At 71.4% G+C, this 55,533-nt stretch carries 49 protein-coding genes, 2 tRNA genes and 1 riboswitch; of the genes, 23 read left to right on the forward strand and 28 right to left on the reverse strand.

Annotated features, from left to right (window positions below; translation table 11 throughout):
* The coding region (locus ACZ6CV_RS13295; RefSeq protein ID WP_469250913.1) for a beta-1,3-glucanase family protein at positions 1-1,025 on the reverse strand (1,025 nt) is incomplete at its 3' end.
* 294 nt (positions 1,026-1,319) lie between these two features.
* Here ACZ6CV_RS13295 and ACZ6CV_RS13300 point away from each other — a divergent pair.
* The 6 genes from ACZ6CV_RS13300 (at position 1,320) to ACZ6CV_RS13325 (ending at position 5,788) form a co-directional block, all read left to right on the forward strand.
* Positions 1,320-2,123 carry a VOC family protein gene (locus ACZ6CV_RS13300; protein ID WP_469250914.1) on the forward strand — a complete coding sequence of 268 codons (804 nt, stop codon included), beginning with the start codon at positions 1,320-1,322 and terminating at the stop codon, positions 2,121-2,123.
* A gap of 299 nt (positions 2,124-2,422) precedes the next feature.
* Entirely contained in the window at positions 2,423-2,671 is a 249-nt protein-coding gene (locus ACZ6CV_RS13305; RefSeq protein WP_469250915.1) for a WhiB family transcriptional regulator, read from the forward strand.
* Between the two features lie 318 nt (positions 2,672-2,989).
* Positions 2,990-3,061, forward strand: a tRNA-Glu gene (locus tag ACZ6CV_RS13310).
* A 29-nt stretch (positions 3,062-3,090) separates the two neighbouring features.
* Positions 3,091-4,458, forward strand: coding sequence for an SDR family NAD(P)-dependent oxidoreductase (locus tag ACZ6CV_RS13315; protein WP_469250916.1), 1,368 nt, complete (start codon positions 3,091-3,093; stop codon positions 4,456-4,458).
* Between the two features lie 32 nt (positions 4,459-4,490).
* A complete protein-coding gene (locus tag ACZ6CV_RS13320; RefSeq protein WP_469250917.1) occupies positions 4,491-5,648 on the forward strand; it encodes a leucine-rich repeat domain-containing protein in 1,158 nt (385 codons plus the stop codon).
* Positions 5,649-5,711: 63 nt separating this feature from the next.
* Positions 5,712-5,788: transfer RNA gene (locus ACZ6CV_RS13325), tRNA-Trp, on the forward strand.
* A 183-nt stretch (positions 5,789-5,971) separates the two neighbouring features.
* Here ACZ6CV_RS13325 and ACZ6CV_RS13330 read toward each other — a convergent pair.
* From ACZ6CV_RS13330 to ACZ6CV_RS13340, 3 genes are all read right to left on the reverse strand, one after another.
* Positions 5,972-7,150 (reverse strand): erythromycin esterase family protein, encoded by a 1,179-nt coding sequence (locus ACZ6CV_RS13330; RefSeq protein ID WP_469250918.1) that lies wholly within the window; start codon positions 7,148-7,150, stop codon positions 5,972-5,974.
* Positions 7,147-7,737, reverse strand: a complete 591-nt coding sequence (locus ACZ6CV_RS13335; RefSeq protein ID WP_469250919.1) for an NADPH-dependent FMN reductase — start codon at positions 7,735-7,737, stop codon at positions 7,147-7,149. The genes ACZ6CV_RS13330 and ACZ6CV_RS13335 overlap by 4 nt, the downstream gene beginning before the upstream one ends.
* 106 nt (positions 7,738-7,843) lie before the next feature.
* Positions 7,844-8,662, reverse strand: a complete 819-nt coding sequence (locus ACZ6CV_RS13340; protein ID WP_469250920.1) for an alpha/beta fold hydrolase — start codon at positions 8,660-8,662, stop codon at positions 7,844-7,846.
* Between the two features lie 165 nt (positions 8,663-8,827).
* Between ACZ6CV_RS13340 and ACZ6CV_RS13345 the strand changes: the two genes are divergently transcribed.
* Entirely contained in the window at positions 8,828-9,712 is an 885-nt protein-coding gene (locus tag ACZ6CV_RS13345) for a LysR family transcriptional regulator (RefSeq protein ID WP_469250921.1), read from the forward strand.
* A 30-nt stretch (positions 9,713-9,742) separates the two neighbouring features.
* On the opposite strand, the gene ACZ6CV_RS13350 is transcribed toward ACZ6CV_RS13345, so the two are convergent.
* From ACZ6CV_RS13350 to ACZ6CV_RS13360, 3 genes are all read right to left on the reverse strand, one after another.
* On the reverse strand, positions 9,743-10,570 hold the full coding sequence (locus tag ACZ6CV_RS13350; protein WP_469250922.1) for an SCO6745 family protein: 828 nt from the start codon (positions 10,568-10,570) through the stop codon (positions 9,743-9,745).
* Positions 10,571-10,794: 224 nt separating this feature from the next.
* The gene (locus tag ACZ6CV_RS13355) at positions 10,795-11,244 is read right to left on the reverse strand and encodes a spore-associated protein (protein ID WP_362361947.1); all 450 of its coding nucleotides are present in this window, start codon (positions 11,242-11,244) and stop codon (positions 10,795-10,797) included.
* A gap of 127 nt (positions 11,245-11,371) precedes the next feature.
* The gene (locus ACZ6CV_RS13360; RefSeq protein ID WP_469250923.1) at positions 11,372-12,115 is read right to left on the reverse strand and encodes a trypsin-like serine peptidase; all 744 of its coding nucleotides are present in this window, start codon (positions 12,113-12,115) and stop codon (positions 11,372-11,374) included.
* A gap of 387 nt (positions 12,116-12,502) precedes the next feature.
* On the opposite strand from ACZ6CV_RS13360, the gene ACZ6CV_RS13365 reads away from it, so the two are divergent.
* A complete protein-coding gene (locus tag ACZ6CV_RS13365) occupies positions 12,503-14,953 on the forward strand; it encodes a glycosyl hydrolase family 18 protein (RefSeq protein ID WP_469250924.1) in 2,451 nt (816 codons plus the stop codon).
* A 49-nt stretch (positions 14,954-15,002) separates the two neighbouring features.
* Here the strand turns inward: ACZ6CV_RS13365 and ACZ6CV_RS13370 are convergent, their stop codons facing one another.
* Positions 15,003-15,464, reverse strand: coding sequence for a MarR family winged helix-turn-helix transcriptional regulator (locus ACZ6CV_RS13370; protein WP_469250925.1), 462 nt, complete (start codon positions 15,462-15,464; stop codon positions 15,003-15,005).
* Positions 15,465-15,565: 101 nt separating this feature from the next.
* On the opposite strand from ACZ6CV_RS13370, the gene ACZ6CV_RS13375 reads away from it, so the two are divergent.
* On the forward strand, positions 15,566-15,937 hold the full coding sequence (locus tag ACZ6CV_RS13375; RefSeq protein ID WP_362361935.1) for a VOC family protein: 372 nt from the start codon (positions 15,566-15,568) through the stop codon (positions 15,935-15,937).
* On the opposite strand, the gene ACZ6CV_RS13380 is transcribed toward ACZ6CV_RS13375, so the two are convergent.
* Positions 15,918-17,075, reverse strand: a complete 1,158-nt coding sequence (locus ACZ6CV_RS13380) for a hypothetical protein (protein ID WP_469250926.1) — start codon at positions 17,073-17,075, stop codon at positions 15,918-15,920. The two genes, ACZ6CV_RS13375 and ACZ6CV_RS13380, sit on opposite strands and share 20 nt — an antisense overlap.
* Before the next feature lie 184 nt (positions 17,076-17,259).
* Here ACZ6CV_RS13380 and ACZ6CV_RS13385 point away from each other — a divergent pair, with 184 nt between their 5' ends.
* The 4 genes from ACZ6CV_RS13385 (at position 17,260) to ACZ6CV_RS13400 (ending at position 19,350) form a co-directional block, all read left to right on the forward strand.
* A complete protein-coding gene (locus tag ACZ6CV_RS13385; protein ID WP_469250927.1) occupies positions 17,260-17,628 on the forward strand; it encodes a hypothetical protein in 369 nt (122 codons plus the stop codon).
* A 97-nt stretch (positions 17,629-17,725) separates the two neighbouring features.
* Positions 17,726-18,154: a DUF5959 family protein gene (locus ACZ6CV_RS13390; RefSeq protein ID WP_469250928.1), complete on the forward strand. Its 429-nt coding sequence runs from the start codon at positions 17,726-17,728 to the stop codon at positions 18,152-18,154.
* A gap of 151 nt (positions 18,155-18,305) precedes the next feature.
* Positions 18,306-18,995: an HNH endonuclease family protein gene (locus ACZ6CV_RS13395; protein ID WP_469250929.1), complete on the forward strand. Its 690-nt coding sequence runs from the start codon at positions 18,306-18,308 to the stop codon at positions 18,993-18,995.
* Between the two features lie 100 nt (positions 18,996-19,095).
* The gene (locus ACZ6CV_RS13400; RefSeq protein ID WP_469250930.1) at positions 19,096-19,350 is read left to right on the forward strand and encodes a hypothetical protein; all 255 of its coding nucleotides are present in this window, start codon (positions 19,096-19,098) and stop codon (positions 19,348-19,350) included.
* A gap of 16 nt (positions 19,351-19,366) precedes the next feature.
* Here ACZ6CV_RS13400 and ACZ6CV_RS13405 read toward each other — a convergent pair whose 3' ends face one another.
* Positions 19,367-20,581 carry a cytochrome P450 gene (locus tag ACZ6CV_RS13405; protein WP_469250931.1) on the reverse strand — a complete coding sequence of 405 codons (1,215 nt, stop codon included), beginning with the start codon at positions 20,579-20,581 and terminating at the stop codon, positions 19,367-19,369.
* Positions 20,582-20,705: 124 nt separating this feature from the next.
* Entirely contained in the window at positions 20,706-21,803 is a 1,098-nt protein-coding gene (locus ACZ6CV_RS13410) for a carboxylate-amine ligase (protein WP_469250932.1), read from the reverse strand.
* A gap of 231 nt (positions 21,804-22,034) precedes the next feature.
* Between ACZ6CV_RS13410 and ACZ6CV_RS13415 the strand changes: the two genes are divergently transcribed.
* Positions 22,035-23,501 (forward strand): aminotransferase class I/II-fold pyridoxal phosphate-dependent enzyme, encoded by a 1,467-nt coding sequence (locus ACZ6CV_RS13415; RefSeq protein WP_469250933.1) that lies wholly within the window; start codon positions 22,035-22,037, stop codon positions 23,499-23,501.
* Between the two features lie 40 nt (positions 23,502-23,541).
* On the opposite strand, the gene ACZ6CV_RS13420 is transcribed toward ACZ6CV_RS13415, so the two are convergent.
* From ACZ6CV_RS13420 to ACZ6CV_RS13440, 5 genes are all read right to left on the reverse strand, one after another.
* Positions 23,542-24,771, reverse strand: a complete 1,230-nt coding sequence (locus tag ACZ6CV_RS13420) for an amidohydrolase (protein WP_469251450.1) — start codon at positions 24,769-24,771, stop codon at positions 23,542-23,544.
* 144 nt (positions 24,772-24,915) lie between these two features.
* Positions 24,916-25,965 (reverse strand): spore photoproduct lyase family protein, encoded by a 1,050-nt coding sequence (locus tag ACZ6CV_RS13425; RefSeq protein WP_469250934.1) that lies wholly within the window; start codon positions 25,963-25,965, stop codon positions 24,916-24,918.
* A 192-nt stretch (positions 25,966-26,157) separates the two neighbouring features.
* On the reverse strand, positions 26,158-26,385 hold the full coding sequence (locus ACZ6CV_RS13430; protein WP_469250935.1) for a hypervirulence associated TUDOR domain-containing protein: 228 nt from the start codon (positions 26,383-26,385) through the stop codon (positions 26,158-26,160).
* Positions 26,386-26,538: 153 nt separating this feature from the next.
* Positions 26,539-27,540 carry an aldo/keto reductase gene (locus tag ACZ6CV_RS13435; protein WP_469250936.1) on the reverse strand — a complete coding sequence of 334 codons (1,002 nt, stop codon included), beginning with the start codon at positions 27,538-27,540 and terminating at the stop codon, positions 26,539-26,541.
* A 41-nt stretch (positions 27,541-27,581) separates the two neighbouring features.
* Positions 27,582-28,589 carry a LysR family transcriptional regulator gene (locus tag ACZ6CV_RS13440; protein ID WP_469250937.1) on the reverse strand — a complete coding sequence of 336 codons (1,008 nt, stop codon included), beginning with the start codon at positions 28,587-28,589 and terminating at the stop codon, positions 27,582-27,584.
* 164 nt (positions 28,590-28,753) lie between these two features.
* On the opposite strand from ACZ6CV_RS13440, the gene ACZ6CV_RS13445 reads away from it, so the two are divergent.
* From ACZ6CV_RS13445 to ACZ6CV_RS13455, 3 genes are all read left to right on the forward strand, one after another.
* Positions 28,754-29,674, forward strand: a complete 921-nt coding sequence (locus ACZ6CV_RS13445; RefSeq protein WP_469250938.1) for a zinc-binding dehydrogenase — start codon at positions 28,754-28,756, stop codon at positions 29,672-29,674.
* A 54-nt stretch (positions 29,675-29,728) separates the two neighbouring features.
* A complete protein-coding gene (locus tag ACZ6CV_RS13450) occupies positions 29,729-30,181 on the forward strand; it encodes a nuclear transport factor 2 family protein (protein ID WP_469250939.1) in 453 nt (150 codons plus the stop codon).
* A 321-nt stretch (positions 30,182-30,502) separates the two neighbouring features.
* Positions 30,503-30,658, forward strand: a complete 156-nt coding sequence (locus ACZ6CV_RS13455) for a hypothetical protein (protein WP_469250940.1) — start codon at positions 30,503-30,505, stop codon at positions 30,656-30,658.
* A 52-nt stretch (positions 30,659-30,710) separates the two neighbouring features.
* Here ACZ6CV_RS13455 and ACZ6CV_RS13460 read toward each other — a convergent pair whose 3' ends face one another.
* Positions 30,711-31,271, reverse strand: coding sequence for an isochorismatase family protein (locus ACZ6CV_RS13460; protein ID WP_469250941.1), 561 nt, complete (start codon positions 31,269-31,271; stop codon positions 30,711-30,713).
* Between the two features lie 149 nt (positions 31,272-31,420).
* A riboswitch (cobalamin riboswitch) is annotated at positions 31,421-31,647 on the forward strand.
* 162 nt (positions 31,648-31,809) lie between these two features.
* Between ACZ6CV_RS13460 and metE the strand changes: the two genes are divergently transcribed.
* Together metE and nrdR are read left to right on the forward strand one after the other, a co-directional pair.
* A complete protein-coding gene (gene metE / locus ACZ6CV_RS13465) occupies positions 31,810-34,128 on the forward strand; it encodes a 5-methyltetrahydropteroyltriglutamate--homocysteine S-methyltransferase (RefSeq protein ID WP_469250942.1) in 2,319 nt (772 codons plus the stop codon).
* Positions 34,129-34,323: 195 nt separating this feature from the next.
* On the forward strand, positions 34,324-34,773 hold the full coding sequence (gene nrdR, locus ACZ6CV_RS13470) for a transcriptional regulator NrdR (RefSeq protein ID WP_469250943.1): 450 nt from the start codon (positions 34,324-34,326) through the stop codon (positions 34,771-34,773).
* Between the two features lie 71 nt (positions 34,774-34,844).
* Here nrdR and ACZ6CV_RS13475 read toward each other — a convergent pair whose 3' ends face one another.
* The 4 genes from ACZ6CV_RS13475 to ACZ6CV_RS13490 form a co-directional block, all read right to left on the reverse strand.
* Entirely contained in the window at positions 34,845-36,368 is a 1,524-nt protein-coding gene (locus ACZ6CV_RS13475; protein ID WP_469250944.1) for a glycosyl hydrolase family 18 protein, read from the reverse strand.
* 345 nt (positions 36,369-36,713) lie between these two features.
* A complete protein-coding gene (locus ACZ6CV_RS13480) occupies positions 36,714-38,036 on the reverse strand; it encodes a beta-propeller fold lactonase family protein (protein ID WP_469250945.1) in 1,323 nt (440 codons plus the stop codon).
* Between the two features lie 349 nt (positions 38,037-38,385).
* The gene (locus ACZ6CV_RS13485; RefSeq protein WP_469250946.1) at positions 38,386-40,215 is read right to left on the reverse strand and encodes an RICIN domain-containing protein; all 1,830 of its coding nucleotides are present in this window, start codon (positions 40,213-40,215) and stop codon (positions 38,386-38,388) included.
* A gap of 109 nt (positions 40,216-40,324) precedes the next feature.
* On the reverse strand, positions 40,325-42,493 hold the full coding sequence (locus ACZ6CV_RS13490) for a hypothetical protein (protein ID WP_469250947.1): 2,169 nt from the start codon (positions 42,491-42,493) through the stop codon (positions 40,325-40,327).
* A gap of 293 nt (positions 42,494-42,786) precedes the next feature.
* On the opposite strand from ACZ6CV_RS13490, the gene ACZ6CV_RS13495 reads away from it, so the two are divergent.
* Positions 42,787-44,055, forward strand: coding sequence for an ROK family transcriptional regulator (locus ACZ6CV_RS13495; RefSeq protein ID WP_469250948.1), 1,269 nt, complete (start codon positions 42,787-42,789; stop codon positions 44,053-44,055).
* 75 nt (positions 44,056-44,130) lie between these two features.
* Here the strand turns inward: ACZ6CV_RS13495 and xdhC are convergent, their stop codons facing one another.
* From xdhC to ACZ6CV_RS13510, 3 genes are read right to left on the reverse strand one after another with little or no spacing between them, the layout of a single operon-like run.
* A complete protein-coding gene (gene xdhC, locus ACZ6CV_RS13500) occupies positions 44,131-44,940 on the reverse strand; it encodes a xanthine dehydrogenase accessory protein XdhC (protein ID WP_469250949.1) in 810 nt (269 codons plus the stop codon).
* 1 nt (position 44,941) lies between these two features.
* Positions 44,942-47,368: a xanthine dehydrogenase molybdopterin binding subunit gene (gene xdhB, locus ACZ6CV_RS13505; protein ID WP_469250950.1), complete on the reverse strand. Its 2,427-nt coding sequence runs from the start codon at positions 47,366-47,368 to the stop codon at positions 44,942-44,944.
* Positions 47,365-48,861 carry a xanthine dehydrogenase small subunit gene (locus ACZ6CV_RS13510; RefSeq protein ID WP_469250951.1) on the reverse strand — a complete coding sequence of 499 codons (1,497 nt, stop codon included), beginning with the start codon at positions 48,859-48,861 and terminating at the stop codon, positions 47,365-47,367. Before ACZ6CV_RS13510 ends, xdhB begins: the two co-directional genes overlap by 4 nt.
* Positions 48,862-49,459: 598 nt before the next feature.
* On the opposite strand from ACZ6CV_RS13510, the gene ACZ6CV_RS13515 reads away from it, so the two are divergent.
* Positions 49,460-49,939: a hypothetical protein gene (locus ACZ6CV_RS13515; protein ID WP_469250952.1), complete on the forward strand. Its 480-nt coding sequence runs from the start codon at positions 49,460-49,462 to the stop codon at positions 49,937-49,939.
* Position 49,940: 1 nt separating this feature from the next.
* Here ACZ6CV_RS13515 and ACZ6CV_RS13520 read toward each other — a convergent pair whose 3' ends face one another.
* The gene (locus tag ACZ6CV_RS13520) at positions 49,941-51,107 is read right to left on the reverse strand and encodes an endonuclease/exonuclease/phosphatase family protein (RefSeq protein WP_469250953.1); all 1,167 of its coding nucleotides are present in this window, start codon (positions 51,105-51,107) and stop codon (positions 49,941-49,943) included.
* 90 nt (positions 51,108-51,197) lie between these two features.
* A complete protein-coding gene (locus tag ACZ6CV_RS13525; protein ID WP_469251451.1) occupies positions 51,198-51,800 on the reverse strand; it encodes a M15 family metallopeptidase in 603 nt (200 codons plus the stop codon).
* A gap of 206 nt (positions 51,801-52,006) precedes the next feature.
* Between ACZ6CV_RS13525 and ACZ6CV_RS13530 the strand changes: the two genes are divergently transcribed.
* Together ACZ6CV_RS13530 and ACZ6CV_RS13535 are read left to right on the forward strand one after the other, a co-directional pair.
* Positions 52,007-52,750, forward strand: a complete 744-nt coding sequence (locus tag ACZ6CV_RS13530) for a response regulator transcription factor (protein ID WP_469250954.1) — start codon at positions 52,007-52,009, stop codon at positions 52,748-52,750.
* 1 nt (position 52,751) lies between these two features.
* A complete protein-coding gene (locus ACZ6CV_RS13535) occupies positions 52,752-53,864 on the forward strand; it encodes a sensor histidine kinase (RefSeq protein WP_469251452.1) in 1,113 nt (370 codons plus the stop codon).
* A 131-nt stretch (positions 53,865-53,995) separates the two neighbouring features.
* Here the strand turns inward: ACZ6CV_RS13535 and ACZ6CV_RS13540 are convergent, their stop codons facing one another.
* Both ACZ6CV_RS13540 and ACZ6CV_RS13545 read right to left on the reverse strand, forming a co-directional pair.
* Positions 53,996-54,943 carry an endo-beta-N-acetylglucosaminidase H gene (locus tag ACZ6CV_RS13540; protein ID WP_469250955.1) on the reverse strand — a complete coding sequence of 316 codons (948 nt, stop codon included), beginning with the start codon at positions 54,941-54,943 and terminating at the stop codon, positions 53,996-53,998.
* Positions 54,944-55,158: 215 nt separating this feature from the next.
* A complete protein-coding gene (locus ACZ6CV_RS13545; protein ID WP_469250956.1) occupies positions 55,159-55,428 on the reverse strand; it encodes a hypothetical protein in 270 nt (89 codons plus the stop codon).
* Positions 55,429-55,533: the final 105 nt, after the last annotated feature.

Below are 55,533 nucleotides of genomic sequence, written 5' to 3' on the forward strand. Positions count from 1 at the left end.
ATGCTGCGGTTGAAGCCGGCCGCGAGCCGGGCGAGCAGGGCCTTCTTGTCGTCGGGGTTGCCCGGGTTGTTGGCGAACGGCCCGTGGTTGCAGGTGAAGACGTCCTTCGAGGTGGGCTTGGCGAAGGAGTGGCCGCCGGTGAAGGTCAGGACGTCGCCGCTGACGCGTCCGGTGAACACGCCCCGGCCGCCCTGGAGATCGATCCGGAGGTCCGTGGAGCGGTACGTGTCCCACACCCGGTCGATGTAGCCGTTCCACAGGTCGCGGAACGGCATCTGGTCCGGCCTGTCGAAGTACGGCGCCATGAGGTTCTGCGGCGAGATGACCCGCAGCACGCCGCCGTCGTCACCGCGGATGACCAGCTTGTCCCACGGCTGCCCGTCCCTGGCCGCCTGGGCCGTGAGGTCCGCGGCGATCCTGCCGACGGCTCCGTCGGGCAGCGGGGCAACGGTGTGCGTGGCGTCGCCCTCCAGGGTCAGACCGATGGGGAGCGCGGTGACGAGGTCGACGTAGCTGATGTTGGCGTACAGCTGCTGCGGATTGAAGGTGAACTCGCAGAACGACCACGTACGGCCGTAGTTGGGGTCGGCGCGGGTGGCGAAGGCGGGCTCGACCAGGGCGGGTCCCGGGTTGAGGAAGAAGTCCAGCTTGTCGTCGCGCACGAAGTAGACACGGGCGCCGTACATCTGAGGGAGCGTCAGCACCTTGGGCGGGGCTCCGGCGGCGCCGAGCGGGATGGCACAGTCGACGGGCAGCGGGGTCTGGGGTGCCGAGGGGGAGTCGGGCCGGTAGACGCCGCCGTCCGGCTTGAGCAGGACCCAGCGGTCGGTGCCCTGCTCGTGGCCGGTGACGTAGGCGCGCACCTGGCCGGGGAGCGACTTGTTGGCGAGGGCCAGCTCGCAGGTGGCGGGCGCGGCTGCGGTACCGGCTCGGGCGCCGGGGCTGAGGGCGCTGCCCCAGAGGGGGTAGGTGAGGGCGCCCGCGGCGCCGGCCGTGGAGGTCAGGAACGTTCGACGCGATATCACGGAAGGTCTCCTGCGCGGTTGCGTGGGGGGGAGCGTGGGAGTGACACGGGGAGGGGGTGATACGGGGAGCGTGGGGGTGGTGCACCACTGTCCCGACGGCCGAATGCGGCGTCAAGAGTTGTGACTGAGAGCGCTCTCAGAAATCTTCTTCCTTCATCATCTGACGGCTTGGCGCGGGCCCCGCACCCGCCTTCCACCGGCGCCAGGGGTGGGCGGCGCCGACCGGAGGCGGATTGTCAGTGGCGGGTGCCAGACTCAGAAGGACGGAAGAGACATGCGACAAAGGAGTCGATCATGCTCAATGACCGTTTCACCGCTGGTGCGCCGATTTGGGTGGACATGTGTGCACCCGATCTCGGCGACGTCAGCGATTTCTACCGCACGCTGTTCGGCTGGGAGCTCCAGCGCGGCGGCGAGGACGTGGGCGGGTACAGCCAGTATCAGCTCTCCGGCAGGACCGCCGCGGGCGCGATGGCCGTCCCGGCCGACCAGGCACCCCCGTCGTGGACGCTCTATTTCCGCTCGCCCGACGTGGATGCCACCGCCAAGGCGGTCGAGCAGGCCGGCGGCCGTACCCACTTCGAGGCCGTGGACGTGCTGGACCTCGGTCGCATGGCGGGCCTCGCCGACTCCGCGGGCGTCTCGTTCGCCGTCTGGCAGCAGGGCCGCCTGAAGGGCCTCGATGTGCTGAACGAACCGGGCGGCCTCGTCTGGACCGAGCTGTACACCCCGGAGGTCGAGGCAGCGGTCGCGTTCTACGGCTCGGTCTTCGGCTGGCAGACCACCGAAGCCCCGTTCCCCGGTGGGAGCTACACGATGGTCCACCCCGCCGACGGCACACCGGACGACATGTTCGGCGGCGTGGTGCCGCTCGCCACCGACCCCACCGAGGCGGACTCGGGGGCGTACTGGCTGCCGTACTTCCAGGTGGACGACTGCGACGACACCGTGGCCAAGGCCGGCCGGGCGGGTGGCACCGTTCGGATGGAGCCCGTGTCGATGGAGGGCGTGGGCCGCTTCGCGAAGCTCGCGGACCCGGCGGGGGCGCGGTTCGCGGTGCTGCAGCCGGCGCCGTCCGGCGAGCAGGGCGGGGCGTGACTCTGGTCCTGCCATTCCGCGCGCGGGCCCGGCGGACCGCTCCGAGCGCGGAAATGTCAGGGAAGTGTCAGGTGTCGGGGCGTCACGGTGTGGCGCCCTGGCTTCGCGGCACCGACTTGCCGCATCATCTCGTTTCACGGCCTCGTGCCACGGGCAGTCCTCAGCGGGCGCACGGGCCTGCGGACGGCTACCAGGCTGTGGACGGTTACGGACCTGCGGACGGCCGAGGGAGAGCCGACCAATCGTTCGTTGATCAATCGTTGATCGGTTGTTTCGCGCGGTGGGACACCATCGGTGGCATGCAGATCGACATCACAGCCGAGCGGGAACTCGCCTGGCAGGAGCAGGCGCTGTGCGCCCAGACAGGAGCCGACTTCTTCTTCCCCGAGCCCGGTAGCTCGGTGCGCGAGGCGAAGGACATCTGCCGGATGTGCGAGATGCGCTCGGCCTGCCTGGAGTACGCGCTCAACAACGACGAGCGGTTCGGCGTCTGGGGCGGCCTCTCCGAGAAGGAGCGGTATGCCCTCAGACGTGCACCTCGGGCTTGAGCCCTGAGCCCCGAGCACCGGCCCCGAGGAGGGGCGCTGAGCACCGAGTACCAGCCCTGAGCCCTTGAGTGTCCGAGTGTGTCGCGACAGCGGCACCGGAACTCAAGGGCTCAGTCGCTCCGTTCCCCTTTCCTTTCCGACCGCCGACACCGACCGCCCAGCCGCGCCACATGACCTCGTAGAACATCCACTCGTGGGTGTGCGCCTTGAGTCCACCCCTCGCCCACCGTCGCCCGCGCGGGCCGGTCGTAAATCGATGCGACACAGGCGCGCGGTCATGGTTACGATCCGGGGGTCGCACGCGGGGCGTGCGGCGGGGGTCCTGTAGAGCAGAGGCAGACTCGCCGCCTTTTCAGGGCGGATACGCCGGTTCGAATCCGGCCGGGACCACGAGCACGGCACACGCGGGGCGGGAACGTATGGGTGAGAGCGGCGGGATCAGCGAGACGGACCTCGCGGCCTTCCACGACGTGGTCGGCAGACTCCGGGAGCTCCCCGTCGACGACCCGGTGCGGCTGCGCGCCGAGCAGGTCGCCGCCTCCTTCGCCCGCGACGGCCGGCTGCGCCGACGCAAGGCGCGCGGCGCCGAACTCTCCGCCGCCGACGCCGCCGTCATGGCCGCCACCGCGACCGGCGCGGGTGACCGCCGGGAAGACGCGCCCCTGGTCGCGGAGGGGAAAGGCGGCGTGTTCCTGCGCCCCCGCCACTGCTACGTCTGCAAGGCGTCGTATCGACAGGTCGACTCCTTCTACCACCGGCTCTGCCCGGAGTGCGCGGCCGACAACCGCGCCCGGCGCGCGCTCACCACAGATCTGCGCGGACGGCGCGCGCTGCTCACCGGAGGCCGGGTGAAGATCGGCTTCCAGCTCGCCCTGATGCTGCTGCGGGACGGCGCCGAGCTCCTGGTCACCAGCCGCTTCCCGCACGACACCGAGCGCCGCTTCCGCGCCGTCGCGGGCAGCGAGGCCTGGCTCGACCGGCTCACGGTGCTCGCCGTCGATCTGCGCGATCCGCGCCAAGTCCTGGGGCTTTGCGAAGAGTTGCGGGCGATGGGCGAGCCGCTCGACATCCTCGTCAACAACGCGGCCCAGACGATCCGGCGGCCGCCTGCCTCGTACGCGGCGCTCGCGGCCGGGGAGGCCGCCCGGCTCCCCGCGCTCGCCCGGAGCGCACCCGGGTTCCGGCCGATGCGGACGGACGTGGCCACCGCCGGGCAGGGCGCGCTCGCTCTGGTCCTGCGCGACGCCGACGAGGCCGGCCTGCTGCGCGACGCGGACGAGGCGGGCCTGCTGCCCGATCCCTCCCCCGAGAACTCCTGGTCCGCCCGGCTCGGCGCCCTGGACCCGGCCGAAGTCCTGGAGACCCAGCTGGTCAACGCGCTCGCCCCGGCCCTGCTCTGCGACCGGCTGCTGCCCCTGCTGCTCGCCTCGCCGCGCGCCCGTACCTACATCGTGAACGTCACGGCCGTCGAGGGCCGCTTCGCCGTGCGCAACAAGATGGCAGGACACCCGCACACGAACATGGCGAAGGCGGCCCTGAACATGCTCACCCGCACCAGCGCCGCCGAACTCGCCGACCAGGGCGTGCACATGTGCGCCGTCGACACGGGCTGGATCACGGACGAGAACCCCACGCCCAAGAAGGACCGCATCGCGGGGGCCGGCTTCCGCACACCACTCGACGTGGTGGACGGCGCGGCCCGGATCTACGACCCGATCGTGCGCGGAGAGGCCGGCGCGCCGGTCTCGGGGGTCTTCCTCAAGGACTATCGGGAGGCACCGTGGTGAGCTGGAGCAGGGGCGGGAGCGGGAGCAGGGGCGTGGGCGCCGACGCCGGGGTGCCACGCGTGATCCCGCGGCCGGTGGCCGAACTGGGGCCCCTGCTCGATTGGTTGAGGGGCGGGCGCCCGGCCGGGGAGCGCATCGACTTCACCGCGGGCACGGTGCTGCCGGACGGTCGCCTCGACCTGTGCAAGCAGGCGCTGGGCGCGCAAGGCGCGGCCCTCGTCGCCGGGGCGCTCCGGGACGCCCGAGGCCCCTCGCCCGTACGGCACCTGCTGCTCGGCACGGACGGCCTGGGCGACACGGGGGCCGCGGACGTGACGGGCGCGGCGAGCGGCGCCGCCATCGAGACCCTCTACCTCGGCTGCAACAACATCACCGCGGGCGGCGCCTGCCGCATCGCGGACCAGCTGCGCGCATCGCCGCAGGTCGTCACCGGGGTCTGGTTGAAGCGCAATCCTCTGGGCCCCACGGGCGGTCGAGCGGCGGCCGAACTCATCGACTCCGCGCGGACGTTGCGCACCCTCGACCTCGTCCAGACCGGCCTCGACGCCTCGGGCCTGACGGTTCTCGCCGACGCTCTCCTCGCGGCGGCCGACACCGGCCGACGGATCGAGCGGGTCTACCTGGGCGGCAATCCGCTGGGGCGGGAGGGCGCCGCACCCCTCGCGGAGCTGGTCGCCCACGGCGCCGTGCGTGAACTGTACGTATCGGCGGCGCGGCTCGGTGACGAGGGCGCCTTTCTGCTGGCCGACGCTCTGGCGCGCGCCCCGTACGGCGATCTCGAACGGCTGGCGCTCGCCAGCAACGGCATCGGGCCGCGCGCCGTCGCCCGGCTTGTCGCCACGTCCGTGGCCGCCGGGGTGCGGTTGCTCGACCTCGGGAGGGTACGCGCGGCCGGCGCGCTCGGCGCGGCGGACAACCACGTCGACGACGAGGCGGCGCTCGCCCTCGCGGCGTCACTCGCGGCGGGCGAGCACCGGCTGTCCCATCTGGTCCTCGCCCACACCGGGATGCGCAGCCGCGAGGCGCACCGGCTCCTCGACGCCGCCGAGGGCGCGCGCACACCCACGCGCTTCGTACTCGGCGCGGGCATCGCGGCCAGCGTCAAGCGACGCCTCGCGGCCTTGAGCGCGGCGATCGCGGCGCCCGCGGTCCCGCCGGACGTGGCGGCGGTACGCAGCGTGCACCGCTGACCCGAGGAGCACGGGCCGGGCCCGGGGCGCCGACCACCGGGCCCGTAGGATGCCTCACTAGGGCGGGGTCGTAGCGCAGAGGCAGTCGCGCCGGTCTCCAAAACCGGAACACGCTGGTTCGAATCCAGCCGCCCCGTCCAACTCGCGCGGTGTCGCGGGGGGCCTCGATCGGCCTCGATCGCGATGCGGGGCTCACGTCCGCGCGGCAAGGTGCCGCTCGTGTCAACGGCACGCAACCTCGCACCCGGCGCCCGGCGGCGAGGCCGCGACCGAGGCCGCCGATGCCGACGTGCCGAAGCCTGCCGCCGGGTGTCCCCTCCCCGTTACGAAGCCAACCCCTGGACCGGCGTGACCCGGTTGACGTGGATGAGGACGTCGAAGGCCTCGGGCAGGTCGGCCACGGCCAGGTGTTCGGCGGCATCGCGCTCAGCGCTGTAGACCCCGCTGATCACACGCAGCCGCGCCGGACCCGTCCACTGCGGGCGCTGCCCTTCCTCGCGCAGATTCGCCCAGCCCGCTCGGGCAGTCTCGTCGGCGAGCCGCGCGTCGATCCAATCGGGGTCGGGCGGCGGCACGGTGGCGGTGCCCAACTCCCCGTGGTGAAAGCCGATCGCGACGGACACATAGGCCCCGCCGTGGTGACGGCGCAGCACGCTTCCGACCGTGGGCCGGCTGCCGCGTTCGGGGGCCAGGCCCAGGGCCGCCGGGGTGGCGCAGGTGTGGGCGATGCCGTCCCAGTAGGCCGCCCGCTGCCCGGTGCGGCGTCCCTGTTCGAGGATGGTGTTGCCCCACACCTCTGCGTCGCCTGCGTACGTGCCGCTTCCGGCGACACTGCGCCGGTGGAAGGCGGCGATCAGGCGCATGCGGTCCAGTACGGCGCCGTCGTCGAGCCGTTCGACGATGGCGAGCGCCTCGTCGGCGTGGTCGGCGAACGGCCGGCCGGGGTGCAGGCCACGGGCGCGCTGGATGTGCTCGTCGACCTGGTGCGCCGTGCGGATGGGATCCAGGTGACGGGTGACCTCCGCCAGCTGCTGCGGAGACGTCACGCGTACGTGGTCGAGGACCGCGTCGTAGTCGGCGAGGGAAGCCTGGGGCGGTTTCACGCCGAAGATGTGGACGGGGTTTTCCGCGTGCTCGTCGTTGAAGGCGCGGATCCAGTCCAGCGCCGCGGCCATCTCCGTCGTACGCCATGGGGCCCAGGCCGTGGCCAGTGCTTCAGCGGCCGAGGGAGCGCCGTCGGGGTCGCGCCGTACATAGGCGTGGAGCGCCCGTGCGGCGTCGGCCGTGTCCTGCACCGCCAGGCCACGGAAGCCGTGTTCGCGTACCAGTCTGCGGAACAACTGGTCGCGCACGGTGAAGGTCTCGTGGGCAGCGCGGGTGGACTCGCCGAGGCCCACGACGCTCGCCCCGTCCGCGATGACCCGGGCGATCCGGTCGAGTGCCGTGGCGGTCAGGGGCACGGGTGCCGTGGCGGTCAGGGGCAGGGGTGGCGTGGTCGTCATGCGCGGGCTCCGGTACGCAGTTCCTGGAGTGCCTCGGCCCACTCGACGGTCTCCCTCAGCACGGTGACGAGGGTCCTCGTGTGGTGGGGCTGGGGCGTGAACGCGCCGGGCCGGGTGGGGTCCTCGATGGTGAAGTCGCCGAACAGAGACAGGGAGACCTGGGAGCGGACCGTGGCGACCTTCAGCTCCGACAGGATCAGCCGCAGATGTTCGACGGCACGGGTGGCGCCCTGCACGCCGTAGCCGACGAACCCGGCCGCCGTGTGGTTCCACTCGGCGTAGAGGTAGTCGATGGCGTTCTTCAGGGCTCCCGTTATGGAGTGGTTGTACTCAGGGGTGACGAACACGAACCCGTCGTAGCCGCCGACGGCCTCGCTCCAACGGAAGGTGTGGGGCTTGCTGTACTGCCCGGCGGCCGGTGGCTGTGGTTCGTCGAGGAGGGGGAGGCCGAAGTCGGCCAGGTCGAGGATGTCGAAGTGCACCTCGGGCAGGTGCTCGACGCCGGTCTTGGCGACCCAGTCGGCCACCATGCGGCCCCGGCGGCCCGGGCGGGTGCTGCCCAGGACAACGCCGATCTTCGTGGTCATGCGATGCCTGCTCTCTTCGGGGGGTGTTAACGGCTGGTGGGTTGCTCTGGGGCAGGGCGTGAGCCGGCTGTGCGGCGTGACGCCGGCCGATGGTTGACGTGATCGGTCAGCTGAGTGCCGGGCTCGGTTCCGAGATGTCGGTGTCCAGCAGGCTCGGTGTCGTACGCAGCGCCGCGCGCAGTGCCTGGTTGAAGCGTTCCGCCTGGTCCTGCTGGGCCATGTGGCCGCCGCCCTCGACCACCGTGAGGCGGGCGCCGGGGATCAGGCGCGCGCACTCCTCGGGGGCCGACAGCGGGATCTCGGTGTCGAGTTCACCGTGGAGGAACGTGGTGGGCACGCGTATGGCCGACAGGCGCTCACGCGGGTCGTACGAGGCCTGGGCGAGGATCAACTCGTCGATGAGGCAGGTCGATTCGAGCATCTGACGCACCGTCCGGTCGATCATCGCCGGACTGGTTCCGGGCCGGTACCAGTGCGGGACGAAGCCGGCCAGGGTGCCGGCGCGGTCGGCGCGAAGGCCCGCCAGGAGCTCGTCCACCGCGTCACGCACCGTGGTGAAGTGGTGGACGCCCGCGCCGACCGGGATGATCGCGCCGATGCGGTCCGGCGCCGCGAGCGCGGCCTCGAGGACGTACGAGCCGGCGATCGACGATCCGACGAGCACCGGCTGCTCCAGATCCAGGGCATCGAGGAACGCCAGGATGTCGCGGGTGGCATCCGCAGTGGTGTAGCCGGTGGCGGGCCGATCGGAGCGGCCGCAGCCGCGCTGGTCGAGGGTGATGACCCGGTGGTCGGTCATCAGGTCGGCCACCTGGGCGTCCCAGACCCGACCGCTGCTCCCCAGGCCGTGCAGGAACACCACAGGCTGCCCGGTGCCGTGATCCTCGTAGTACAGCCTGGTTCCGTTCGCTGCCGCGTAGGCCATGCCTCGTCCCTTCTGCCCGCCCGCGTCCGTAGGGGTGCGGGCCGTCGCCGGAGTTCGGCCACGCAGGCCATTCCAGCCCGGACGCCGACGCCGACCAAGGAGCGCTTCACTCATATAGTGATCAAGGATCGTGATGAATGAGGGGTGAAGCCGAATGGGGGCGAGATGGAGCTGCGTCAGCTGCGTTACTTCGTGGCCGTGGCCGAGGAGCTGCATTTCGGGCGGGCCGCCGAACGGCTGCACATCGTGCAGCCCACCGTCAGCCAGCAGATCCGGCGGCTGGAGCGCGAGTTCGGGATCGACCTGTTCCATCGCACCACCCGCACCGTGACGTTGACCCGGGCCGGCGAGGCGTTCCTCCCGCACGCGCAGGCCATCCTCGACGCCGAGCGGGCGGCGGGCGCCTCCATGGCCGACCTGCGCGCCGAACAGCAATCGACCCTCAAACTCGGCACGAGCACCGGACTGGGCTCACACCTCGACGACCTCCTGGGCGAACTGGGCACGCAGGACGCGCAGTTGACGGTCGAACTCATCAGCATGCCCCGAGCCAAACGGCTCCAGCAGGTCCGCACCGGGGAGCTGGACGCCGCCATCATCCGCGGCGCCGACCGCACCCCCGACCTGGAGCTCCTCCCTCTCTGGCAGGACACACTGGTCGCGGCCCTCCCGGCCCAACATCACCTCGCCGACCGGCAGAAGATCGATCTGGCCGAGCTGGCCGAGCTCCACCTGCGGATCGCATCCCGTGACGCCAACCCCCACCTCGTCGACGCCGTCATCGACGCATGCCGGGCAGCGGGCTTCATCCCCGTCATGGGCCCCGCGTTCACCACCGACCAGGACACCCTCGCCGCCGTCGCCACCGGCAAGCCGAGCTGGACCGTCTACTACGCCGCCCAGGCCGAGCACCACCCGGCTCCGCGGGTCGCCTTCCGGCCCCTCACCAACCCCACGCCAACGGTCCCCGCCTACCTGGCAGTACGCCCGGACCCGCCGCGCCGCCCGCTGACGCTGCTCCTGGCTGCCTGCCGTCACCTCGCGTCCTGACCCCCGAAACCCACGGGCACCCTTCACCCGTCACTTCGAACCGGCCGCCACCAGCTTCGCGGTGATGGGTTCGAGCTCCGCGATCAGCTCGCCGAGTTCGGCGGAGGACAGCGCTTCGAACGGCGGGGCGGCGAGGTCGTCGGTGAGGGCCTCGATGCGCTGCTTGGTCTCGCGGCCCGCGTCGGTGAACCGGCTGTCGGCGTCGACGAGGCCGCGTTCGCGCAAGCCGTTCATCACCGCGGCCAGCCGCTCCTTCGGAAGGTGATGGATCCGCCCGAACGACTCGGGCGGGTGTACGCCCATGTCCAGCGCGCTGAGCACGTGGGCCTCCGTACCGCCGATGCGCGCGCCGAGGAGAGCGGCGATGTGACCGTCGCAACGGTGCTCGCGCAGCATGGTGGCGGAGTGCCACAGCCGGGCGACCGGGTCGCTCGGCACCGGAAGGGTGCGCATCCCGGCGTACATCATCCGGCCCTCCGTGGGCGCACTCGTCGCGGCCTTGGTGATCAGGTCGGCGGCGCGCACCAGGCCCGCGGATTCGGCCGTTCTGTCGCCGAGAATCCGCCGTACGGAGGCCGCGCTGCCGCGTTGCCGCGCGGCGACGGACGCCTCGGGCGGGATCGTCTCCCACGCGCTCGGGATGTGCCGGGCGACCTCGCCGTCGGCGAAGCTGTAGAAGGCCGCGTGCACGACCTCGGCGGGGACCCGCCCCAACGGCGCGGCGCGGCTCGCGAAGTAGCCGTCCCAGTAGGTCCGGTGGCCGAGCGCGGCCAGCTCCTCGTTGGTCTCGTCGGCGTGGAAGGTGACCAGGCAGATCGGTTCCAGGAGCCCGAACATGCGGCGGGCGATGTGCGTCATGACCCGCATTCTGCCAGCAGGTTGGGTTTTTCCACGGGCACGGGACTGCTACGTGTGCGGAGTTCACCGCTGCTCACCTGCCGCGTCCGCCGGGCCCCGAACACCCTCGTGTAACGGCGGCCACCTCAAAGGTGATCGGCATCCAGGCACGACGCGGGCCCCGCGCATCGGACTTCCTGCGCGGGGCCGGCGGTCGTGCAGCGGAGGCGACACGACGGTGCGGGTCAGCGGACCTCGGTGACCCGGTGTTCCCTCAGGGCCCCGCAGTTGGAGCCGTAGACGCTGACGTACACGTTCTTGATGCTGCCGCCCCAGTCGACGCAGTGCCCCTTGCCGTAGACGGAGGCCGGGCCGGCGTACGAGGTGAAGGTGCCGCTGTCGGAATCGCCCTGGTCGGTGTCGGCCACGTAGACCCACGTCGACATGTCCACGGCCGTACCGGGGTTGCTGCGGATGGTGGCGACGCAGTTGCGGCCGTTGGACGCGTTGTAGGTGAGGTAGATGGTGCCGAGCGAGCCCACCGCCGCGGAGTTGACCGTCTTGTAGCTGCTGCCGCACACCTTCTGCGGTGTGGTGTTGGCCGCCGCGGAAGCCGGCGACGCCAGGACGGCAGAGGACCCTGCCACCAGCGCGGACACGGCCGCCAGCGAAAGCACAGAACGCCTGAGTCGCATATTTCCCCCTTGTGTTCTTTCTGGCTTTTTGTTTGTGCTATGTGTGACACACCGCACACACAAAGGGTTGTCGCGGCATCAGCGATTGGCCGGAAACATTCGGATTGGCCGGTAGTCGCCGCCGAAGTCAGCCGTGCGTGGCCCTGGCGTAGAGCGCGGCCGCCTCGACGCCGAGGATCACGCTGTACGACACGTCGGGGGTGTCACCGCCGCCGTGGTAGCCGCCGAGGACACCGGTCACGTGGCCGTCGGCGGTGACCCACGGGCTGCCGCTGGTACCGGTGCCGAAGTCGGGGCAGCCGATGCGCTGTTGGCCCGCACGAAAACGGCTCGCGGTGTTCGTGCAGGTGCGCGGCGCGTCCTCGTCGGACGGGTAGCCGGTGACGGTGACGCGGCGACCGGTGCCCGCCGCGGTGTCCAGGACATTGGCCCCGGTCACGTCCTCGATCCGCCGGCCGTGCAGCGGTTCGAGCGCGGCGAAGGCGAGGTCGTGGTCCTCGGCCTCGTCGCGGGTCCAGTGGTCGTCGGCGTAGACACGGTCGATCGTCCACAACCCGTAGGGGGCCTTGCCGTCGTGGTAGCCGGGGGCGAAGGTGACACCCTTGCCGTCCCCGAGACAGTGGCCCGCGGTGGCGATGAGGTCGCGGCCCTTGCTGTGCACCACGGAAGCGGTGCAGAAGTGACGGCCATTCAGGCCACCCTTGAAGAGCGCGCCGACCCGCGCACCCTTGGCGGGCGGCGGCTCGGGGTGCACGGCCGGGGCGACCCCGCGGGACAGCGCGTGGCTGTCCGCCAGCGCGAGGCACGAGAACAGGGCGCCGACGGTGATCAGCGCTCGCAGGCGCCCTCGCCTCAGCCGTATTCGCCTCATCCGCCACTCCCCTCGTCCGGTTGCCGGGAAGCATGCCCGAGGAACCTGAGGATCCACTGTGACGCCCACCACAAATGACCCTGATCGACAATGAATATCCGCAGGCCAGGGCGTTAACGACCGGAGGCCGACGCGGCGGGCCACCATCACCGGGGGCCTCAACGACCCACCTCTCCGCACCCGTTGGCGCGACGTGCCGTCCGTGCGGCTCCGGCCGTCAACTCCCGTTGCGTACACGTGAGTTGAGGTCGGCACCCCCGTGCCCCCGAGTCAAGCCCGGGTAAAATTTCCGCCTATTGGTCCAGTCCTTTACGGACCCGGGAGCGCGACAGAGGCCTCCGGCGCCCCGCATTGGTACGGCCCGGACGCCCCTCCGCCCGCGTTGACATGCCCACGGGCGGTGGTTCTCTGAGAGGTCTGTACCGCAGGAGGTCTGGACCAGAGCCGGTCCGGACCACGGCCGGACCGCGCCCCCATAGGTCCGGCACCGCAACAGGTCGGCCGCACTCCCCAAGGAGAGCCGTGTCCCCACGCATATCCACAGCCAGACGCCGCCCGGCCCCGGCCGGCCCCCGGCGCCTCATCGCGATCCTCGCCGTGCTCGCACTCGCACTGGCCGGGCTCACCTCGTTGGCGGCCCCCGCCGTCGCCGCCGCCAAGCTCACCGCCACCTTCGTCAGCGAGGGCAGCGGTTCGTCCTGGACGGGCAAGTTCGTCGTGAAGAACAGCGGTGACACCGCCGTCGACACCTGGTCCCTGGAGTTCGACCTGCCCGACGGCGTCAGCATCAGCGACCACACGCACGGCACCGCGGAGGTCAAGAGCAGGCACGTGGTCGTGACGCCCGCGTACTACAACGCCCGTGTCCCGGCGGGCCGGGACACCGAGCCGTACAGCTACACCTTCCGCGGCAGTGGTCAGCTCAAGGCGCCCACCGGTTGTCTCATCAACGGCGACAAGTGCGACGGCACCGCGGCCGTCCCCCCGAAGGCCCCCACCGGACTGAGCGTCGCGGACACCACCGCCCGTACGGTCGTCCTGAAGTGGACGGCGGCCGCGCAGGGCGACTTCCCCGTCGCCTCGTACGAGGTGCTGCGCGGCACCACCGTCGTGGCGGCCAGCGCCACCACGCAGGCGACGGTGCGCGGCCTGGAGCCTGCGACGGCCTACCAGTTCAGTGTCCGGGCCAAGGATTCGCGGGGCAACACCGGCGAGGCGAGCGTCCCCGTGAGCGCGACCACCGTGGATCCCGCGACCGACACCGTGCCGCCCACCGCGCCCCGCAACCTCCGCGCCAGCGAGGTCACTTCGAGCACGGTGAAGCTCGCGTGGGACGCGGCCACCGACAACCAGCGCGTCGCCGCGTACGACGTCTACCGCGGCACCACCCTCGTGGAGAGCCTGCCCGCCGACACGCTGGCCGGCACCGTCACCGGCCTCACGCCCGCCACGGAGTACGCCTTCACTGTCAAGGCACGGGACGCCGCCGACAACGCGTCGCCCGCGAGCAACACCGCGTCCGTCACCACCAAGGACCCCGTCGGGCAGGACGGGTACGCGAAGGTCGGGTACTTCGTGCAGTGGGGCATCTACGGCCGGCAGTACTTCGTACGGGACCTGGAGACGTCCGGCGCCGCGGCCAAGCTCGACGTCATCAACTACGCCTTCGCCAACGTCGACCCCAAGAACCTCACCTGCCTCAACGGTGTCACCAAGGGCACCACGCAGAACCCCCAGGACCCCAACCAGGGCGACGGGGCCGGGGACGCCGAGGCCGACTACGGCCGGGCCTTCCCCGCCGGGCAGTCCGTGGACGGCGTCGCCGACGACGGCTGGGGCAAGCTGCGCGGCAACTTCAACCAGCTGAGGAAGCTCAAGGCCAAGCACCCGAACCTCAAGGTCGTCGTCTCGCTCGGCGGCTGGACGTACTCCAAGTACTTCTCCGACGTCGCCAAGACGGACGAGTCGCGGAAGAAGTTCGTCAAGTCCTGCGTCGACATGTACATCAAGGGCAATCTGCCCGCGTACAACGGCGCGGGCGGTGACGGCGTCGCCGCCGGCATCTTCGACGGCTTCGACCTGGACTGGGAGTGGCCCGGATCGCCGGACGGCCACCCCGGCAACCACTGGAGCACGGACGACAAGGCCAACAACACGGCGCTGATAGCGGAGTTCCGCAGGCAGCTCGACGCGCTCGGCGGCAGTCACCGGCTGCTCACCGCCTTCACCCCGGCCGATGCCAAGAAGATCGACGACGGCTGGGACCTCAAGGAGGTCTTCAAGTACCTGGACTTCGGCAACGTCCAGGGCTACGACTTCCACGGCGCGGGCAGCGACAACTCCTGGGAACCGAACCGCACGGGGCACCAGGCCAACCTGTACAAGGACGCGCAGAGCCCGTACGCCGGCGACTTCAGCGTCGACGACGCCGTGAAGGTGTACACCGACCAGGGCGTCAAGCCGCGCAAGCTGACCATCGGCTTCCCGTTCTACGGGCGCGGCTGGCAGCAGGTCGCCGACGGCGGCGCACACGGCGAATGGCAGAGCGCCAACGGCGCCGCGCCGGGCCAGTTCCAGGAGGAGGCGGGCACCCGCGGCTACGACAACCTCGTCGCCGCCTTCCCGAACCTGACCGTCCACCACGACGAGCAGTCCGTCTCCACGTACGGCTACACGGGGGCGAACGGCCAGTGGTGGTCCTTCGACGACGCGTGGTCCATCGGGAAGAAGACGGCGTACATCAAGTCCAAGGGCCTGCTGGGCGGCATGATCTGGGAGATGTCCGGAGACACCTCGGACAACGTCCTGTTCAACGCCCTGGACCGCGGCCTGAAGTAACCATCGCGGCGACCGCCGCCCCATATGCGCAGGGGCGGCGGTGTCCGGATCAGCCCTCCAGGGCCGACGCGATGTGGTCGAGATCAGCGAGGAGCGACGTGATGCGCCGCGGCTCCATCCCCGCGACCATGCGCTCCTCGACGGCGTACACGGCGGCCTGGACCGCGGCGAGGCGCGACCGGCCCTCTTCGGTGAGGCGGGCGGGCAGGGCCCTGCCCTGGTCGGCGGTGGCGGGGCGGGCGATCAACCCTGCCTCCTGGAGACCCCGCAGGACGACGTTCCCGGACTGCCGGGTGACGAAGGTCGCGCGGGCGATGTCGGCGTTGGACATGCCGGGATGCAGCGCCAGGAGTTCGAGGGTGGCGTACTGCGGCACGGTCAGCCCGTACTCGCGCAGGACCTTGTCCATCGCGCCGCGCAGGGCGGCCTGGGCGCGTTTGAGCAGGTAGCCCACGTGATGGGTGACGTCGTCCGCTGGGCGGAAGGGCTCCGTCGGCACACTCTCGTTCATGTCAGCATTTTGACATAGGCATCCCCGCACCCTAACCTCAATGTCAAAGTCCTGACATCGCGCGGGGAACCGCGCTGACGCCCAAGATGAGGGAAACGCACATGTCTGTCGCCATCGACGGTCCCGACTTCGTCGCCCTGCAGGTCCACGACGTGGAGGCCGCAGCGGCCTTCTGCGAGCAGCACCTGGGCCTGCGCCGAGCCGCGGTGTCCCCGCCGCACGCGGTCGTGTTCGACACCAAGCCGACCCCGTTCGCCGTCCGCGCGCCCCTACCCGGCGTCAACCTCACCGACGCCGCGCAGCCGGGGCTCGGAGTGGTGCTCTGGTTCCGGACGACGGACGCCCATCAGCTCCACGACCAACTCGTCGCCGCCGGCGTCAAGATCGTCGAACCCATGGCGGACAGCCCCTTCGGACCGAAGTTCTCCTTCGAGGGCCCGGAGGGCTACACGCTCACCGCGCACGGCGGCTGACCGAGCGAGACACGAGCCGGGCGAGGATGTCCGCCTCGGCGGCCCGGTCCCGGTCCGTGTCCTGGAGCGAGACCAGGTTGGACTGGGCGCGGGCGGCCTGGGCGTGGTCGCCGAGGCGTTCCAGGGCGCGGCTCAGTTTCCGCAGCCGGTCCGCCTGCGGGCCCGTGTCGTCCAGCATGCGGATGAGGGCGACCCGCGCGTTCTCGGTCCGGCCCTGTCGGCGGGCCAGCTCGATCCAGGTGAACTCGTCCGGTTCCGCCGCCTCCGCTCGGGCCCATTCCACGGCTCGCGTGCTTTCGGTGACCTGTCCGTCGGTGGCCTCCCTGAGGAGGGGGACGTCCGCCTCCTGGCCGTACGCCGCCACCAGCACGGAGGCCAGCCGGCGCCCCTCCGGCCACCGCGCGACGTCGGCGCAGGCCCGCTCCAGCAGGAAACGGAGCAGGGGCAGATCGCGGGCCTGCCGGTCCTCCTCCGCCGCCCGCAGCACGCCCTCGCACAGCACGACGTCTTCGGCGATCGGCTCCCACGCGTCCGGAGCACAGGAACGTGCCTGTTCGAGGGCCGTCCGCCCCGGCCCGAGCACGATGTCGCGCAGGGGTTGACGGTAGGGCTCCTCCAGCTGGTAGGCGCACAACTCGGCGGAGTTGAGCAGGAGATGGTCCGGCTCGGTGTTCGCGGTGGCCGCCTCGTCGAGGGCGACGAGTTCGGTGAGGGGACGGTCGGGCAGGCCCAACCCGTGCAGCAGCGCGGCCCGTTGGGCTTCCAGATCGGGGGCGAACTCCGAGCGCGCCTCCTCGTCGCCCTTCCGGGCCGCCGCGCGCAGCTCTTCCTCGGTCATGCCCGCGGAGACCTCCTCGCACCACCAGGGGAGCCGGATGAGGATTTCGAGCGCCTCCTCCACACTGCCGGCGACGAGCGAGGCGGCACCGTCCGAGGACGCGTGGAGCACCGCTGTTCCCCCGCACAGGAAGTAGGTGCCGCCCGTGTCGTCCCCGGCGATCGCCTCCAACGAGGCACCGGACGCCAGGTGCACCTCTTCGACGTGGTACGCCCTGTCGAGGTCGAAGTTGAAGGGGAACGCGGCGAGTTCCGCCAGGTCGGGGCGGGTACGCAGAATCTCCAGCGCGGACTCGGTCATACGACCGCACCTTAGTGAGGCGGCGTCCGCCGGGAGCAGGCGGGTGGCGCCCGCCAGCAGCCGCCGGGAGTGCCCGGGTGACGCCCCCGAGCGAGCCGCCCCCCGCCCTCACGTCGACCGAGGCAGCGGCAACCCCGGCAGGTCCGCCTCCGTGCGGCCGAGGACGATCAGGAAGTCTGGCGGCATGCTGCTGCCGCGTACGCACAAGAGGACCGAGCTGATCGAGGTCGTCCGCATCACCGATCCCTCCAGGCACATCGTTTCGGAGGACCTGTCCGGTGAGACGGCCGCCATCTGGGATGGCGACGAGGCGCAGCGTGCGCTGTCCCTGATCGCCGACCTGCCCGGCAGCGAGATGTACCGCTGCTTCTTGCCCGGCTGGGGAATCCGGGCCCACGACTCGGCCCACCTGCTCTTCGAGATCGCCTTCTGCTTCCGCTGTCACGGCGCCCGCATCTGGGGACCGGACCTCCCCGCCGAACAACGGGGCCAGACCTTCGCCCCGGAGAGCCCCGCCGCCGTGGAACTGCTGAGCTGGTTCCGCTCGTTGTAGAAACTGCCGCCGCCGGACGGAGGCTCTTGGACTCACGTGCGCGGGCTCCGGCTCCGGCTCCGGCTGCCCACACCCTCCTCTCCGACGAAAGGCAGCCGTGAGCGCCTGTCCCCCGAGGGAGCTCATCTCACTCGCTGACGACGAGGGCAACAGCGTCTCGGTCAACGTTCTCGGACTTGATCCCAGCTGGGCCGCCGGCCTCAGGGCGGAGATCGGCGTCCCGACACCCTTCGTGTCCGGTCGCATCGACTTGGGCCTGTTCGTCGCGAGGCTGGAGTGCTGGGCCGACGCGCTGGACCGGCTTGACGCGGGCGAAGACGTGGCCTGGATGAAGATGAGCCGAGGCCCGTCCATCTCCATCCAGCTCACGGGCGAACATGACTGCCCGGAGGTGGTCGTGAAGGACGACTCCTCGTCCATGGTGACCGTGCGGGTCCCGATCGACCCGCCGAACGGCTGGATCGCAGATCACCTCCGACGTCTGCGCCGGGTGATGGACCACTGGGTTCCGATGCTGTCGGCGTAGCTCGACTTGGGGAGACAAGTCACCGTCAGCAGATGAGGGCGCATGCACGCCGCCGGCGAGTCGTTGCTCCAGTACGACCTATCCCACCCTGCGGGTGACGCCACCCTCATGTATCCGTCGCTCGCCTCGCGGAGCCGGTAGCACTGCTCCCATGTTCACCATCCCCGCGCGGGCCCTCGCCGCCGCTACCTTCGCTCTCCTCTCCCACGCCGCCCCAGCCGCCCACGCCACACCGGCCGTGCCCCAGCCTCGGCAAGTGAGTCTGGCCGTGGCGATCAGTCGGCTGCCGGTCGCCGAGGAGTCCCGCGACGGCTATGTCCGCAGCGCCTTCAAGCACTGGGTGGACGACGATCACGACGGGTGCTCCACCCGCGCCGAGGTGCTGATCTCCGAGGCCAGGACCGATCCGGTCATCGAGGGGGCCTGCCAGGTCACCGGCGGCAGTTGGTTCTCGTACTACGACGGGAAGACCGTCACCGAACCGCACAGCCTCGACATCGATCACATGGTTCCGCTGGCGGAGGCGTGGGACTCAGGGGCGTGGGCGTGGAGCGGCGAACGGCGCGAGGACTACGCCAACGACCTGGACGCGGAGCGCAGCCTCGTCGCGGTCACGGCGAAGGCCAAGCGCAGCAAGGCCGATCAGGACCCGGCCGAGTGGCTGCCGCCGCTCGCCGACGCGCACTGCACCTACGCGGCCGACTGGATCTCCACCAAACTCCGCTGGGAACTGTCCGCCGACCGCGCCGAGATCGCCGCACTGCGGGAACTCGCCGAGGGATGCGGCCACCAACAGATCGACGACGTAAGGGCGGTGGGGGCGGCGACGGGCGCGTCCTGAGGCCGCGCGGCAAGACGAGATCGTCACCGCGCATCAGCACGACCCTGCCGAGCCTTCCCTCACCATGACTCCCACCGGGACTTGCTGAGAGGGTGTGGCGATGAACTCCGGTATGAAGTCGGGTCAGTGCCCCGAATGCGGCTCCGCGGAAGTCTTCCCCGTCGAAGTGAACCAGCATCAGGGCGGCGCGATCTGGGTGATGCTCAGGGACACCTACTCGCGCAAGCGTGTCCTCCTCACGACACTGGCCTGCGGGGACTGTGGGCTCATACGCCAGTACGCGGCCGATGACGCGAAGAGCCGCGACCACCTGGCACGAGCCCTGATCCGCCCCGATGACCCCCACCCCGTGTGATGCCATATCGCGGAGCTCACCGGGGCGTCAGCACGAATCCGCTGCGCGGGGCCGTCGGGACGCGCCGCAGGGGGATGTCGAGGTTCTGCTCGGGCACGTCGTAGCGGAGCGCGGCCAGCCGCGGGACGAGGGTTTCGAGGATCCGCAGCACGACGTCCTCGCCGGGACAGCGATGGTTGGTCGACGGGTCGCCGCCACCCTGTGGCACCAGTTCGTCGCGGCCCGGCTCACGGCCCAGGAACCGGCTCGGGTCGAAGGTGTAGGGATCGTTCCAGAGCTGCGGGTCGTGGTTGTGGCCGTAGAGGTCGAGCAGGACCATGCCGCCTGCCGGGATGTCGTGGCCGTCCCAGCGCAGGTCGCGCGCGGCGAGCCCGCCGATGAAGGGCGCGAAGGGGTAGAAGCGGCGGACCTCGTGGGCGAAGGCGCGCGCATACGCCGCGTCGCCCTCGGCGAGAGGCGCGCGGTGCTCGGGCCAGCGGTGCAGGGCATGCGCGGCGAAGGTGAAGAACCACGTGACGGCGACCGTCGGGCGGATCACGTTCAGGACCTCGACCGCGGCGGTACGAGCGTCGAGCAGGGTCCCGTCGGCATCGCGGTGGGCGACCACCGCCGCAAGCACCGAACCCTCGGGCGCCTCTTCCACCTCGCTCCGGACGTGCTCCACGTGACGGGCGAGTCGCGCCTCCTGCCGGCCGCGGGCCCGGCGCGCCCGCAGGTGGCGGGGGCCCGCCGAGGCGAAGCCGTCGACCATGGCCACGAGGTCGCCGGCCGTCTCCTCGGCCTCGCGGTCGCTGAGCGAGATGCCGGACCAGGCGCACACGGCGCGGGTGAGGATCAGGCTCACTTCGTCGAAGAGCACCAGCCGGCCACGCCCGGACCACCGCTGACGGGCGAGGTCCCACTGCACTTCGAGGTGGTCCACGAGGGAGCTGAGGCCATCGCGGTCCTTGAGCAGGGACATGAACAGGTCCTTGCGCACCCGGTGTTCCCGGCCGTCGAGGGTGTGCACGGCCCCGCGCCCGAAGAGGGTGTCGAGCAGCGGCCCCGGCAGCGCGCCGCGGCGTTCGATGTGGCTCTCGTCGTAGAAGAACCGCACCGCTTCGGGGCCGTGGATCGCCAGCGCCCTCTTGCCCAGCAGCCGGCAGGCCACCGGTCGGCCGCCGCTCCTGCGTCGCCGGTCGGGCAGCCACGCGTAGCCCTGGACCATCAGCGCCAAGGTGCTGTCGAACACGTACGGTCTCCGTTCGCGGTGGATCGACGCGGATGGACCCATCCGACGTGGGCCGCCCCGGCTGTGCGAGCAGACGGCCGCCGAATGGATGAACACGCGCCTCCGCGGGCCTTCGCGACAAGCCTCACGACGAAGCGGCCGTCTCCCCCGCGAGCAGCTCCGCGAGGGCCGGCGGGCCGCCCTCGGCCAGGGCGCGGCGCTGCCGGTCTGCGGGGGTGCCCTCCTGCAGCAGCCGGTGCACCAGCGCCGTCACCTCGCGGGTGTCGCCCGCCTCCTGCAAGGCGGGAGCGAGGTGGTCGAGCAGCATGCAGAGCACGTCACCGGCCCGGCGCGCCCGGCCCGCCGGGTCGACGAGGAGGCCGCTGAGCCCGTGCCGTGCCGCGTGCCAGTTGGCTGCCTGGAGCAGTTCGGGCGGGCACTGCGGCGCGGGGGTGCCCGCCTTCAGCTCCCGCAGTGCGGTGGCGGTCAGCGCGCGGACGAGTCCGGCGAACATGACCGCCGCGTCCGCGCGCAGCTGGACGTCGGCGCACCGCACCTCGATCGTCGGGTACCGCTCGGAGAGCCTCGCCTGCCAGTACAGCTGGCCGACGTCGGTGATGCTGCCGGTGTCCAGGAGCGTACGGACGCGGCTGTCGTGGTCGGCGAGCGACGCGAAGTGCGGCGGTGGGCCGCTGACCGGCCAGCGGCCGAAGACCACCGTGCGCCAGCTCGCGAACCCGGTGTCGTTGCCGTCCCACAGGGGTGAGTTCGCGGACATGGCGACGAGGGCAGGGAGCCAGACGCGGATCCGGTTGAGGACCTCCACGCCCGTCTCCCTGTCCGGCACGGCGGCGTGTACGTGCATGCCGTTGACGAGGTTCTCGTCCACGAGCTGCGGGGCGTGGGTCCGCAGGGCGAGATAACGGGCGACGCGCGTCACCGGCACGGGCGACGCCGCCCGGAACGGTGCCACCCCGCAGGCGGCGATCCGGCAGCCGAACTTCTCCGCCGCCGTGCCGACCGCGTGCCGCAGGCGCAGCAGGTGGCCGCCGACCTCGTCCAGATCGGTGCAGACGGGCGTGGCGACCTCGACCTGGGCCTGCAGCAGCTCCGGCTGCACCTCGCCGTCCTCCGCGATGGGCCCCAGCCCGGCGGCGGCACGGACCCGCTCCCCCACCGGCACCGGCAAGCAGGTGTCCGGATCGAGCAGCAAGTACTCTTCCTCGACCCCAATGGTGATCATGTCGCCTCTGGTACCCCGGTGAAAGGTGATGAATCGGGCAGATCGGTAAGCCGGACGGCCTCATCGTCCGTCACCGGTCACGGCCCCCGCAACACGGTGTCCGGCCACACCGCGTGACCGTAATCCGCCGGGCCGGGCGCCCACGACGCGCCGAGCCGCCCGTCCGTCACGCGCCGCACCGAGCCGGTCGGTGCGGTTTTTGCCCCGATTCTTCGGGGAAACCGCAGTGCCATGGACCACTCACAGGTACCCGTGCTCGACGCGCTGGCCGCGTACCACTCCGAGAACCAGACTCCGTTCACGCCGCCCGGTCACAAGCAGGGGCGCGGAGCCGACCCCCGCGTGCGCGCGATCCTGGGTGACGCCGTGTTCCACTCCGACGTACTCGCCACCAGCGGCCTGGACGACCGGGTGGAGTCCAAGGGGGTTCTCGCCAAGGCACAGGAGCTGATGGCCGACGCCGTCGGGGCGGACCACACCTTCTTCTCGACCTGCGGCAGCTCCCTCTCCGTGAAGGCCGCCATGTTGTCCGTGGCCGGGCCGCACGAGAAGCTGCTCGTGGGCCGCGACGCCCATAAGTCCGTGGTCTCCGGCCTGGTCCTGGCCGGCATCGTGCCGGTCTGGGTGGAGCCCCAGTGGGACCCGGAGCGGCATCTCGCCCATCCGCCGTCCGCCGAGGCCTTCCGCGCGGCCTTCGCCGAGCACCCGGACGCGCGCGGCGCCCTGGCCACGACGCCGACCCCGTACGGAACCTGCTCCGACCTCGCCGCCATCGCCGAGACCTGCCACCGGCACGGCGTACCGCTCATCGTCGACGAGGCCTGGGGCGCGCATCTGCCCTTCCACCCCGACCTGCCCACCTGGGCCATGGACGCGGGCGCGGACGTCTGCGTCACCTCCGTGCACAAGATGGGCTCCGGTCTCGAACAGAGCTCCGTCTTCCATCTCCAGGGCGACCTGATCGAACCCGCGGTGCTCAAGAACCGCGCGGATCTGCTGGGCACCACCAGCCCGTCCGTCCTCGTCTACGCGGCACTGGACGGCTGGCGTCGGCAGATGGTGGAGCACGGCCGCCGCCTCTACGACGACACGCTCGCCCTGGCCGGGCGGGTACGCGAGCGGATCGGCGAGATCGAGGGCATGCACGTGCACGGCCGCGAGGACTTCTGCGGTCCCGACCGGGCCGCCGACCTCGACCCGCTCCAGATCATCGTGGACATCACCGGCCTGGGCACGACCGGCTACCGGATCGGCGACTGGATCCGCGAACACCACCGGATCAATCTGCACCTCTCCGATCACCGACGCACCAGCGCGCAGCTCACGCACGCCGACGACAGCCGCAGCACCGACGCCCTGCTCGCCGCGCTGCGCGATGTCGCCGCCCACGCGGACGAGCTGCGGCCCGCGACGCCGGTCGAGGTGCCCGATCCGCCCGAGCTCCGTCTGGAGCAGGTCATGCTGCCGCGTGACGCCTTCTTCGGACGGGTCGAGCAGGTGCCGCTGGACAAGGCGGTGGGCCGGGTCAGCGCCGAGATGCTCACCCCGTACCCGCCCGGCATCCCCGCCGCGCTGCCCGGCGAGCGGCTCGACTCGGCGGTCCTGCGGTACCTGCGGAGCGGGATCGAGGCCGGCATGGTCGTGCCGGACGCGGCCGACACCACGGTGCAGACGGTCCGGGTGTCCGTGGAGGAGTGAGGAAGGCGGTGCCGCCGGGGGCGCCGGTGCGGCCACGAGGTCACAGCCCGGCTGCCGCCTTCTCCCGGAAGGCCGCCCAGGCACGTGTCGGCACGTCCGGCTTGAGCAGGACGTCGGCCGCCGTGCAGGCCAGCGCACGCGCCGCCGCCAACATGACCTGCCGCCCGCGTGGGCCGGCGGCGGCTCGCGCGAACTCGGGGGTGTGGTCGGATCCGTCCGGGCTCATGATGGCGAGGAACGGATGGATCGCGGGCAGCCGGGTGCTGACGTTCCCGATGTCCGACGACCCCAGGTAGATGCCCGGCTCGGGCTCCGTCAGAGTGATGCCCGCGGCTTGGAGGTGCCGCGCGAACAGCCCGGACAGGACGTCGTTGGCCCGGAAGTGTTCGTATCGGCCGCCCACGTCGGTGACGTCGGCCTGGGTGCCGGTCGCGAGCGCCACGCCCTGTGCGCACGAACGCAGTTCGTCCACGAGTTCCGTCAGCGCGGACGTGGTTTTCCCACGGAGTCCGAACAGGCCTTCCGCGTAGTCGGGGACGATGTTCGTGGCCCGGCCGCCCTCGGTCACGATCCCCTGGATGTGCGAGCCGGAGGGCAGCCGCCGGTCCAGGACGCCGAGCGTGTTGAAGAGCTGGATCAGCGCTCCCAGTGCGTCGATCCCCTCCGTCGGGTTGCCCGTCGGATGCGCGGCCCGCCCGTGGAAACCGACCTTGACCTGCGCGCTCGCCGTCAGGGGCGCCCACGTCCAGTCGTGCACGCCCGGATGGAACATGAGTGCCGCGTCCACCCCGTCGAAGAGCCCCGCCGCCACCTCCGTGACCTTGCCGCCGCCGCTCTCCTCCGCGGGTGTGCCGACGGCCAGCAAGGACCCGGCGATCTCGCCGAGTGCGGCGCGCGCGGCCAGCGCGGCGCCGAGTCCGGCCGCCGCGATCAGGTTGTGGCCGCAGGCGTGCCCGAGCTGCGGCAGCGCGTCGTACTCCAACAGCAGCGCGACGCTGGGCACTTCGCCGGGCCCGACGCCGTTTCCCGTACGAGCCGCGCACCCCGTACGGGCAGTGAACCCCGTACGAGCGGTGAACGCGGTCGGCAGTCCGGCCACGCCGCGCTCCACCCGGAAGCCCTCCCGTTCGAGCTCTCCCGCCAGGAGCGCGGACGCGCGGTGCTCCTCGTAGGCGGTCTCCGGTTCGCGGTGCAGGGCGAGGCTCACGTCCCAGAGCCGGTCGGCTCGGGCGGCGACCTCCTGCTCGATGCGGGCGTACACGGATTCCATGCCGTCTGTCACGTGACCTCCTCGCCGGGTGCCGCGCGCGGGCGCCGCGCGTCGACACGGCACGTGTTCCACGGATCACGGGGACCAATTCACGAGGGCTTGGGCCGACCAGCAGAGCCTTGGCCGGTCAGCGGCCCCGGCCGGTCAGAAGGCGTACCTGACCCGCAGCCAGGGCGCGTGCTCCGCGAGCAGGCGGCGAAGCCGGGTCAGGGACTGTTGCTTGACCTCAAGGGCGTAGCGCACGTTGAGGGCGCCGTTCTGCGAGCGTTTCGTCTCCTGGATGTCCGGCCGCCACAGCGCGTCCTCGGCGCGCGGGTGCCATCCCAGGTTCACCTCGTGGAGTGCCTGGTTGTGCGTCAGCATGATGACCTCGGCCGCCGCCTGTTCCTTCACCCGGGCGGGCAGTACGTCGTCGAGGTGAGTGAGCAGTTCGGCCCAGTCCCGCTCCCACCCCGGGCGCAGGACGACGGGCGAGAGGTTGAAGTGGACCTCGTAACCGGCGTCGAGGAAGTCGGCGGCCGCGGCGATCCGCTCGGGTACCGGGCTGGTGCGGATGTCGAGGAGCCGGGCGTCGGCGGACGGCATGACGGAGAAACGCACGCGGGTACGGCCACGGGGGTCGAGGGCGAGCAGGTCGGGGTTGACGAACTTGGTGGCGAACGACGCCTTCGCCGTCGGCATCCCGCGGAACGCGGCGACGAGATCCGCCGTGTTGTCGCTGACCAGGGCGTCGACGGAGCAGTCGCCGTTCTCGCCGATGTCGTAGACCCACGCGTGGGGGTCGCACTGGTTGGGTTCCGGCTTCGGCCCCTGGGCCCGCACATGGCGCCGGACGTGGGCGACGATCGCCTCGATGTTGGTGAACAGGGTGATGGGGTTCGCGTACCCCTTGCGGCGCGGCACGTAGCAGTAGGCGCAGGCCATCGCGCATCCGTTGGACGGCCCCGGGGCGATCCAGTCGGCGGACCGCCCGTTGGGCCGCGTCACGAGCTGGTGCTTGACCCCGAGCACGAGCGTCTCGGTCTTGACGCGGACCCACCGCTCGACGTTGCCGTCGTTGCCGTGCAGGGAGGGGATACGCCAGTGACTGTCCACCTCGATCACGCGCACGCCCGGCAGCCGGGCCAGGATCTGCTGGCCGCGCGGTGAGTCCAGGGCCGCGGGCTCGGCGTAGACCTCGCGCACATCGAGCATGCGGCGCGCCTGGGGGCTGTTCCGAAAGGCGCCCGGGGAGGAGCTCGCCGGGACGGGGCTCGCTGCGGCGGAGCTCGCCGGGGCGGTGTCCGCCCACCCGAAGAGTGCTTGTTGCTCGAGCCCTACGGGGTCGGATCCCGCCGCTGACCGGTCCACGTACCGTTCCCGTCGTCTGTCGTCACCTGCCGTGCCTCAGGAGCCATGATCCTCCTTGCGCAGGGCCTGCGGCTTGTGGACGGCACTGCGGCCGGATTTCTCGCTCTCCACTTCGTACTGCGGTTCGTCCGCGGAGGCGTCGACCGTGCGCCCGGCGGCCTCCGTACGGTCGGTGATCTTCTTCTTCACCTCCCCCGGCACGGTCTGACCGTGGCTCTTCCAGGAGACGCGATCGCCCTTCTTGAACTTCTTGTCCTTGCTCATACGTCCGGTCTAAGCGCCCGCGCGCCCTGCCGCGACTCGGAGGGTGCCGGTTGGGCGCCGCCGTGCACGAGCGGATGCGTGTCGTGGTTCGGCCCCCGGTGTCCCTCGGGGGCCCTGGGACGGACGTGGCGGCGGCCACGCCCGTGCGGGCCCTTACCGGCCGAGACGATTGAGCGCCTGGACCGGGTAACGCTCCCCCGCCACCGCCCCGTCGGGAACCGCGTCACGCAGCAGGTCTCTCTGGTCCGGCGTCAGCACGATCTCGGCGGCCGCGACGTTCTCGGTCAGGTACTTCCGGCGTTTCGTGCCGGGAATGGGCACGATGTCGTCGCCCTGGGCGAGCAGCCAGGCGAGTGCGGCTTGGGCGGGGGTGCAGCCGATCTGGTCGGCCACCCGCCGTACGGCGTCCACCAGCGCGAGATTGTGCGGCAGGTTCTCCTCCGAGAACCGCGGCCAGCGCCTGCGGTTGTCGTTCTCGACCAGGTCCGCGTGGGACGAGACGCTGCCGGTGAGCATTGCCCTGCCGAGCGGAGAGTACGCGACGACGGCGACGCCGAGCTCCCGGCAGACTGCGAGCATCTCGCCCTCGACGACGTCACGGGTGAAGAGCGAGTACTCGAGTTGTACGGCGCTGACGGGGTGCACGGCGTGGGCCCTGCGCAGGGTGTCGGGGCTGACCTCGCTGAGCCCGACGTGCCGGACCTTGCCCTCCCGCACCAGGTCGGCGAGGGCGCCCATCGTCTCCTCGATGGGCACCGCGGGGTCGCGGCGGTGCACGGAGAACAGGTCGACATGGTCCACGCCGAGGCGGCGCAGTGAGGCGTGGCAGGCGGTGCGCGCATACGCGGCCGAGGTGTCGACCTCGTCCACCCGGCCGGTGTCGGGGTTGTGGCGGAGCCCGAACTTGGTTGACAGCAACACGTGGTCCCGGTGCCCGGGACGCTCCCGGAGCCAGCGTCCCAGGAGCTCTTCGTTGGCGCCGCGACCATAGGCGTCCGCGGTGTCGAGAAGCGGGACTCCGAGTTCGACGGCGAGATCGAGCGTACGGAACGACTCGTCGTCGTCGGGCACTCCGTAGGCGACCGACATCCCCATGCAGCCGAGACCGATGGGCGACACGTCGGGGCCTGTGCGCCCCAGTTTCCGGACCTTCATCCGACGGGCCTCTCCTGTCAGTTCGTGAGCTTGGCGTCTGCTCAGTTCGTGAGCTCGGCGTCTGCGCGGCACGGATCGACCATGTCACCTTGCCCGCCCACCAGGCCCGCGAGTTTCACGTGGTCCGTTTCGGGAAGCCAGTCCCGCTTCGGCACGTAGTCCAACCAGCGCCGGGTGCGGCCCACTTCGGTGAACCCGCGCAGCAGGGCGTCGAGTTGTGGGTGGCGGTGGGACTCGCGCCAGGCGAGTGACCACGCGTACAGCGGGGTCGGTGCGGTGAGCGGGATCGAGCGCAGCTCCGTGTGGTCGGGAAGCGGCGCGTCGCTGGGAAACAGCGTGAAGCACGTCGCGTCGCCGCGAATGTGCTGGACGAGGTGGTCGAGGCCGAGGTTGGGGCCGTCCTGGCGCCTCGTGAGCCCGAACTCGTCCGCGAAACGCTGCAGGAAGTCGAGGCGGGACAGCTCGGCCGGGCACCACAGGGTGCTGTCGCGCAGATCGGTCGGGCGGAGTTCGTCCGCGTCGGCCAGCGGGTGGGACGCGCTCACCACCACGTCGACGGGCTCCAGGCGAACGAGCCGCTGAGCGAGGCCGGCGTCGCGGCCCCCGGGGAGCGGGTGCACCCGGCCGAAACCCAGATCCGCGTCACCCCGCGACAGCGCCTGCGCGGCCGACGGCCAGTCACGTGCCGGTCCCGGCTCCAGGCGCACCCCGTCGAGCGTCTCCACCACCTGCGCGACGGTGCGCATCGGCGCGTAGAGATGGCCCCACACGTCGATCCGTACGGTCGGTCCGGCGCCCAGCGCGGCCGCGATCGCGCGCGTGCCCGCGGCGAGGACCTCACGCGCGGCCGGCTCGAACCGCTCACCGGCCTCGGTCAACCGCGTGCCGCCCTCACGCTCGAACAGGCCGACGCCGAGCAGCGATTCAAGGCGCGCGACGCGCTTCGACAGCGCCTGCTGGCTGGTGTTGAGCTGTTCGGCGGCGCGCCCGAAGTGCAGCGTCTCGGCGGTCGCGACGAACGCACGGACCAGGGCGAGGTCAAGGTCCATGCGGCTGACCATATACGACAACCACACGTTGTCGACCGGCCGCTGTCGTTGTTGGCCCGGCCGATGCCTCCTCCGGTGAAGTGGTCTCAAGCAACAGACCGACACCGGCACCGTCGCCTACGCGACACCGACGTCGGCACCGACGCCGCCAAGGAGGCAGAGAAATGAAGGCTCTCGTACCGACCGGAGACCCCGCCGAACCGGTCGTTCTCGCCGACGTCCCCGAACCCACGCCGCGCCCCGACGAGGCGCTGGTGAGGGTGGAGGCCTTCTCCGTCAACCGGGGTGAGACCTTCAAGTTGGAGGCGCCGGTTCCGGGGGAACGTCCCGGCAAGGACATCGCCGGGCTCGTGGTCCAGCCGGCCGCCGACGGGAGCGGGCCGACCGGCATCGCACGGGTCGTCGGCCACCCCATGGGCGGCGGCTGGGCGGAGTTCGCGGCGGTGCCGACCAGCGCCCTGGCGGTGCTGCCGGACAGCGTCTCCGCGACGGACGGCGCGGCGCTGCCGCTCGCCGGGCTCACCGCGCTGCGGCTGCTGCGCGCGGCCGGGCCCGTGCTGGGACGACGGGTGCTGCTGACCGGTGCGTCCGGGGGTGTGGGCCATTACGTGACCGAACTCGCGGCCGCCGCAGGGGCAGAGGTCACCGCCGTGACCCGGGACGCCGAGCGCGGTGCCCGGCTCACCGAACTCGGTGCGGCCCGAATCGTCCACCAGCCGGCCGACGCACGCGGACCGTACGACATCGTGCTGGAGTCGACCGGCGGTCAGGCCCTTCCCGTCGCCCTCGCGCGGCTGGCGAAGCGGGGCACGCTCATCTGGTTCGGGCAGGCCAGCCGCACCCCGGTGACGCTCGACTTCTTCGACTTCTTCAACGGCCCCGAGTCGGCCGTCATCCGCCACTTCCACTACCTCGACGCCGACACCGGCCTCGGCGACGACCTGGCGGCTCTCGTCCGGCTGACCGCCGAAGGCCGCCTGCACCCCGAGATCGGCCGCGTCGCGGACTGGGCCGACACCGCGAGCACCCTCACCGACCTGCGGGACCGCCGCATCCGGGGCAAGGCCGTCCTTACGCTTTCCTGAGCAGCCGAAACATTCAGCAACCGCAAGGCAAGAAACCACAGAAGGAGCCCCACCATGACCGAGACCACGGCAACCACCGAGATCACCGAGCCCACCGCCTCGACCGACCCACGGGCCGTCGTCATCCGCTACGTCGAGGCCGTCCGCGACGGCGACGCCGACGTCATCTTCGCGAGTTTCGCCGAGGACGCGACCTGGCACTACCCGGGCGGGGACCTGCCGATATCGAAGGTGTGGCGGGGCCGCGACGCGATCATCAACGACTTCCTGGGCAGCATGGGGCCGATCCTCGTGCCCGGCACGACGAAGGTCGAGTTGGTCAGCACGATCGCCGAGGGCGACCGCGTGGTCGCCGAGTGGACCTCCAAGGCCCGGACCGTGCACGGCGGCACGTACGACAACCGCTGCATCGGGATCTACACGGTCCACGCCGGCCGGATCACGTCCGTTATCGAATACGCGGACACCCGGCACGTGGCGGCAGTCCTCTTCCCTGCCGGTAACTGACGTTTCGCGGCGTCGAGTTCTCCCACTCGACGGATGCCGGGTTCTCCGAGACTCCACACCGCGACTAGTTCGTGTTGTGCGTGGGGTAGACCTCGACGTCGGTGTAGGCGCCCTTGATCGCTCCCGCGCCCTCGGGCCACTTCAGGGTCACCGAGTGGGTCTCGTTCGGGGGCGTCACCAGAAGGTTGGTCGGGTGCGAGAGGCTGTCGCCGCTGCCGTCGATGTCAGGTGGTCGAGCCCCGGTTGATCATGGTGATGTCGATCCGGCCCGTGGACTCGTCCGGAGCGGCGTCCCGGGCGTCGATGGCCAGGTCCGCCGTCTTGCAGAACGTGACCTTGCCGGCCTTCGACGCGCCGCTCCCGGCACGGTACGCGCAGAGCGCGACGAAGGTGCCGGGCTACTTCGAGCGGGCGCAGGCGGCCCTGCGCCCGCTGCTGTCCGGCGGCCCCGGCCTGGGTCTCGTGGGCAGTCACTGAGCCGCGCCGGGGTGGGGCTCAGGCCGACCGGGGCGTCGGGAGGCGCGGCTCGTCAGGAGGCGTTGTCGAAGACGACGTTCTTGGTCTCGACCGCCCCCGCCGTCCGTCCCGGCGCCGCCTGGTGGGCCCAGTACAGGTTCGTGTGCGCGACGACCAAGTCCGGCGTCGGCGCGCCCCAGGCGGTCTTGTCGACCGTCGTATGCGCGTCGCTGACCAGCGTCGCGTCGTAACCCCTGACGAACGCGCCGTGGAGCGTCGAGCGGATGCACGCGTCGGTCTCCGCGCCGGCGACGAGGAGCCGCCCCACCCCGAGCCGCGACAGCACGGCCTCCAGCGTGGTGTCCTCGAACGAGTCGCCGTAGCTCTTCTCGACGAGCGGCTCGGCGTCCTCGGGCGTGAGTTCAGGGACGATCCGCCAGCCGTCGCTCCCGCGCGTGAGTCCCTCGTCGAAGTGCTGCACCCAGACGACCGGAACCCCTTCCTGCCGCGCCCGCTCGACGAGCCCGGAGATGTTCGCGACGACCTCGTCGCGCCGGTGGCTCCCCTCGACGACGTCCTGCTGCACGTCGACGACGAGGAGTGCGGTGTTCGGCCGGTTCTCCAATGTGGTCATGGTCTACCTTCGTTCGCTCGCGCCGGGCTCATCGCTCCCCACGCTAGCCCGGCCCACTGACACCGGATCCGGTCCCACCGCTGTCACGCTCGTGACCCGCTTCACATTCCGACCTGCCGGCCGGGGTGGGCGATCGGTTTGCGTGCGCCTAGGGTGAGCGGTGCAGCTGGTTCGCCCCGTCCGCCAGGCGGGATGCGTCGTAAGAGGGAACCCGGTGTAAGTCCGGGACTGCCCCGCAGCGGTGAGTGGGAACGACCGCCGTCAACAGCACTGGACCCGACCGGGTCCGGGAAGCGACGGCCAGTAGGTGTCCCGTGTCCGGCCGACACGCGACGTGCCCGCGAGTCCGAAGACCTGCCCGTTGCCCGCACGTGACGGATCGCGTGCGGCCCTTTCGGTGACCTCGTGGGCGGGTCGGCGTACATATCGAGCGGCACGCGCGGCATCCGCCCGCGACGTGGTCCGCCCGGTCGGTCGTCCCTTCGCGCCATGTCCGGTCTCCGGGAGAACCAGGACACATCTCGCGAAGGAGAGTTCCGTGACAGCGCAGCCCGCGACCGCGGCGGCACGAGCCACCGTGTACGGCTACCCCAGCCAGGGCCAGAACCGGGAACTGAAGAAGGCCGTCGAGGGTTACTGGAAGGGCCGCGTCACCGCTGCCGCCCTCCGGGAGACCGCGGCGGACCTCCGCCGCGCCAACTGGCGGCAGTTGGCCGACGCCGGCATCGACGAGGTGCCGACCGGGGACTTCTCGTACTACGACCACGTTCTCGACACCAGTGTCATGGTCGGCGCTGTCCCCGAGCGGCACCGCGCAGCCGTCCAGGCCGACGCCCTCGACGGCTACTTCGCGATGGCGCGCGGCACGCAGGACGTGGCGCCGCTGGAGATGACGAAGTGGTTCGACACCAACTACCACTATCTGGTGCCCGAGTTGGGCCCCGACACCGTGTTCCGGACCGACTCCGCCAAGCAGGTCGCCGAGCTGACGGAAGCCCTCGCGATCGGGCACACGGCACGCCCCGTCCTGGTGGGCCCCGTGACGTACCTCCTGCTCGCCAAGCCTGCGCCGGGCGTGGCCGCGGACTTCGACCCGCTGACGCTCATCGACCGGCTGCTGCCCGTGTACGCCGAGGTGCTCGCGGACCTGCGCGCGGCGGGCGCCGAGTGGGTCCAGCTGGACGAGCCCGCCCTGGTCCAGGACCGCACACGGGCCGAGTTGAACGCCGCCGAGCGCGCCTACCGCGACCTCGGAGCTCTCACCGACCGCCCCAAGCTGTTGGTCGCCTCGTACTTCGGGCGCCTCGGTGACGCGCTCGGCATCCTGGCCAAGGCGCCGGTCGACGGTCTGGCCCTCGACTTCACCGAGACGGCCGCCGCCAACCTCGGCGACCTCGCCTCCGTCGGCGGGTTGTCGGGCAAGCGGCTGGTCGCGGGCGTCGTCAACGGCCGCAACATCTGGATCAACGACCTGGAGAAGTCCCTCGCCACGCTGGGCACGCTCCTCGGCCTCGCCGACCGCGTGGACGTCGCCGCGTCCTGCTCGCTCCTGCACGTCCCGCTGGACGCCGACGCCGAGCGGGACATCGATCCGCAGGTCGCCCGCTGGCTTGCCTTCGCCCGCCAGAAGACGCGGGAGATCTCCTTGCTGGCGCGCGGGCTCTCCCAGGGCACCGAAGCCATCGCGACCGAACTCGCCGCCAACCGCGCGGACTTGGACTCCCGCGCCGGTTCCGCCCTCACCCGCGACCCGGCCGTTCGCGCCCGCACCGCCGCGGTCACCGAGGCCGACACCCGCCGCTCCCAGCCGCACGCGGAGCGCGCGGCGGCCCAGCATGCCGCTCTCGGTCTGCCGCTGCTTCCGACGACGACCATCGGCTCCTTCCCGCAGACCACCGAACTGCGCACCGCCCGCGCGGACCTGCGGGCCGGGCGGATCGACACGGACGGATACGAGGAGCGCATCAGGAACGAGATCCGCGGGGTCCTGTCCTTCCAGGAGAAGGCGGGCATCGACGTCCTCGTGCACGGCGAGCCCGAACGCAACGACATGGTGCAGTACTTCGCCGAGCAGCTGACCGGCTACCTCGCCACGCAGCACGGCTGGGTCCAGTCGTACGGCACCCGTTACGTCCGACCGCCGGTCCTCGCCGGCGACATCTCACGGCCCGAGCCGATGACGGTCCGCTGGACGACGTACGCGCAGTCGCTGACCGGCCGGCCCGTCAAGGGCATGCTCACCGGCCCCGTCACCATGCTCGCCTGGTCGTTCGTCCGCGACGACCAGCCGTTCGGCGACACCGCCCGCCAGGTCGGGCTCGCCCTGCGCGACGAGGTCAACGACTTGGAGGCGGCCGGGACTTCGGTCATCCAGGTCGACGAGCCCGCCCTGCGCGAGACGCTCCCGCTGCGCGCCGCGGACCACCCCGCCTACCTGGAATGGGCCACCGAGTCCTTCCGCCTCAGCACCAGCGGGGTGCGGCCGGACACGCAGATCCACACGCACATGTGCTACGCGGAGTTCGGCGACATCGTGCAGGCCATCGACGACCTCGACGCCGACGTCATCAGCCTGGAGGCGGCCCGCTCCCACATGCAGGTCGCCCGCGAACTCGCCGCTCACGGCTACCCGCGCGAGGCAGGACCCGGCGTGTACGACATCCACTCCCCGCGTGTACCGAGCGCCGAGGAGGCAGCGGCCTTGCTGCGTACGGGACTTGAGGCGATCCCCGCCGACAGGCTCTGGGTGAACCCGGACTGCGGCCTGAAGACCCGCGGCTGGCCCGAGACCCGCGCCGCTCTGGAGAACATGGTCGCGGCGGCCAGGACGGTCCGCGGGGAGCTGTCCGGCTCGTGATCCGCGCGGGCGCGGGGTCGGGCGTCACCGGGGCGCCGGACCCCGCGCCCCGGTGGCGCGGTGCGGTGGATCAGGCGTGCGGTAGAACTGGCGTAAAGAGGCAGGTCAGATCGGTTATCATCGGATATCTGCTCACGGTCGGCCGGACGCCGGAAGAAACCTGACCATCCGAGGGAATCGGAAAGGACACGTACGGTGTGCTGCCCCTTCTGCAGGCTCCCCGACAGCCGCGTCATCGACAGTCGGTCGACGGATGACGGGACCTCCATCCGTCGCCGACGGCAGTGCACGCACTGCCAGCGACGGTTCACCACGGTGGAGACCTACTCCCTGCTCGTGGTCAAACGCAGCGGCGTGACCGAGCCGTTCAGCCGCACCAAGATCGTCAGCAGCGTCCGCAAGGCGTGCCAGGGCCGTCCCATCACCGAGGACATGCTCGAACGACTCGGCCAGCAGGTGGAGGAGAACGTACGGGCGTCCGGCAGCGCCCAACTGTCCACGCACGAGGTGGGGTTGGCCGTTCTGGAGCCGCTCAGCGAGCTGGACCCGGTGGCGTACATGCGGTTCGCCTCCGTGTACCGCGCCTTCGAGTCGCTCGCCGACTTCGAGGACGCCATCGCCGATCTGCGGGCCAAGTGCCGCTAGGGTCTCCCGTTTCGGTCGGGCCGCGCGGATAGCCCCTGGGGACTACCCGCGCCCAGCCACGGGGACGAGGATCAGCAGGCGCCGAGGTCCTGCCAGACGCCCCACTGTCCGGTCGTGCCGGGCTCCTCGCCCGTCGTCCACCACTTCGCCTTCCAGGTGTGACCCTTGTGCGCCACCTGCTGGCCGCCCGTGTAGACCGTGCCCGAGGCCCACGGCGCCGCCGTGCACTGGTTGCCGCTGCCGCCGGTGACCGTCAGGGTGTACGTCGCCGTGTGCGCGGCGGACGGGCTCGCGCCGCTCACCACCAGTTTGTACGTACCGTTGACGGCTGCCGCGGTCGTGGCGACGGTGAGCGTCGAGGTTCCTCCGGCCGTCACCGACGTGGGGCTGAGGGAGGCGGTGACGCCGGCGGGCGCGCCGCTGACGGTGAGTTTCACGGTCTGGGCACTGCCCGCGGTCACGGACGTCCGTACCGTCGCACTGGTGGAGGCGCCAGCCTTGACCGTGCCGGACTCCGGGGCCGCCGTCAGCGAGAAGTCGTCGCTCGGCGCGGTGCCGCCGCTGGTGAACGGCGCGAAGATGCGGGAGAAGTCCCAGGTGTTCTGCTCGATGCCGGAGCAGTTGTCGGCCGCGGCGCCGCCGGGGCAGCCGCCGTTGTCGCGCTGGAGCGCCCAGAAGGAGATCATGTTGATCCCCTTGGCGCCCGCCCAGTCGTACACCTCGCGGGCGTCGGCGAGCGTGAACGTCTCGGCCGGTCCGAAGTCGTCGACGCCGGGCATCTCGGTGACGCCGATCATGCCCCACAGCTGGGCGGGGCTCTTGCTCGGGTAGAGCTTGGCGAGCTGGTCGTAGAGGCCCTGGGCGGCGGTCTTGGTGTCCTCGGCCATGTCGTGCGAGGCGTTGTCGTAGTAGTCGAACGTCATGAGGTTCACGACGTCGATCCGCGCGCCGTTGGCCACCGCGTTCTTGAGCACGGCGAGACCGCTGGCCGCCGGGCCGCGGGTCGTCGTCGGCAGGGTGTACGAGATCTCCAGCTTGCGGCCGCTCGCGGCGGCCCAGTCCTGGACCTTCTTGATCGCCTTGTTCCGCCGGTCGATGCCGGCCGTGTTGTCCAGGGCGTCGACCTCGATGTCCATGTCGAGCCGCGGGATGTCGTAGGTCGTGACGACCTTCTGGTAGACGGCGGCGATCTGGTCGACGTCCGTACAGCTGTCGGCGATCTCCGTCCCTGTGGTGTCCGCCGTGTAGCCGCCGAAGGACGGGATGACGTCCCCGCCGCGCCCCTGGATCGTCTTGATGTCGGCGCCGAAGGACGCGGGGGCGACGGGCAGCGAGGTGTCGCCGTTCCAGTAGGCGGTGCAGGAGCCCTTCGTCGCGGTCTGGAGGAACGCCATCGTCAGGTGCTTGGCCCCGGACTGGGCGCTGAGGTCGGCGGGGCTCTCACCGGTCCATGACTCGAAGTAGGGGGCGAAGACGTGGGCGGGGAGCGGGGACGCGGCCTGGGCGGGGGCGCCGGAGACCGCGGTGAGACCGAGAGCGGCCACTGCGGTGGCCACCGCAGTGAGAGTGGCACGGAGGGAGCGCATACGTCTCATGGCCATCCAAGAGGTGAGGCGGCGTCAACTCAGCTGTGACGCACGGGAGGTGCTAACGGAATAGCCCTGTGATCAGATGCATGTCAATGGTCTGAACCAAGTGAGGACTAGACCAATTCGGGGCGCTCTCCCGGTCCCGGACAGCGGTGCGTCGCGGTCCCTGCCGTGGGGGTGCTGGTCAGCCCGGCATCCCGGACTCCGGCACCGTTCAGGGTGGTCGGAACGTGTCGGCGTACCACCTGACCACGATTTCACGCACTCAGGCCCGGCTGAGGGTTGCCCCAGCCGGGCCTGTGGTGCGGTCCGTCGGACGGATTCACCGCCCGGACGGACGAGACGGACGGGTCAGGGGCAGGTGACGAGGATGACGGAGACGGCGGTGCAGGTCACGGACGCGGAGTCGTTGGCGGAGTCGGGGTCCGTCGGCGCGGAGGCGGTGCGCTGGCCGGTGACCTTGACCGGGCCGAGGGTCAGCAGCGACAGCGGGACGCGGAAGGTCTTGTTCGCGCTCGCGTTGTCGGCGATCGCTCCGTAGGTGCACGTCACCGTCGCGCCGGACACGGTGCACCCGGAGGCGAGGTTGGTGGCGGTGGCGCCCCGCGGGAGCTTCGCGCTGAGGGTGGCCGAACTGACCGCCGCAGGGCCGGTGTTGTGGGCCGTGAGGGTGTAGGACACGTACGGCACCAGGAGGCTGAGGTGCGGCTGGGCGGTGAGGTTGACGTCGATGTCCGCCTTCACCACCGGGGACGGCGTGCCGGTGAAGGCGACGCCGTACGGGCCGGTGAACCCGTCGATCGTGGCCGTGACGGCGTTGGTCCCGGTGTCGATCACCGAGACGGTGCCGCTGCCCACGTTGGACGCGTAGACGGCGGTGCCGGACGGGTCGACCCGGACTCCCGCAGGGCCGTCGCCGACGGGCACGGTGGCCGTCACGGCGTTGGTCGCCGTGTTGATCACCTTGACGTCGTCACTGCCCGTGTCGGCCACGTAGGCCCGGGCACCGGAGGGGTCGAACGTGACGCCGTTCGGCGCGGTACCGACCGGGATGGTGGCGCCGACCGTCTTCGTCGCCGTGTCGAGGACCGACACCGTGGTGCCGCCGTTGTTGGTGACATAGGCGAAGGCCCCGGAGGGACTGACCGCCACACCGGAGGGGGCCGACCCCACCGGGACGGTGTCGCTCACCGTGTTCGTCGCGGTGTCGATCACCGAGACCGTGTTCTCGTTGTTGTTGGTCACGTACGCGGTGGCGCCCGACGGGGCCATGGCCACGCCGTTCGGGCCATTGCCCACCGGGACGCTGGCGGTGACCGTGTTCGTCGCCGTGTCGATCACCGAGACCGTGGTCCCGCCGCTGTTGGCGACGTACGCGCGGCCGCCGGACGGGGTGAAGGCGACGTTGAGGGGGTTGCTGCCGACCGGAATGGTCGCGGTGACGGTGTTGGTGTCCGTGTCGATCGCCGAGACGGTGGCCTCGTCGAAGTTGGTGACGTAGGCGCGCGCGCCGGCCGGATCGACCGCCACGCCGACGGGGCTGTTGCCGACGGTGATGCTGCCGGTGACGGTGTTCGTGCTCGGGTCGACCACCGAGACGGTGTCGCCGTTGAAGTTGGCCACGTATGCGGAGGGGCCGGAGGCCGCCTGTGCGGGTGCGGGGAGCGCCACCACGCCCGCCAGTGCCAGGGCTCCACCGGCGGCCAGGGAGATCAGCCGTCGCCTCCGTACGGCACGGGACGATCCACCGGTTCCGGGGCGACCGGAGGGTACGGAGGGTCTGGAGAGTGCACGGATCAAAGGACTTCCCCCTTCAGCGGTTCCGCACCCTGACGGCGGGCCCGACAGACCGGGCCCGAGAACCGGCAGGTGTGCGGTGGTGCGGGCCCCGCCCGACGACCGGCGGCGCCGACGCCCGGCGGCGTCCTCGGCATCATCCCGCTCGCTCAACGACTCAGGTGCCGAACGGCTGTTGTTGTCCGGATACGGCCAACAGGTGGCCGTCCGGCACCTTGACACCGACCTATCGGTTCACTGGCTCCAGACGCAGGGTCTGCTCGGCCGCCGTCCTGCCGCCACCGACGTCGCCCCCGGACGTGTCGGTCCAGGCCCGGGTTGGCGTGGTCTCGGCGGCCCGGCCCTCGACGCCGGACAGGCCGATGACCAGTCCGCTGTACCGGTTGACCAGGCGCACGGTGCCCGTGGCCCGTCCGTCGGCGTTCCGGCCGGGGACGACGAACCACTGCTGGCCGACGGTGGGGCCGGACTTGGGCGCGGCGGTCACGGTCGGCTCGGCGCCCCAGGCACGGCCCGCGTCGACGGTGGAGTCGACGCCCAGGAGCCGTCCGGTGGCGGCGTTGGTGATGCGGTACGAGCCATCGGCGTTGGAGGCGAAGACCCAGCGGCCACGGGTGGAGCTCTCGCCGGCCGGCCGTGAGGTGGTGCCGTTGCCGCGGGCGGACTGGACGAGGACACGGCCCGTACCGTTGCTGAGGGTGTAGGCGGTGCCCGTGGTGACGGGCGCGGCCGGGCTGCTGGTGTCGACGGTGGTCTCGTAGTACTCGCCGTCCGCGCCGCCCGAGCAGGAGAACGAGCAGTAGCTGCGGAACTTCCGTCCGACGATGGTGGATCCGGTCTTGTTCACCGAGTCGAGCATCCAGCGGTACCAGGATCCCGAGCGGTACGCGCCGGTGTCGCCCATCAGCCTCCACTTCTGGGTGGCGAGGTCGTCGGTGACGTAGAAGCGCTGTGGTTCGGAGCTGTCCTGGACGATCGCCTCGGGCTGGCCGATGTACTTGCCGAGGTGGGCGTCGTACGCGATGTTCATGGTCAACAGGGCGGACTTGGCCGGGAGTTCACCGGCCTCCTGCTGGTCCTGTACGGAGCCGTCGTTGGCCGGGTCGTAGTCGTGCTCCACGGGGGTGTAGCCGGTGGGGTGGCCGGCGTCGACCGGTTCCATGTTGCTCTCCATGCCGCCGATGCCGGGCTGCGCCCAGGCGCCGTCGTACCACTTCTTCCAGGAGCCCGGCGCCAGCTTGGCGGACATCGGGGCGCGGGCCACGTGGGCACGGCTGCCGTCCGTCCACCCGCCCGGGACGCCGCCCTTGGGGATGACGCGGGAGTTGTAGTAGACGTAGAAGTAGCCCGACGCGGTGTCCACGAACAGCCGCGGGTCGCCGTTGCCGTAGTGGTAAGTGTCGTGCGGGAAAGCCTTGTTGTCGCCCCGCTCGGTGCTGTACGGCGAGGTGAGGACGTGGTCCTTGATCTTCCAGGTCTTGCCCCGGTCCTGGGAGACGGCGTAGTCGATGGCGTCGTAGTGCAGGCCGTCGCCGAAGGGCTGCGGGGTGAACTCGTTGTGGACCAGGCCGTACCAGTGGCCGGTGTCCGGGTCGACCCAGACGCCCATGAGGTCGCAGTAGTTCTTCTGTGCGTAGTGCGAGGTGTCGGCGGCCGCGGTGGCCTCGCGTCCGGTGGGGCTGTTGTTGCACCGCCAGGTGGTGTCGTTGTTGCGGTCGGCGGAGTTCGCGGGGTCGACCGCGTCACTGAGCGCGCCGTCCCTGGTGGCGGAGTCGAAGTCCTTGCCGGAGTAGAACGTCCACTTCCGTGGGTCCTGTGCGCCGTACAGGGCGTGGGCGGACTGGTAGTGGAACGACCCGTCCCGGTCGATGAAGGTGGCGGCGGGCGTGTCGTCGGGGTGGGTCCACGGCCCCTTCTGGCCGACGGTGATCTTGTACGTGGGGTCGTCGGACGCGGAACGGTCGGACGCGGCGGGCGCGGGGGCCGCCACACCGAACAGGACGGCGGCGCCCGCCGTGACGGCGGCGAGCGTTCTTGCGCGGGAACGGAGTGACATGGGTACTCCTCTCGGTCCGGACGTCGCGGCGGACGGACGTGTCCGCGCGACGGTGGTTCGCTCTGCGCCTGCGCGTCACGAGGTCATGACGCGAAGTTGTTGCGCGAAGTCACCACGCGAAGACCGCCCAACCACGGTGTGGCAGAGGGGCGTTGAGCTCCGACACAGCGGGGGCCGCTTCGAGGGAGGTCTTTTCGGTGGTGGCCGCCTCGCCTGTCGTCGTTCCGACCTCGGCCGGCTCGGCGAGCGGCGCGAGCAGCGTGGCCCGTACGTGTACGTCGTGACCGGCCCCGGACCGGTGAGGTGGACGAGGCGGGCGAGGGAGGTGGACGCGGGGTCGTGCCGGGTCGGCGCTGCCGTTGGCCACCGCGAGCCGGTGACCGCCGTCCGCGGCTCGCGTCACGTACGGGATCAGGTGGGGAGCCCCGCTCACCAGCGGGAGTTGAGGCTGCTCGCCCTCCAGGAAACGGATCGTCGCGTGCAGCAGCCGTCGGCTCTCGTCGCCGCGGGCCAGGTCGGCCGGTGCCGTCGCGGGCAGGATCGCGACGGCACCGGCCAGCGCGTTCACGAAGTGGCAGCGCCCCGCGCCCCACGTACGGCCGTCGGGCGTCCGGATCCGGGAGAGGACGCGGGCGCCTTCCAGGGGCTCGACGCGGGCCAGCGCAGGCTGGACGTCCACGCTCAGGAACACCCCCTCGCCGCCCGGTTCGCCGTCACCGTGGCCCTTGGTGGCCTCGCCGCCCTCGCCGCCCTCGCCGAGAATCTCTTCCACCGCGTACGGGCCCGGGAGCGCCGGATCGTCACGGCCGACCAGCTCGGTCACCCGTGCGCCCATCAGGTCGGCGAAGCCGCGCCGGGTCAGGGCGTGGGCGGCGACGCCGTCCAACAACAGTCCGCCGCGCAGGAATTCGCGTATCTCGTCGTCGTCGAAGGCGTGGACCTGACGCCCGAACACGGCCTGCACGGGAGCCGGCCGCTCGGTGACCGGCACACCGTTCCCGAGAAGGAAGTCCGCAGTCCGCGCGGGGTCGACCACCAGGTCGCCCAGCCCGTCCGCCTCCGCGGGCAGCCGGGCCGCCGTGTCCTGACGCCAGGGCAGGCCCACCCCGAGCGGGGCCGCATCGCCCGCGACGTGCCGTGCGGCCGGGCACTCCCGGGCCAGCCAGTCCAGGGCCGGCCTGGACCGGCGCAGCAGCCGGTCGATGTGCGGGAAGTTCTCGGCACGCTCGGCGTGCGTGGGGTGGAGGTTGAGCAACAGCGCGTCCGCGCCGACGAGTTGCGCGGTGACCATCTCCGACCAGGTCTGGGTGTCCGACTTCGACCAGGAGGTGTGCGGCCAGTTCTCGATCTCCGGCTCGCAGGCCACCTGGCCCGGGCGGAGCGCTCGCTGCGTCTGGAGGGACCAGAGCCCGGAGGCGAGGGTGCGGGCGGGCGTGTCGGAGTACGGGGCGAAGTGCGGGCGGTGGGTGACCTCGCCCCCGATGGACAGCGCGCCGAACAGCTCCGCCCAGTCGCGCCCCTCCACGGAGTGCCGCGCGGGCACGGAACTCATGAGGCCCAGCCGCGAGCGGCCGCCCGAGCGCTCCCGCACCACATCGGCCAGGCCTTCGGCGACTTCGAGTTGGGCCGTGCGCCACACCTGTTGCAGTTGGGCGCGCCACGGGTGGGGCGGGCCGGGTGCGGTGACCGCAGCGACCACCTGGTCCCGGGTGACCGACTCGCCGACGCGTGCCGCGAGGCGCTGCAGCATGAGCGGCTCGAAGCCGCCGCCCCAGTCGAGCGGGGCGTGGTTGTGGAAGCGGAAGTCGTCCTCGACCCACAGCACGCGGAAGCCGAGTTCGGCGAAGAATCCGTAGTGCGCGAAGAGCCAGCGGCGCCACACGGGGCAGGCGAAGGACGCCTGGGCGGCGGCGCGTTGACCGGTGGGCGAGACCATCGGCGCGAAGCCGAGCGTGCCGATGCGGCCCCGGTCGGCATGACCGACGGTGACCCAGGGGTTGAGGCTGACCCGCAGGCCCGCGGCGGCGAGTATGTCGCGGGCCTCGGCGGCGGCCGCGAACCACCGGGCCTCCTCCGCGCCGGCGAGGTGCCCGGTGTGCCACTGTTCGGCGCCGAGCAGGAGCACCACCTCGTCGACGCCGTTCTCCCCGCACACCTTGGCCAGCGAGCGGGCCCGGTCGGCGAGGTCGGCGCCGGGCCGCAGCTGGAAGCGCAGGTGGTAGCGCGCTCGCCGGACGGGTCGGGCCTCCGCCGCGTCCCACTCCGTACCGGTGTCCATCCGCGGTCCCCTCGCCGAGCTCGTCCTGGGAGGTACCTGGTCAAGTACCTCGTCAATTACCTGGCCGCGCTTGCCGGTTGAGCATCAGTGGTGTCGGCAGGAGCCGGTGTCCGGGGCGGCAGCAATTAGTTCGGCTAGGATCCAAAATAAAGGGAGGCACGTCAACAGGTTCACGACAACTCCACAGGTTCACGGCAGCGCATCGCCGACCGACCCGCCCCTCCCTCACCCCGCGCCCCCGCATAATTTGAACGGCACCCGCGCTACACGACCCCCGGCAAGGAGCGGCCCCGGTGAAGGCAGACCTACGCGGCGCAGGCATACGCGACCTGGGCAGGTCGAGGACGCCGAGCGCCGGCGACCGCGCCTCCCTGCGCCGGGCCAACCTCAGCCTGGTGCTGCGTCTCCTGCGCGACGCAGGACCCCGGCCCCGCGCCCAGATCGCGGCCGACACCGGACTGCCCAAGGCCACCATCACGCACCTGGTCGCCGAACTCATGGAGAACGGTCTGATACGGGAGGGTGAGGCCGAGCGGCACGGTTCGGTCGGCCGGCCCGGCCGCACGGTGGAGATCGACGGGCGCTCCGTCTGCGGCATCGGCGTCGAGATCAACGTCGCCTATCTGAGCCTGATCGCCCTCGATCTGCGCGGCGAGGTCACCGCACGGCACCGCGCCCCGCTGGACGCCCGCGGCTGCGAACCGGCAGACGTACTGGACCGGATGGCCGAGGCGATCGGGGAGGCGTGCGCGGGTCTGCGCGAGCGGGGTATCAGCCCGGTGGCGGTGACCGTCGCGGCCCCCGGCGTGATAAAGACCGGTACCGGAGTGGTCTCGTACGCCCCCAACATCGGCTGGCAGGACGTCGCCGTCGTCGACGGGCTGCGCGAGCGGCTCGGCCCCGGGGCGCCGCCGATCGGCCTGGAGAACGACGCCAAGCTGGGTGCCGTCGCCGAGTATCTCGTCGCCGCGTCGGCCGACATCCACGACCTGATCTACATCACCGGTGAGACGGGCGTCGGCGGCGGCATCATCTCCGACGGCCGGCTGCTGCAGGGGTCGGCCGGTTTCGCCGGGGAGATCGGCCACATGCCGCTGGCGCCGGACGGCTCGCCCTGCGGCTGCGGCCGGGTCGGCTGCTGGGAGACCATGGTCGGCCTGACGGCCCTGCTCCATCGGGCCGCGCCGCCGCACGACCCGGTCCGCGATCCCGCCGTCGACCTGGAGGAACGGCTGACGGAGCTGCGCCGCCGCGCCGACGCGGGTGACGCCGCCACCCTCGCCGCCCTCTGCCGGATCGCCGACGGGCTCGCGTTGGGCGTGGCGCTGCTCGCCGATGTGCTCAATCCCCGGGCCGTCGTCCTCGGCGGCTACTTCACCCACTTCGGCGACCACTTGACCGACCGGGTGCGCGCCGGGTTCGCCGCCCGGGTCATGGCTCCCGAGGCGGGCGGCTGCGAGATCATGCTGTCGTCGCTCGGCTTCAGCGCCGCGGCGCGCGGCGGCGCCCATCTGGCCCTGGACCGGGTCTTCCAGGACCCGATCGGAACGGTCACACCCTGATCCGGGCAGGCACGCGCCGACCGGGGCAAGACACACCCTGATCAGCACGCCACTCGCCACCCATGGGCGAACCGGTCAGCACACCTCCGACTCGAAGGTCCGCAGCAGGTCCGCGGCGACGCTCACGGCGATCGTCGCGGGCTCCTTGCCGGTCACGTCCGTCAGCCCGATCGGGGTCTTGATCCGGTCGATGGTGGCGTCGTCGTGACCGCCCTCGGTGGCCAGCCGTTTGCGGAACCGCACCCACTTCGCCGCCGACCCGATCAGACCGATGGAGCCGAGATGGCTCGTGCGCAGGGCGGCGTCGCACAGCGCGGCGTCCTCGGCGTGGTCGTGCGTCATGATCAGGACGTGGGTGCCGGGCGGGAGCTCCTCCAGGACCTCCTCCGGCAGCAGCGGCGTGTGGTGCACGTGCACCTGCGCCACCGCGTCGGCCAGCGGCGCGAGCCGCTGCTCGGCGAGCAACTCCGAGCGGGTGTCGATCAGATGCAGGTCGATGTCCTGACGCGCCAGGATGCGCGCGAGTTCGAGCCCGACGTGCCCGACGCCGAAGACCGCGACGGCCCGTACCACCGGCAGCGGTTCGAGCAGCACCGAGACCGTGCCGCCGCAGCACTGCACACCGTGCTGGTTGGTCACCTTGTCGTTCAGGGCGAAGTCCAGCAACTCCGGCTCCGGCTTGGCCACTTGGATCATCTCCCTGGCCCGGTCGATCGCGACGGCCTCCACATTGCCGCCGCCGATCGACCCCCACGTCCGTGTCCGCCCGACGACGAGCTTCGCGCCGGCGTCGCGCGGCGCGTGGCCGCGCACGGTCGCGACGGTCACCAGTACGCCGGCCTCCCGGCGTGCCCGCAACCGCGCGACCGCGGCGATCCACGTCATGTCAGGCACCGTTCAGCGCTGTCGCGTCGGTACGGAGCGTCCCGTCGGCGGCCCGCCCGGCTCCCGTGCCCCCGTCGACGGCCACGCCCGAGGGTGCGGCGCCGTCCTCTCGTACCGCCTCGATCGCCCAGAAGACCGCCTCCGGCGTCGCGGGCGAGGCCAGTTCCACGCTCGCCCCGGCCGGACCGAACGCGCCGGCCGCCTGCCGCAGCGCTTCGCGTACCGAGAACGCCAGCATCAGCGGGGGCTCGCCGACCGCCTTGGAGCCGTAGACCGCGCCCTCCTCGGTGGCGTCCTCCAGAAGCGTCACGTTCAGCTCCTCGGGCATCTCCGAGAAGCTCGGCAGCTTGTAGGTGCTGGCGGCCTGGGTCAGGAGGCGGCCGCGGCTGGGCCCCTCTCCGGTGTCCCAGCGCAGGTCCTCCAGGGTCAGCCAGCCGGCGCCCTGCACGAACCCGCCCTCGACCTGACCGACGTCGATCATCGGCGACAGGCTGTCGCCGACGTCGTGCACGATGTCCACGCGCCGGATGCGGTACGCGCCGGTGAAGCCGTCCACCTCGACCTCGGCCGCGGCCGCGCCGTGGGAGAAGTACTTGAACGGCGAGCCCCGGAACGTCTTCGCGTCCCAGTGCAGCCCCTCGGTCCGGTAGAAACCGGCGGCCGACAGCTGGACCCGCTGGAAGTACGCGGTCCGCACCAGGTCGTCCCAGGCCACCTCCGCCTCGCTGCCCAGGGCGCGCGCGACGCCCTCGACGATGCGGACGTCCGCGGCGCTCGACCCGAGGCGGGTCGCGGCCACCTGCAGGAGCCGCTCGCGCAGCTGCTCGCAGGCGTTCTTGACCGCCGCGCCGTTGAGGTCCGCGCCGGCGCTCGCCGCGGTGGCCGAGGTGTTGGGGACCTTGTCGGTGCGCGTCGGGGCCAGCCGCACCTTGTGCAGCGGGATGCCCAGGGTGGTCGCGGCCACCTGCAGCATCTTGGTGTGCAGGCCCTGGCCCATCTCGGTGCCGCCGTGGTTGATCAGGACCGAGCCGTCCTTGTAGATCAGCACCAGCGCGCCGCCCTGGTTGAAGGCGGTGAGGTTGAACGAGATGCCGAACTTGATGCCGGTGACCGCCAGCGCCCGCTTGGTGTGCGGGTGCGCGGCGTTGAACGCGGCGATCTCGCGCCTGCGGTCGGCGATGCCGGCGTTCTCCTGGACCTTCTCCCAGACGGCGGCGATCCTACGGTGCTGGCGGACCGGCTGCCCGTACGGCGTCACCTGGCCCTCCCCGTAGAAGTTGCGCTCGCGCAGCTCCATGGGGTCGAGGCCGAGGAGCGGGGCGCAGCGGCCCATGATGTCCTCGATCACGAGCATGCCCTGCGGTCCGCCGAAGCCGCGGAAGGCGGTGTTGGAGACCTTGTTGGTCCTGGCGATGCGGCCGGCGACGCGGGCGTTGGGGATCCAGTACGTGTTGTCGATGTGGCACAGCGCGCGGGCCACCACCGGCTCGGACAGGTCCAGGCTCCAGCCGCCGTCCGCGGTGAGCGTGGCCTCCAGGGCCCGGATGCGGCCGTCGGCGTCGAAGCCGATCTTCCAGTCGGCGTGGAAGCCGTGCCGCTTGCCGGACATGGTCAGGTCCTGGGTGCGGTTGAGCCGCAGCCGGACCGGCCGTCCCGTCAGCTTGGCGCCGAGCGCGGCGACGGCCGCGAAGCCGTGCGGCTGCATCTCCTTGCCGCCGAAGCCACCGCCCATCCGCAGACACTGCACGGTCACCTCGTGACTGTGCAGGCCGAGCACGTGCGCGACGATCTCCTGTGTCTCCGAGGGGTGCTGGGTACTGCTCTGCACGAAGACCTGCTCGGCCTCGTCGATGTGCGCGAGCGCCGCGTGCGTCTCCAGGTAGAAGTGCTCCTGGTCGGAGAAGTGCAGCTCGCCGGTGAACACGTGCGCGGAGTCGGCGAAGCCGGAGTCGACGTCGCCGGTCACCATCACGGGCCGCGCGCCGTGGAAGCTGTCCGCGGCGATGGCCTCCTGCAGCGTGACCACGGAGGGCAGTTCGTCGAGCTCCACCTCGACGGCCGCGGCGCCGAGCCGTGCCGCCTCCAGGGTCTCGCCGAGCACCCAGGCGACGGCGTGGCCGTGGAACATGACCACGTCGGGGAAGAGCGGTTCGTCGTGCTTCATCCCGGCGTCGTTGACGCCGGGCACGTCGGCGCCGGTCAGCACCCGGACGACGCCGGGCACGGCCAGCGCGGGCTCGGTGCGCAGCGCGGTGATCCGGCCGTGGGCCTTCATGACCTGCACCGGGTACGCGTGCAGCACGTCCTTGGTGCGGTGCACCAGGTCGTCGGTGTAGAGCGCGGTGCCGGTGACGTGCTGGACCGCGCTCTCGTGCGGCATCGGGAGGCCGACGACGGACTTCTCGGGACGCTCGGACAACTGGCTCATGACGGCACCGCCTCAGTGGTTTGCGCGTACAGCTTGAGCAGGCTCTGGCCCAGCATCGCGGAGCGATATCCGGCGCTGGCGCGATGGTCGTTCATGGGTGTGCCCTGGGCGCGCAGCACCTGGGCCGCGGCTTCGGCGGTCCGGGCCGTCCACGCCTCGCCCTCCAGGGCGGCCTCGGCCACGAGGGCGCGGATCGGGGTGGCGGCGACACCGCCGAGACCGATGCGTGCCTTGCGTACGGTGCCGTCCTCGATGTCGAGCGCGAAGGCCACCGCCACGCTGGAGATGTCGTCGAAGCGCCGCTTGGCGATCTTGTGGAAGGCCGTGACCTTCGACAGCGGCAGCGGGACGCGTACCGCGCGGATCAGCTCGCCGGGGCGGCGCACGCTCTGCCGGTAGCCGGTGAAGTACTCCGCGAGCGGGACCTCGCGCTCCCCGTCGGCGTCGGCGAGCACCACCGACGCCTCCAGCGCGAGCAGCACCGGCGGGCTGTCACCGATGGGTGAGCCGGTGCCGAGGTTGCCGCCGAGGGTCGCGCCGTTGCGGATCAGCCGGGACGCGAACTGCGGGAAGAGCTCCGCGAGCAGCGGTACGTCGCCGTCGAGCCGGCGCTCGATCTCGGTGAGCGTCAGCGCGGCACCGATCTCGATGTGGTCCGACGCGACGTGCAGCTCCCGCAGTTCGGGCAGCCGGTCGACGGCGATCACGCAATCCGCCCTGCGGGAACGGATGTTGACCTCGACGCCGTAGTCGGTGGAACCGGCGACGATCACCGCGTCGGGCCGCTCGCGCAGCAGGTGGAGGGTCTCGGCGAGAGTGTTCGTGCGCAGGAAGACCCCGTCGTCCCCGGCGTACTCGGTGGCGACCGGGGCGGGCGGCGCCTGTTCGCGGCGGAGCGCGAGCGGGTCGTCCTCGGCGGGCGCCCCGACGGCGAACGCGGCGTCACGGATGGGGCGGTAGCCGGTGCAGCGGCAGAGGTTGCCGCTCAGGGCGTGCAGGTCGAAGCCGTTGGGTCCGTGTTCGGCGTCGGCCTTCTCCGTGTGCTCCGCGTGCTCAGCGCTCTGCGACTGGTCCGTATCGGCGTGGGCACAGCGCGTGGGGCGGTAGTACTCGGCGGCCATGCTGCAGATGAACCCCGGTGTGCAGTAACCGCATTGGGAGCCGCCGCGGACCGCCATCTCCTCCTGCACCGGGTGCAGGACGGGCGGCGTGCCGGCTTCGCCGCCGGTGGCGAGGCCCTCGGAGGTGACGATCTCCTGGCCGTCGAGCGCGGCGACCGGGACCAGGCAGGCGTTGACCGCCACCCAGTCGGTGGGCTTGTGCACGCCGGGCCGGGCCACCAGGACCGAACAGGCGCCGCACTCGCCCTCGGCGCAGCCCTCCTTGGTGCCGGTGAGGCCGCGCTCGCGCAGGAAGTCCAGTGCCGTGGTGTGGGGCGTGGCGGGGAAGAGGGGCGTCTCTTTCCCGTTGACGGTGATCCGCGCTTCTGTCATGACGGGCCTTCGATGCGGTGCGTGATCGGTCGTTTCATGTTGTTCGCCAAGGTCGGAGACTTTCTGTGTCCGGACGCGCCGCGGGGCAGGGAGCGGCGCGGAACGGCACGCGAGGGCGGCGCGCCGGAGGGGCGGGAGTGGGTGCCCCGAGGGAACGGGGAACCCAGGAGGGCCGGATGGCCCGGACCGGAAATGCTGGCGCCCGGAGAACCCGGCAGGGCTTGGGATGTGCCGCGGAGGTGAACAGCGGAACGGCTCGCTCAGCGACCGTCGGATACGGCGCGCTCAGCAGCCGTGCGGGGCACGGGGCCGTTCAACAGCCGTGCGAGCACGGCCCGTTCAGCAGCCGTGCGCGATCCGGCCCGGGACCCAGGCGGTGCACTGGGCGAGGCGACCGAGGTCAGAGCTGGTGTACATCCGCTGGTCGCCTCCTTCCGGGCGTCGGGGGTCAGTGGCTACCGCAAGCTAGTGGGCCGGGGACGGCCAGGTCAAGAGGTCGGCTCCGGGCCACCGGACCCGCGGGGGCGCCGTCCGCCACCGGAACTCCGGCCTATACGATCTTCCGTCGGAGTCAACAAGATCACGGGGAAGCACCGCCATGACCGAAGTCCTGTCCGTCCAACAGCAGTCCGCCCTCAGTCAGTTGGCGCCGGGCGAGCAGCTCCTCGCGTACGGCGTCGTCGTCCCGGTGAAGGGCGCCGAGGGTGTCAAGATCAAGTACGGCAAGCACGGCAAGGTCGGCGGCATGCTCGGTGACCATCTGATGCACCGGTACGGAGCCGAGGCCGGCGGTGCGCAGAGCATCGCCGCGGCCATGCCGCCCGCGTCCGGCGCGCTGCTGATGCGGGTGACGGACCAGCGGGTCGGCCTCGTGGGGGTGCACGACGGCGCTCCCTTGTGGGAGGTCCCCCGCACCTGGGTCGCCCGGGTGGAGCGCCGTCGGCGCCTGCAGCTCATGGCCCGCTTCCGGGTGCACTACGCGGACGGCAGCTGGCTCGCCTTCTTCACCGCGCGCCGCCGCACGATCGAGGCGTTCGGCGCCGTGCTGAACAGCGACGGCGGCGCCGGGCCCAGCTGACTCACCAGTCGAGGCCGGCCGCCACCGGCAAGTGGTCGCTGCCGGTGGCGGGCAGCACCCACGAGCTCGCCGGCTCCACTCCCCTGACCAGGATCTGGTCGATCCGCGCCATCGGGAACGTCGCCGGCCAGCTGAACCCGAAGCCGTCCCCGGCCTTCTCCTGGGCCGAGTCCAGCTGCGCGGTGACACCGTCGAAGGCGCGGTCGTCCAGCGTGCCGTTCAGGTCGCCGAGCAGCACCACCCGCTCGTTCCGCTCGGCGGCGATGGTCTTCGCCAGTGATCGCGCGCCGGCGTCCCGCTGACCCGTCACGAAGCCCGACCCGGGGTTCACGCGTACGGACCCCAGATGCGCCACGTACACCGCGAGCGGCCCCCGGTCCGTGGCCACCGTGGCCCGCAGCGCCCGGGGCGTGGCCTTCCTCTCCTCGGCCGTCAGGTGCTCCGCCAGCGGCCCGACCATGCCCTGCATCGCGACGTCCACCGTGCGGATCTCCGACAGCGGCCGCTTGCTCCACAGCCCGACCGTCCCCCGCACCGTGTGGTGCGGGTAGGTCGTCGCCAGCTCCTTCTCGTACGTGCCACGGGCCTGCGAGCTGATCTCCTCGAGGGCCAGCACGTCCGCCCCGGAGGCGGCCAGGTCACGGGCGGTGCCGGCCGGGTCGGGGTTCTCGGCGCCGACGTTGTGGCTGACCACCGTGAGGTCACCGGCCGGGTGGGACTTGTCGCCGAGCAGCCCGCCGAAGAGGCTCAGCCACGCCACGGCCGGCACCAGCAGCGCGATCACCGCGGAGGCCGAGCGGCGCCACAACGCGGCGGCGAGCAGCACCGGGACGAACAGACCGAACCACGGCAGGAACGTCTCCACCAGGCTGCCGATGCCGGCGCGGTCCGGGAGCTGCGCGTGCAGCAGCATGAGCAGGCCCAGGGCGAGCGCGAGCGCCGCGAGCACCAGTCCGCGCCTCCACGGGCCCGGGCGGGTGAGGGCGGTGAGCGGCCCCCATCGCCTGGAGCGGGAGCGGTCGGCTCCGGGGCCCGGCGCTCCGGGGGCGGTCGCACCCGTGCCGGTCGTGCCCGTGCCCGTCGCACCCGTGCCGGTCGCGCCCGTGTCTGTCGCACCCGGGTCCGTCGCGCCGCTCTGTCCGGCCTCCGCCGTCTTCACCTGCGTCATCGTTCGTCCTCGTTCACTGTCGCTCGCTGTCGATTGCTGTCGTTCTCTGTCGGTTGCGGTTCGCTACGGGCATCGCGGTGGCCGCCGCGCTCAGTGCCGCATCCTCGGGTCCTGCGTCGCGTCGGCGTACCTGCGCGGGCAACTGCCCTCGGCCGCGACCGCGTCCGTGCGCAGTTCGTAGTGCCAGGGTTCGTTGTCGTAGATCTGGCACAGCCCGTACGCGGCACCGTGCCGCGACAGCCAGCCCGTCGCCTCGGAGCGCCCGATGTCGACCGCGTCACCCGACACGTGCGGGGACGTCTCCGGGGTGGCCACCCATCGGGCGGCCTCCTCTGAGGAGCCGTACTTCGCGACCGCCTCGCGGAGCAGCTGGTTCTGGTACGCCGGGGATCGCCAGCCGCTGTTGACGTGGAAGTCGACACCGTCGTCCTTCGCGGCCGTCGCGGCTCGGCGGAGCGCCTTGCGCAGGTCCGGATCGAGCCGGGCCACGGCCGGGGTCTCGTCGTCGAAGACCGTCACGTCGCCGGAGACGGCGCCGTCGGCCGCGCCGAGCCGACCGCCGCCGAGCTGCCCGCGCGGCGCATTCGGGAGCGACGCGCCCGAGGAGGACGAGGACGACGAGCCGCCCGAGGACGACTCCGGCGACCAGCCGCTCCACACCCGGGGGCCGATGACCGCGATGATCGCGGCCATGACGACCACCAGGCCGACGATCACCAGGCCGACGGCTGCCGGCCCCTGACCTCGGCGAACCCTGCGAACCCGGCGGACCTCGCGGGTCCCCGTCCGTACCGAAGGTGGTGTTCGAGTCATGCCGCCAGTCAAGGCAGCCCGGTGTTGCCACCCCGTATGCGGATTTCGATACGCCGACGACAGGTCCCGACTCGTAGCCTCGGACCATGCGTGTACTGATCGTCGAGGACGAGCCCTATCTGGCGGAAGCGATCCGCGACGGCCTGCGCCTGGAGGCGATCGCGGCCGACCTCGCGGGAGACGGCGACACCGCGCTGGAGCTCCTGGCCGTCAACGCGTACGACATCGCCGTCCTCGACCGCGACATCCCGGGGCCCTCCGGTGACGAGGTCGCCGCACACATCGTCGCCTCCGGCAGCGGCACGCCGATCCTGATGCTCACCGCCGCCGACCGCCTCGACGACAAGGCCTCCGGGTTCGGGCTCGGCGCCGACGACTACCTCACGAAGCCGTTCGAACTCCAGGAGCTGGTCCTCAGGCTCCGGGCGCTCGACCGCAGACGGGCGCACGCCAGGCCTCCCGTGCGGGAGATCGCGGGGCTGCGGCTCGATCCGTTCCGCCGCGAGGTCCACCGGGACGGCCGCTACGTCGCGCTCACCAGGAAACAGTTCGCCGTGCTCGAGGTCCTCGTCGCCGCCGAGGGCGGTGTCGTCAGCGCCGAGGATCTCCTCGAACGGGCGTGGGACGCGAACGCGGATCCGTTCACCAACGCCGTACGCATCACGGTCTCGGCCCTGCGCAAGCGGCTCGGCGAACCCTGGCTCATCGCCACGGTGCCGGGCGTCGGCTACCGCATCGGCCCGAGCCCCGGCGCCGGAGCCGAGGGGCGTCAGGGGCCCGGGGGCCGTACGGGTGGCGACGACCCTGGAGAGCGTGGATCGCGTGGATAGCGTGGACAGACGGCCCGGACTGAGCGTTCGTCTCAAACTCACCCTCAGCTACACCGGATTCCTGATGCTGGCCGGCGCGCTGATGCTCGTCGCGGGGTGGTTGTTCCTCAGCCGTGTGCGGCACGTGGCGATCGTCTACAGACCCGGCTACGCCCTCTCCGTCGCACGCGACTTCGCGCCGATGGCAGGCGTCACGATGGTGTTGCTGCTGATCTTCGGCCTCGGGGGTGGCTGGCTCCTCGCCGGTCGCATGCTCGCCCCGCTGAACCGCATCACGGACGCCACCCGCCTGGCCGCGACCGGCTCACTCACCCATCGCATCCAACTGCCGGGCCGCAAGGACGAGTTCCGCGAACTCGCCGACGCCTTCGACACGATGCTCGCGCGGCTCGAAGCGCACGTCGCCGAGCAGCGGAGATTCGCGGCCAACGCCTCCCACGAGCTGCGCACCCCGCTGGCCGTCTCGAAGTCCCTCATCGACGTAGCCCGCACCGATCCGCACCAGGACACCGGCGAACTCATCGAACGCCTGCAAGTCGTCAACACCCGGGCCATCGACCTCACCGAGGCGCTGCTCCTGCTCAGCCGCGCCCAGCAGAGGTCGTTCACCCGGCAGGACGTCGACCTGTCCCTCGTCGCGGAAGAAGCCACCGAGACGCTCCTCCCGCTCGCGGAGCGGCACGGCATCACCCTCGAAACCGGCGGCGACATCGCCCCCACGACCGGATCGCCGACGCTCCTGCTCCAACTGACCACGAACCTCGTCCAGAACGCGATCGCCCACAACCTCCCCGACGGCGGCGACATCTGGGTCCACACCGGTGTCCGCCCGCACACCGTGGTCCTCACCGTCGAGAACACCGGCGAGCGGCTCACCCCCGAGGACGTCACGACCCTCACCGAACCCTTCCGGCGCGGCACCGAACGCATCCACACCGAACAGGCCGGCGTCGGCCTCGGCCTGGCCATCGTCGACACCATCACGCGGGCACACGACGGAACCCTCACCCTCACCCCACGCCCCACGGGCGGGCTCCGCGTCACCGTGGAGCTCCCGAAGGCGTACGGGGACGGGGGCGGGGGCGGAGACACGGACACGGGCGCCGACCGGTGAGGGGCCGGGCCGGTGCGGGGCATGGAAAACCGGGAAAGCGGACGGCCGCGCCTCCGACATCGTTGTCAGAGGCGCGGCCTGCACGTTCCGTATTTCCACATTCCTACCGCACGCCGCCGCGTGCGCTCGCCCTACCGGGTGTAGACGGCGTCACTGCCGTACAACTCCCTGGTGAACGCGGAGACATCGGCGCTGCGGTCGGTGCCGTCGAGGTTGTACGTCAGGTAGACGCCGTAGCCCTCGTCGACGGTGCGGCGGGCGAGGTCGGCGACCGTGCCCCGGGACGTCCCGCCGATCTCGACGGCCGCCGGCGACAGCTTCGACTTGGGCAGGGAGATGCCGGGGACCTGCCAGGAGCCGTAGTACGGGTTCCAGGCGTAGTCGAACTTGGACGAGACGTCGACGCCGCCGTAGGAGAGGCGGGACGCGGCCGGGCCGATGTTGTAGAGGCTGATGATCTTGCCCGGCATGTTGGCGCGGAGCGCCGACACCAGATGCACGAACGAACTGGCGTTGGGCTGGCCGGTGCCGTTGTTGCCGTACTCGGCGTACTCGTCGTCGAAGTCGATGCCGTCGAGCTTGTACTTGGACACGGTGTCCGACAGCTGCTTCGCGAAGGTCGAAGCGGCCTGCTGCGACGGGAAGTTGGCGAAGCCCGCGCCCTGGTGGTTGCCGAGCACCGAGAGGACGACCTTGATGCCCTTCTGCTGCAGCGGCCGTATCTCCGTGGCGGCGTTGTCGAGCACGCGTTGCACGTTCTCGTTGAAGTGCAGATACGCCGCCTTCTTGCCGGTGTCGTAGTTGATGTTCGCCGCGAAGATCACGGCGACGTCGAAGACCTTGTCGCCCCCGTTGGCGAGCGTGTACTTGCCGACGTTCAGCATGCTGTTGTTGTTCACCTCGACGTACGCCACCGAGGTCGGCCCCTGCTTCGCGGAAGCGGGGGTGGGGGCAGGGGCGGGAGCGGGGGCAGGGGCCGCCGCCGCGCCGGTTGTTGCGGTCGTACCGAAAGCGAGGGCCGCGACGGCCGAGAGCGCGAGCGCGGCGGTCCGCGCTCTGCTCCGTACCAGAGTGAACATCGTTGATCGGTCTCCCATCGCAGGGGTCGGCGCCCGACCTGTTCGAAGCGCCGAGTGAGCCCTCCGAGTTTTGCGCTCACGTGACCGAAACCCGAGGATCTTGAGCGAACTCTTCACGATTCCCACGCACCTCGCGCTATAGCCCGCGCCACGGCAGGGGAGTTGGCGCACCCGGATCCACGCCCCCGGGTCCACGCCCCCGGGCTCTCCAAGGGTCACCCGTGGTGCTGCTCGTCGCGGCGATCCTCCCGCCGCCACAGCCCACGGCGTCGCCGTCGGTAGCGGCGGTCCCAGCGGTGCGCCCGGTCGCGGTCCTCCTGGTAGTCGCGGTACTCGAATTCGTCGCGTCGCCTACGGCTGCCCACTGGCCCACGGCCGTAGTACACGGCGGCGAAGACCAGCGCGGCCGCGGCGGCCCACCACAGAGCGTTGAGGAAGCCGAGACCGAAGAGGGCCATGATGAGGATGACGAACAAGATGGTCACGAAGGGCCTTTCGGAGCGGGACGGGGCGTCGCTGCCGGGGTCTGGGGCCTCACTTCGGAGCGTAATCCTGTCGAGCAGCCGTGGATACACCCCGCCACTGCGGCT

Source organism: Streptomyces sp. NPDC041713 (assembly GCF_055591085.1).

Bases quoted from the DNA above. Each gene is read 5' to 3' on its own strand.
- ACZ6CV_RS13525 (WP_469251451.1), bottom strand. From the start codon at position 51,800: ATGGCCGCGATCATCGCGGTCATCGGCCCCCGGGTGTGGAGCGGCTGG.
- ACZ6CV_RS13330 (WP_469250918.1), bottom strand. From the start codon at position 7,150: ATGACGACCACGCCACCCCTGCCCCTGACCGCCACGGCACCCGTGCCC.
- ACZ6CV_RS13515 (WP_469250952.1), top strand. From the start codon at position 49,460: ATGACCGAAGTCCTGTCCGTCCAACAGCAGTCCGCCCTCAGTCAGTTG.
- ACZ6CV_RS13350 (WP_469250922.1), bottom strand. From the start codon at position 10,570: ATGACGCACATCGCCCGCCGCATGTTCGGGCTCCTGGAACCGATCTGC.
- ACZ6CV_RS13370 (WP_469250925.1), bottom strand. From the start codon at position 15,464: ATGAACGAGAGTGTGCCGACGGAGCCCTTCCGCCCAGCGGACGACGTC.
- ACZ6CV_RS13380 (WP_469250926.1), bottom strand. From the start codon at position 17,075: ATGACCGAGTCCGCGCTGGAGATTCTGCGTACCCGCCCCGACCTGGCG.
- ACZ6CV_RS13335 (WP_469250919.1), bottom strand. From the start codon at position 7,737: ATGACCACGAAGATCGGCGTTGTCCTGGGCAGCACCCGCCCGGGCCGC.
- ACZ6CV_RS13510 (WP_469250951.1), bottom strand. From the start codon at position 48,861: ATGACAGAAGCGCGGATCACCGTCAACGGGAAAGAGACGCCCCTCTTC.
- ACZ6CV_RS13460 (WP_469250941.1), bottom strand. From the start codon at position 31,271: ATGACCACATTGGAGAACCGGCCGAACACCGCACTCCTCGTCGTCGAC.
- ACZ6CV_RS13520 (WP_469250953.1), bottom strand. From the start codon at position 51,107: ATGACGCAGGTGAAGACGGCGGAGGCCGGACAGAGCGGCGCGACGGAC.
- ACZ6CV_RS13375 (WP_362361935.1), top strand. From the start codon at position 15,566: ATGTCTGTCGCCATCGACGGTCCCGACTTCGTCGCCCTGCAGGTCCAC.
- ACZ6CV_RS13345 (WP_469250921.1), top strand. From the start codon at position 8,828: ATGGAGCTGCGTCAGCTGCGTTACTTCGTGGCCGTGGCCGAGGAGCTG.
- ACZ6CV_RS13435 (WP_469250936.1), bottom strand. From the start codon at position 27,540: ATGAAGGTCCGGAAACTGGGGCGCACAGGCCCCGACGTGTCGCCCATC.
- ACZ6CV_RS13450 (WP_469250939.1), top strand. From the start codon at position 29,729: ATGACCGAGACCACGGCAACCACCGAGATCACCGAGCCCACCGCCTCG.
- ACZ6CV_RS13340 (WP_469250920.1), bottom strand. From the start codon at position 8,662: ATGGCCTACGCGGCAGCGAACGGAACCAGGCTGTACTACGAGGATCAC.
- xdhC (WP_469250949.1), bottom strand. From the start codon at position 44,940: ATGACGTGGATCGCCGCGGTCGCGCGGTTGCGGGCACGCCGGGAGGCC.
- ACZ6CV_RS13365 (WP_469250924.1), top strand. From the start codon at position 12,503: ATGCCCACGGGCGGTGGTTCTCTGAGAGGTCTGTACCGCAGGAGGTCT.
- ACZ6CV_RS13485 (WP_469250946.1), bottom strand. From the start codon at position 40,215: ATGTCACTCCGTTCCCGCGCAAGAACGCTCGCCGCCGTCACGGCGGGC.
- ACZ6CV_RS13440 (WP_469250937.1), bottom strand. From the start codon at position 28,589: ATGGACCTTGACCTCGCCCTGGTCCGTGCGTTCGTCGCGACCGCCGAG.
- ACZ6CV_RS13400 (WP_469250930.1), top strand. From the start codon at position 19,096: ATGAACTCCGGTATGAAGTCGGGTCAGTGCCCCGAATGCGGCTCCGCG.
- xdhB (WP_469250950.1), bottom strand. From the start codon at position 47,368: ATGAGCCAGTTGTCCGAGCGTCCCGAGAAGTCCGTCGTCGGCCTCCCG.
- ACZ6CV_RS13415 (WP_469250933.1), top strand. From the start codon at position 22,035: ATGGACCACTCACAGGTACCCGTGCTCGACGCGCTGGCCGCGTACCAC.
- ACZ6CV_RS13445 (WP_469250938.1), top strand. From the start codon at position 28,754: ATGAAGGCTCTCGTACCGACCGGAGACCCCGCCGAACCGGTCGTTCTC.
- ACZ6CV_RS13355 (WP_362361947.1), bottom strand. From the start codon at position 11,244: ATGCGACTCAGGCGTTCTGTGCTTTCGCTGGCGGCCGTGTCCGCGCTG.
- ACZ6CV_RS13430 (WP_469250935.1), bottom strand. From the start codon at position 26,385: ATGAGCAAGGACAAGAAGTTCAAGAAGGGCGATCGCGTCTCCTGGAAG.
- ACZ6CV_RS13395 (WP_469250929.1), top strand. From the start codon at position 18,306: ATGTTCACCATCCCCGCGCGGGCCCTCGCCGCCGCTACCTTCGCTCTC.
- ACZ6CV_RS13315 (WP_469250916.1), top strand. From the start codon at position 3,091: ATGGGTGAGAGCGGCGGGATCAGCGAGACGGACCTCGCGGCCTTCCAC.
- ACZ6CV_RS13540 (WP_469250955.1), bottom strand. From the start codon at position 54,943: ATGTTCACTCTGGTACGGAGCAGAGCGCGGACCGCCGCGCTCGCGCTC.
- ACZ6CV_RS13305 (WP_469250915.1), top strand. From the start codon at position 2,423: ATGCAGATCGACATCACAGCCGAGCGGGAACTCGCCTGGCAGGAGCAG.
- ACZ6CV_RS13300 (WP_469250914.1), top strand. From the start codon at position 1,320: ATGCTCAATGACCGTTTCACCGCTGGTGCGCCGATTTGGGTGGACATG.
- ACZ6CV_RS13530 (WP_469250954.1), top strand. From the start codon at position 52,007: ATGCGTGTACTGATCGTCGAGGACGAGCCCTATCTGGCGGAAGCGATC.
- ACZ6CV_RS13425 (WP_469250934.1), bottom strand. From the start codon at position 25,965: ATGCTCGATGTGCGCGAGGTCTACGCCGAGCCCGCGGCCCTGGACTCA.
- ACZ6CV_RS13475 (WP_469250944.1), bottom strand. From the start codon at position 36,368: ATGAGACGTATGCGCTCCCTCCGTGCCACTCTCACTGCGGTGGCCACC.
- ACZ6CV_RS13410 (WP_469250932.1), bottom strand. From the start codon at position 21,803: ATGATCACCATTGGGGTCGAGGAAGAGTACTTGCTGCTCGATCCGGAC.
- ACZ6CV_RS13490 (WP_469250947.1), bottom strand. From the start codon at position 42,493: ATGGACACCGGTACGGAGTGGGACGCGGCGGAGGCCCGACCCGTCCGG.
- ACZ6CV_RS13360 (WP_469250923.1), bottom strand. From the start codon at position 12,115: ATGAGGCGAATACGGCTGAGGCGAGGGCGCCTGCGAGCGCTGATCACC.
- ACZ6CV_RS13385 (WP_469250927.1), top strand. From the start codon at position 17,260: ATGCTGCTGCCGCGTACGCACAAGAGGACCGAGCTGATCGAGGTCGTC.
- ACZ6CV_RS13420 (WP_469251450.1), bottom strand. From the start codon at position 24,771: ATGGAATCCGTGTACGCCCGCATCGAGCAGGAGGTCGCCGCCCGAGCC.